This window comes from Streptomyces anandii JCM 4720 (assembly GCF_014650655.1).
GTDB classification, from domain to species: Bacteria; Actinomycetota; Actinomycetes; order Streptomycetales; family Streptomycetaceae; genus Streptomyces; species Streptomyces anandii.
Genome location: NZ_BMVJ01000022.1, coordinates 73,746 through 116,910 on the forward strand (window position 1 = coordinate 73,746; position 43,165 = coordinate 116,910).

The following is a 43,165-nucleotide window of genomic DNA, read 5'->3' on the forward strand; positions in this document are numbered from 1 at the left end:
ACGGGAAGTTGTGTAGTCCGATTGTCCGGACATACGGATTGACAGGGTCCGGGGTCGGCCCTCACCTTGTTCCCATGCGCATCGGGGTCATCGGTACGGGCCGCATCGGCACCATCCATGCGAACACGCTCAGCCGCCATCGTGAGGTCGGGTCGCTGATCCTCACGGACGTCGATCCGGCGCGGGCCCAGGATCTCGCGCACCGGCTGGGCGAGACGGCCGCCCCGGGAGTGGACGAGATCTTCAAGTGGGGCGTGGACGCGGTGGTGATCACCACGGCGACGTCGGCCCACGCCGAACTGATCGGTCGGGCAGCACGCTCGGGGCTCCCGGTCTTCTGCGAGAAGCCCATCGCGCTGGATCTGCCGGGCACCTTGCAGGCGCTGGCCGAGGTGGACGCGGCGGGAACGATCCTGCAGATGGGGTTCCAGCGGCGCTTCGACACGGGGTACGCCGGCGCGCGGGAGGCCGTACGCTCGGGGCGGCTCGGCCGGCTGCACACGGTGCGCGCGCTCACCTCCGACCAGGCCGCGCCGCCGCCCGCGTGGCTGCCGCTGTCCGGCGGGCTGTTCCGGGACACGCTGATCCACGACTTCGACGTACTGCGCTGGGTGACGGGCCGTGAGGTCGTCGACGTGTACGCGGCCGGGTCCGACGCGGGGCCCGCGATGTTCCGCGAGGCGGGTGACGTGGACACGGGCGCGGCGGTGCTCACCCTCGACGACGGCACGCTCGCCACGGCGACGGCGACCCGGCTGAACGGCGCGGGGTACGACGTGCGCATGGAGCTGGCCGGGGAGCGGGACCAGATCGTGGTCGGCCTCGACGACCGCACCCCGATCGCGTCCACCGAGCCGACCGGGCCGCCCGCCGCGGACAAGCCGTGGGCCGGGTTCCTGGAACGCTTCGGGCCTGCCTACGAGGCGGAGCTGTGCGCCTTCGTCGAGGTCGTCCTGGGCGAGCGCGCCAACCCGTGCGACGGGCGCGAGGCGTTGCAGGCCCTGCGCATCGCCGAGGCCTGCGAACGCTCCCGCCACGACCACCGCCCGGTCTCCCTGACCGAAATCCCGGACGCACCGGGGCTCGCGCCCCGGTGACTCGGGGGCCGGGGCGCGCCCGGGATCCCGCCCCGGCCGCCCGCTTCCGCGGTGGTGGGTGCCCCGGGCCCGGGTCCGGGTTCGTCACCAGCGGACCCGGAGGGTTCGGGTGCCGTGGATCAGCATGCCGGGGAGCCAGTCTCCGGGTGGGCCGTCGAGGGTCAGGGCGGGGGCCCGCTCCAGGAGGCCGCGCAGGGCGACGCGTGCCTCGAGGCGGGCGAGCGGGGCGCCGACGCAGTAGTGGATGCCGTGGCCGAAGGCGAGGTGGCCGCGGGTGTCGCGGCGTATGTCGAAGCTGTCCGGTGACGCGAAGCGACCGGGGTCGCGGCCGGCCGCGCTGAGGCCGATCAGCACCGGCTCCCCCGCGGCGATGACCGTGCCGGCGATCTCCAGGGACTCCGCCGCGTAGCGGAACGTGGCGGTCTCCACCGGCCCCTCGTACCGCAGCGTCTCCTCGACCAGGCCGTCGACGAGGCTCAAGTCGGCGCGGACCGCAGCGAGTTGGTCCGGGTGCGTGAGCAGGACCCGCACACCGTTCGCGATGAGGTTGACCGTGGTCTCGTGGCCCGCTATCAGCAACAGGAAGGCCATGCCCAGCAGTTCGGAGGCCGAGAGCCGGTCTCCGTCCTCGGCGGTGGTGCGTATCAGCGCGCTGAGCAGGTCGTCGGCCGGCCCGGCGCAGCGTTTGTCCTCGATCAGATCGGTGAGGTAGGCGCCCAGGCCGTGCATGGCGAGGGCGTACGCCTCCTCGCTCGTGGGCGCCACCACCTCGTTGGACATCTCACGGAACGCGGCCCGGTCCATCTCGGGCACGCCGAGCAGCTCGCAGATGACCGTGATGGGCAGGGGATACGCCAGCGCCTCCACCAGGTCCGCGCTCCCGTGCGGAAGCATCGCGTCCAGCAGCCCGTCGGTGATCTCCCGCACGCGTGGCCGCAGCGCCTCGACCCGGCGCGCGGTGAACGCGCGGGTGACCAGCGAGCGCAGCCGCGTGTGCTGCGGCGGGTCGGCGTTCAGCATGTTCTTGCCGAGGATCTGCTCCTCCAGGGGCGGCCCCTGGATCCGGCTCACGTCCTTGGCCAGCCGCGGGTCGGCGAGGGCGGCGCGCGCCTCCTCGTACCCGACGACGAGCCAGGTCTCCCACGGCTCCGTGCCCGGCAGGCGCACCCGGTGCACCGGGCCCAGTTCGCGCAGCTCCGCGTAGACGGGGTGCGGGTCGGCGCGGAAGCCTTCCCCGTACTCCGCCAGGTCGATCAAGTCCGCCATCGTGTTCCCCCTCCCGGAGCGCGGCGTGCGCCCCGTGACCGACAACGTCCGGCCCGCCCCGGAAGTGCCCCTACGGCACGTCGTCCTCGAGAAGTCCGGCGTCGTGCACGAGGAGTGCGATCTGCACCCGGTTGTTCAGGGCGAGTTTCGTCAGGACGCGCGAGACATGGGCCTTGACGGTGGCCACGCTCATGAAGAGTTCCGCGGCTATCTGCGCGTTGGCCAGGCCGCGGCCGATCCGCAGGGCGACCTCGCGCTCGCGCCCGTTGAGGGCGGCGACGCGTTCACGCGCGCGTGCGCGGCGGTCACCGGGTCCTGCTCCGGCCGCCGCGCCGGCCCCGGTCGCGTGCCTGATGAGCCGGCGGGTCACGGCGGGCGACAGCACGGGATCGCCCGCGGCGACCCGGCGTACCGCGTCGACGATCTCGGCCGGCGGGGTCTCCTTGAGGACGAACCCCGAGGCGCCCGCGCGCAGGGCCCGCAGCACCTGTTCGTCGGCGTGGAAGGTGGTGAGCAGCACGACCTGAGGCGCATGCGCGCGCCCGCGCAGCCGCTCGGTCGCCGTGAGACCGTCCATGCCCGGCATCCGTACGTCCATCAGGACGACGTCCGGCAGGGTGCGGTCGACCAGGTCCTCCACCTCCGTGCCGTCGGCCGCCTCACCGACGACCTCGATGTCGTCGGCGCCGCCCATCATCAGGGAAAGACCGGCTCTCACCAGCGGGTCGTCGTCGACGAGCAGCAGTCGGATCGGGGTCATGCGCCCCACCCAACCAAACCGCCCGCGCCCGGGACACACCGGCTCGCCGCCGGCCCTCCCGCGCGGGAGCCGTCGTGACCCCGCGCGGGAGGCATCAACTGCCCCGCGCGGGAGGCGTCATGTCCCCCGCGCGGGAGACACGATGCCCGGCCGGGAGGCACCGCCAGGCACCCGGTGGGAGAATCGGCATCCATGCGTGCCGCGTACATCGAACAGCTGGGCCCGCCCGACCTCGTGCGCTTCGGTGAGCTGCCGCCGCCCGAGCCGGGGCACGGCGAGGTGCTGGTGGACGTACTGGCGACCACCGTGAACCCGGTGGACGCGTTCGTCCGCTCCGGACTGTTCCGCACCGCGCTGCCGCCCTTCCCCTTCGTCCTGGGACGGGACCTGGTGGGCACGGTGGCCGCCACCGGGCCGGGCGCAGGGTCGGGCTTCTCGGCGGGCGAGACGGTGTGGTGCGACAGCCTCGGCCACGACGGCAGGCAGGGAGCCGCCGCCGAGCAGGCGGTGGTGCCGGCCGACCGCCTCTACCGGCTGCCGCCGGGCGTGCGCCCGGAGGAGGCGGTGGCGGTGTTCCACCCGGCCGCGACCGCCCACCTGGCTCTCTTCACGCACGGCGGCCTGGGCACCGGCGGGACGGTCCTGGTCGGCGGCGCGGGCGGGAACGTGGGCAGCGCGCTGGTGGAGTTCGCGGTGCGCGCGGGCGCGCGGGTGCTCGCCACGGCCGCGCCGCGCGACCATGCGCACGTACGCTCGCTGGGCGCGGCGGAGGTGGTGGACTACCGCGCCCCCGACCTCGCCGAGCGCCTCGCGGCACTCGCGCCCGAGGGGGTCGACGTCCACGTGGACACCTCCGGCCACAACGACCTGCGGGCGGCCGTCGCCCTCCTCGCTCACCGGGGCCGGATCGTCGTCATGTCGGGCGCCCGGGACGAGCCGACGCTGCCGGTCGGTCCGCTCTACATGAAGGACGGCTCCGTGCGCGGCTTCGCCATCTCCCACGCCACGGTCGCCGAACTGGCCCAGGCGGCGGCAGCCGTCAACGAGCTTCTGGCGGCAGGCGGTCTGCGCCCCCGCGCGGTGGAGCACCACCCGCTCAGCGCCATGGCGGACACCCACCGCCGTATGGAAGCGGGCGAACTGCACGGCACGCGCGTGGTTCTCCGCCCCTGAGCCGGTCCATGTCCCACCCGTCGCCGAGGCGCGGGTCGCGTCGGCACACCCACGGCATCGCGCCCAGCGTCACCCGCTGCCCGGAGGCGTGGCCGACAAGGAGCCGCCGTGACCCGCGGCGGCTGACCGCGCGGGGCTACCGCGCAGGGCACCCGCCGCCGCGCTCCCCTGGGCCACACCCCGCCGCTGCCCCGTCCCGCCGTTACCCGGGCCCGCCGCTGCCCCGCCCCCAGGGAAGCCGGGCCTCCACCGTGAAGCCGCCCTCCGGCGTGGGGCCGTGGCGCAGGGTGCCGCCGGCCAGGGTGGCGCGTTCGGTGAGGCCGATCAGACCCTGGCCGGAGCCGGGCACGTGCGGGACCTCGCCCTCGGGGGCCGGGTTGTGCACGCGGACGGCCAGCCCCTGACCGGGGCCTCCGGTGACGGACACGGTGACCTCCGTGCCGGGGGCGTGCTTGCGGGCGTTGGTCAGGCCCTCCTGGGCGATGCGGTACGCGGTGCGGCCGACGACGGCCGGAACGTCGGCGGGATCGCTGACCTGCCCGGTCAACAGGACCTTCATCCCGGCCTCGCGGGACTCGGCGACCAGGGCGTCCAGCGCACCCAGCGTCGGCTGGGGCCGGCCCGCGTCGTCGGCGTCGCCCGCGCGCAGTACGCCGATGATCTCGCGCAGATCTTGAAGGGCTTCGTGCGCGCTCTCCCGGATGACCCCGGCAGCCCGCGCGACCTCCTCGCGGGGGGCGTCCGGACGGAACTCCAGTGCGCCGGCGTGCACGCTCAGCAGCGTCAGCCGGTGCGCGAGGACGTCGTGCATCTCCCGCGCGATGGCCTCCCGGGCCAGCCGTTGCGCCTGCTCGGCGCGCAGCCGCGCCTCGGTCTCCGCGCGCCGCGCACGGTCCCGCAGGCTCAGCATCAGCTGCCGTTTGGACCGTACGAACATGCCCCAGCCGACGACCGACAGGAGGAACACGATGGAGAAGGCGACCACCCCGGCGTACGGCAGGTCGGGATCGGGGCGCAGCCAGGACGACACCGGGACCAGCGCGAGGGTGGCGCCGCCGACCCAGGCCACGTACCGGAAGGGGCGGTGCACGGCGAGCGTGAACAGGGCGACGACGCCGGCGCCGCCCGCGGTGTTGGAGACGAAGCCGACCGGGACCATGGCGACGGCCAGGGCGAGGGGATGGCGGCGGCGCAGCCAGACCGCGGCACAGGCGGGCAGGCCGAGCAACTGGTCGGCGACGACGAGGGAGTGGGGCGTGTGCGGCTCGTGGCGCACGGAGTCCGCGGCGGCCAGGCCGATTCCGACGGCCAGCAGGAAGCAGGAGACGTCGACCAGCCAGTCGCGCGCGGTGCGCCGCGGGCGGCCCGGCCGCCTTGCGCCGCCGGGGTCGAGTTCGTCGGCCACCGCGGACGGCAGCCACCAGCGCCGCCCGGTGAAAACGGGCGTGTCCAGCGTCGTTCCCTCACTGCTCACGACCGGCAATGTACGCAGCCGGCGCGCACTTGGCCGCCCCGCGGAACGGATCGGCTACCAAAGTAGCGGCGACGTCGACCTTCGGCGCCCCTACGCGTCCTCGGGCAGTTCGTAGGAGCCGTACTCCGGGCGGCCGGCGGTGTCGTAGGACTGGATGGAGACGCCTGCCGAGGTGATACGGCCGCCGGTGTGGCGGAAGGCGGTGGGGACGGCGCCCTCCACGAACAGGCGTCGTCCGGTGCCCAGTACGACCGGGAACGTCAGCAGGTGCAGGGTGTCGACCAGACCGAGGTCGACCAGGGAGCGCACCAGGGCGCCGCTGCCGTGGATCTGGAGCTCGCCGTCCGTGCGCTCCTTGAGCGCGGCGACCTCCTTGGCGAGGTCGCCGCCGACCACGGTCGTGCCGGACCACTCGGGGCTGTCGAGGGTGGAGGAGACGACGTACTTCGGCAGGCCGTTCAGCCGGGAGGCGATCGGGTCCTCGGGGTCGGTCATCCTCGGCCAGTAGGAGGAGAAGATCTCGTACGTGCGGCGGCCGAGCAGGAAGGCGCCCGCGCGGTCGAAGACCTCGGTGACGAAGCGGCCGAAGTCGTCGTCGCCGTAGTGGAAGCTCCAGCCGCCGTGGGCGAAGCCGCCGGTGGTGTCCTCCTGGGGGCCGCCGGGCGCCTGGTAGACGCCGTCGAGGGTGACGAAGATGGTGGAGACGAGCTTGCCCATGTCGGATGCCTTCTTTCGCGGGCCGGGTCCGCTGTCATCACCTCAGACCCCGCCGGCCCCCGCAACTCATCGCCCGGCCGGAGGGCTCATCCCGCGTGGGTGGAGAACAGGCCGCCGGTCGGCCCCTGCTTGTCGCCGCCCTGGGCCTTCTTCAGGGCGTTGGCGAGGCTCTCTATGGTGAGGGACTGCAGGATGACCCGGCCGTTGCCCTCCAGGGTGGCCAGGGACAGGCCCTCGCCTCCGAAGACCGCGTTCATCAGGCCCTGGCGGTTCAGGCCGCCGATGCGCTGGACGCCGTACTGGATGCCCTCCTCGAAGGCGACCACGCAGCCGGTGTCGACCTCGATGCGGCCGCCGAAGTCGGCAGGGTTGAGGTCGATGAAGTTGCCCGCGCCGGCGATGATCACCGTGCCGTGCCCGGTGAACTTCTCCAGGATGAAGCCCTCGCCGCCGCTCATACCGGTGCGCCCGCCGGCGAAGGCGATGCCGAAGTCGACGGTGGACTCGGCGGCCACGAAGGCGTCCTTCTCCGCGAACCACGCGCGCGTGCCGTCCAGTTCCAGCGCGCGCATCTCGCCGGGCAGCACGCCCGCGAAGCCGACCGTGCCCTCGCCCCCCTGGGACGTGAAGTACTGGAACGCCAGCGACTCGCCCGCCAGGACCCGCTGGCCGACCTGCATCGCGGTGCCCATGGCCTGGCGCAGCAGGCCGCCCATGCCGCCGCCCCCGCCGCCGCCCTGGCCCGAGCCGTTGCCGTTGCCGTTGCCGGACGGGCCGGACAGGCGGGTCTCCATGGTCACGTTGGTCGTCTTGAACAGGAACTTCCCGGCCTCGCAGTACACGGTCTGGCCGGGGCGCAGGTTGACGACCGCCATCTGCGTGGCGTTGCCGACGATTTCTTGCTGAAGGGTCACAGGGGAGAGAACGCGGGGGCGGACCGGAGAGTTCCCCCCTGATCAGCCGCCCAGTTCCCGGTGCCGGGCCGTGAGGCGGGCCGCGCCGTCCTCCGTCAGGGAGCCGAACAGGCGCAGCCGGGAGATGCCGCCGTCGGGGAAGATGTCCACGCGCGCGTGCGTGCCGGTGACCGGCGCGGGGAGCACGAAGCGGTGGTTGGTGTCGGGCTGGAGGCGGGTGCGCGGGATGAGCTCGGTCCACTCGCCGCCGTCGGCCCCGTCGCCCTCGCCGTCGCGTACCGAGACCGAGGCCCAGCCCGCGCTGTTGCCCTTGAGGTACGCGGTGTCGATCTCCAGGGCGCGGATCTCGGAGCGGGCCGCCAGCCGGTAGCGGATCCAGTCGTGGCCGTGGTCGCGGCGGCGCCGGGTCTCCCAGCCGTCGTCCATCTTGCGGGAGCGGCCCGGCTGGATGGTGTTGGTCGCGGGCGAGTAGAAGCGGTCGGAGGCGTCCTCGACCAGGCCGCCGTTCTCCAGGGCGACCACGTCGAAGGTGCCGAGCGCCGACAGCCATCCGGGGTCGGGCACGACTTCGCCGTGCACGCGCAGGCGCGCGATGCCGCCGTCGGGGTGCTGGCTGAGGCGCAGGTGGGTGAGGCGGCGCGGCACGTCCACCGCGAAGCCGTTGGCCGCGTGGCCGCCGACCGGGGTGCGCGGGACCAGCGTCGTCCACTTCACGTCGTCCGCAAGCAGTTCCTCGGGGGACGGGGAGCCCGGCACCGAGGTCCCCTCGACGGACACCGCCTGCGGGTAGTTGCCGCGGAAGTGCGCGGTGTCCACGATGATGCCGCGTACGACGCCCGGTGCGCCGAGCCGGATCAGCGCCCAGTCGTGGTCGTCCTCGGCGGGCCAGGGGTGCGCGGCCGAGGTGCCGCGCCGGCGCCGGGTCTCCCAGCCGTCCATGATCTTGCCCTTGTGCCCGAAGTGCTCGGGGTCGAACTCGGCGCGGCCCGGCAGCAGCAGGTTCTCGCGCATGGCGAAGAACTCGTCGTTGGCGGCGATGACACCGGCGCCGAGCCGGCGGTCGGCGAGGTCGGCGAGGTGGGTGAACGGGAAGTCGGCGGTGCGGTAGTCCGCGTACGGGTCGCCGCCGCTGTAGGGGCGCGCGTCGCCGGTGAAGCTCTCGATCGCCGTCACGGTGGTCTGGTCCTGCCTTTCGGGAGTCGGTGTCAGGGGGTGCGGGTGAGCAGGCGTCCCCTCGGTGCGGTGAACTCGCCGTCCGCGACGATGCGTTCGCCGCGCAGCCAGGTGGACCTCACCACGCCGTGCAGGGTCCGGCCGGCGTAGGCGGTGACGCGGTTGCGGTGGTGGAGGGCGGCTGGGTCGACGGTGAAGGTCTCCTCGGGCGCGAGGACGGCGAAGTCGGCGTCGCGGCCCGGCGCGATGGCGCCCTTGCGCGCGTCGAGGCCGGCCAGGCGTGCCGTGTGCGCGGACATCCAGCGGACCACGTCGTCGAGGCCGTGGCCGCGCCGCCGTGCCTCGGTCCACACGGCGGACAGGCTCAGCTGGAGGCCGGAGATGCCGCCCCAGGCGGTGGCGAAGTCGTCCGTCTTGAGGTCGGCGGTGGAGGGCGAGTGGTCGGTGACCACGCAGTCGATGGTGCCGTCGGCCAGCGCCTGCCAGAGCAGGTCCTGGTTGGCGGCCTCGCGGATCGGCGGGCAGCACTTGAACTCGCTGGCGCCGTCCGGGACTTCCTCGGCGGTCAGGGTCAGGTAGTGCGGGCAGGTCTCCACGGTGATCCGCACTCCGTCCGCCCTGGCGGCCGCGATGAGCGGCAGCGCGTCGCCGGAGGACAGGTGGAGGACGTGCACGCGCGCGTCGAGGCGCCTGGCCCGGTCGATCAGGGCGGCGATGGCGGTGTCCTCGGCGTGGTGCGGCCGGGAGGCGAGGAAGTCGGCGTACTTCGGGCCGCCCTGCTGCGGGGCGGCGGCCAGGTGGCGGGGGTCCTCGGCGTGCACGACGAGCAGACCGTCGAAGGAGGCGATCTCCGCGAGCGAGCGGGCCAGCTCCTCCTGGGTGAGATGCGGGAACTCCTCCACGCCCGAGGGCGACAGGAAGGCCTTGAAGCCGAGGACGCCGGCCTCGTGCAGCGGGCGCAGGTCCTTGACGTTGCCGGGCAGGGCGCCGCCCCAGAAGCCGACGTCGACGTGGGCCTTGTCGCGGGCCACGTCCTGCTTGGTGCGCAGGTTGTCGACGGTCGTGGTGGGGGGCAGGGAGTTGAGCGGCATGTCGACGAGGGTGGTGATGCCGCCGGCCGCCGCCGCGCGGGTGGCGGTCCAGAAGCCCTCCCACTCGGTGCGGCCCGGGTCGTTGACGTGCACGTGGGTGTCGACGAGGCCGGGCAGCAGCACGTCGTCGCCGAGGTCCTCCGGGCGGGCGCCGGGGGGCGCCTCGGCGTCGTGCGGGAGTACGGCCGTGATCGTGCCGCCCGCGACCACGACCGACGCGGGACGCGTCCCCTCGGGCGTGACCACGCGGGTCGAGCGCAGCACCAGCTCAGCGTCGGACACCCGGACCCCTCTCGGACCTCGGCTCAACTACTTCAACATTCTGTTGAACGAGTCTTCACTCCCGCCCGCACCCCGTCAAGAGGCACACTGCTGCCCGGTGGCCCCGCGCGCACGGTCTAGACGTTTCCGCAAAGCGGAATTAATATTCCAACTATCAGAACGTAGTTCCGCACAGGCGGGCGGTCAACCGGCTCCCCGATAGGCTTTGGCCCCGCCCGCCAGTCCCGAAAGGAACGCGCCGTGCCGACGTCCAGCGCCAGCACCACCGACTCCGCCAAGTCCTCCGGCGGCGGGGTCCAGTCCCTCGAGCGCGCCTTCGATCTGCTCGAGCGGATGGCGGACGCGGGCGGCGAGGTCGGCCTCAGCGAGTTGTCGGCGGCCGGCGGGCTGCCGCTGCCGACCATCCACCGCCTGATGCGCACCCTCGTGGCCTGCGGATACGTACGCCAGCAGCCCAACCGGCGGTACGCCCTCGGCCCCCGTCTGATCCGCCTCGGCGAATCCGCCTCCCGGCTGCTGGGCACCTGGGCCCGCCCCTACCTCGCCCGCCTGGTGGAGGAGACCGGCGAGACGGCGAACATGGCCCTGCTCGACGGCGACGAAGTCGTGTACGTGGCGCAGGTGCCGTCCAAGCACTCCATGCGGATGTTCACCGAGGTCGGCCGGCGCGTGCTGCCGCACTCCACGGGTGTGGGCAAGGCGCTGCTCGCGCACACCCCGGACCACGAGGTGCGCGCCCTGCTGGCCCGTACCGGCATGCCCGCCGCCACCGACAGGACCATCACCACTCCGGAGGGCTTCCTGGCCGCCCTGGAGGACGTGCGCCGGCTCGGCTACGCCATGGACGACAACGAGCAGGAGATAGGGGTGCGCTGCCTCGCGGTCACCGTCCCCGACTCCCCCACCGCCGCCGCCATCTCCATCTCCGGCCCGGCCGGGCGGGTCACGGAGGCGGCGACCGAGCGGATCGTCCCGGTGCTGCAGCAGGTGGCCGTGGACCTCTCCGAGGCCCTGTCCGGCACGAGCCCGGCGGCCTGAACCGGCCATCCGGTCCACCGGCCACCGCCCGCCGGCGCCTGACCAAGCCCACCGGTGCCTGATCACGCCCACCGGCCCCGGCATCACACGGTGAGCACCGTGAGCCGCCCGTCCCGCATCTCGTGCACGGCGTCCGCCGCCTCCAGATGAGCCCGGTCATGGGTGACCAGGACGGTCGCGGTGGCACGGTCGTGCGTGAGGTGGGTGAGCAGGTCCAGGACGGCCGCGCCGCGCTCGTGGTCGAGGGCGCTGGTGGGCTCGTCGACGAGGAGGACGGACGGCTCGTTCATCAGTGCCCGCGCGATGTTGACCCGCTGGCGCTGGCCGCCGGAGAGCTGGTGCGGGCGCCGGTGCGCCTGGTCGGCGAGGCCGACCGCGGCCAGCAGTTCCCGGGCCCGCCCGGCCGCCGCCCGGCGTCCGTCCAGGCGGGCCATCACCTCCAGCTGCTCGGCCGCCGTCAGCGACGGCAGCAGGTTCGGCTGCTGGAAGACGATGCCGATGTTCCGCCTGCGCAGCACGGCGCGCTCGGCCGCGCTCAGCTCCCCGGTCGGCGTCCCGGCCACGCACACCCGCCCGCTGTCCGGCCGGATCAGCGTGGCGGCCACCGCGAGCAGGCTGGACTTGCCCGAACCGGACGGCCCGACGACCGCCGTGAGGGTCCCGGAGGGCACCTCGAGGCGTACCCGGTCCAGGGCCGTGAGCCGGCCGTCCCCGTCGGGGTAGGTCAGCGTGACGTCGTCGAGGATCAGGCTCATCGCACGCCTCCCAGCGCGGTCAGCGGGTCGACGGCGGTGATCCGCCGCACGGACAGGCCGGCGCCCAGCGCACCGAGCGCGATGGTCACCCCGGCGGGCACCAGGACGGTCGCCGGGTCCAGCACGAAGGGCACCGAACCGCCCCGTACGAGCGCGCCCGCCAGACCGGCGAGTGCGGTGCCGAGGAGTGTGCCGGCGGCGAGCAGGACCACCGCCTGTCCCAGCGCGTCGCGCAGCAGGTAGCGGGTGGAGGCGCCCAGCGCCTTGAGGACGGCGATGTCGGGGGACCGCTGGATCGTCCACACGGTGAAGAACGCGCCGATGACCAGGGCGGAGATGGCGAAGAGGAAGCCGCGCATCAGCTGCAGGGAGCCGTTCTCGGCCTGGTAGGACCCTATGGCGCTGAGCGCGTCGTCCTTGGCGAGGGTCTTCGTGCCGGCGGCCCGGTCCCCGGCGGCGAGGTCGGCGCCTTGCGCACGCAGCGCGATCACGGTGACCCGGCCCCCGTCCCAGGCCGTCCACACCACCGGCGTATGGCTGTACGAGGCGCCGCCCGCGACGGCCGCCACGGTCCACGTGGCGGACCCGAGCCGTACCCGGTCCCCGGCCGCCACGCCCAGATCGGCGGCCGCCTTCACCGTGAGCACCGCCCGCCCGGGCGCGACGCCCTCGGGTGCGATGCCGCCGCCGGGCCGTACGGCGAACAGCGACACCGCCGCCGTACGGTCCCCGGCGGCCGCGTCGACCGTGCGGATCGCGACCGGCTCGGCGTACGGCACCCGCCGTGCCCACTCCTCCACGGCGGACGCCGGCAGCGAGGAGTCGGCGAAGGACACCGACCGGCCCGCGGGCGGCGCGGCGAAGGCCAGGTGGTCGGCGGGCAGCTGCCGTACCGCCGAGGTGTTCTGCTCCGCGAGCCCGGCGGTCAGCCCGGACAGCAGCCCCACGAGCAGGGTGATCAGTACGACCACGGTCCCCATCAGGGCGAACCGCCCCTTGGCGAACCGGAGGTCTCTCCATGCGACGAACATGCCCCAACCCTGCGCGGGAGGGCCCCCGCGAGGCATCGCCCCGGGGCACGGATCGCCCACACCGAAGGATGCGCACGAGCATCAAACTTTCGGTTGACCGACGGCGGAGCGGCGGCGCTTACGCTGGAGCGGCCATGGACGTCCGCCAGCACTCCCCCGTCGTCGTCACCCTCCGCCTGTGCCTGTACGCGCTGTTCGCGGGCCTGCTCGCGCTCGCCGCGATCCGGGCGGACGGCCCCGCCGCGGTGGCCGCTGCCGCCGTCACCGGCGCGGTGCTGGCCTGGGGCGTGCTGAGCCCGGCCGTGCACCGCTCCCGGCGCAGGGCGGCGGTGTGGCTGGGCGCGCTGAGCCTGTGCTGGCTGGTGCTGCTCGTCTTCTCCCCGGACGCCCTGTGGGCCGCCTTCCCGCTGTACTTCCTGCAACTGCACCTGCTGCCGGCGCGCTGGGGCCTGCCCGCGGTCGGCGCGACCGCCGCCGCGGCCATCGCCGGGTTCGTCGGCCACGGCGGACAGGTCACGCCGGGCGCGTTCATCGGCCCGCTGCTCGGCGCGGGGGTCGCGGTGGCCACGGTCCTCGGCTACGAGGCCCTGTACCGCGAGAGCGAGCGGCGCCGCGAGCTGATCGAGGAGCTGGTGGCCACCCGCGCCGAACTGGCCGGCGCCGAGCGCACCGCCGGCACCCTCGCCGAACGGGAGCGGCTGGCGCGGGAGATCCACGACACGCTGGCGCAGGGCCTGTCCAGCATCCAGTTGCTGCTGCGGGCCGCGCAGCGGGTGCTGCCCGAGGGCTCGCCTGCCGCCGGGCACATCGAGCAGGCCCGCGCCACCGCGCAGGACAACCTGGCCGAGGCGCGCCGCTTCGTGCACGCCCTGACCCCGCCCGACCTGGAGCACGGCTCGCTGGCCGGCGCGCTGGAGCGGCTCTGCTCGGGTGCCGCGGGACCGCCCGCCGTCCGCTTCTCGGTGAGCGGCACCCCGGCCGAGCTGCCCACGCCGTACGAGGTGGCGCTGCTCAGGATCGCCCAGTCGGCCCTCGGCAACACCCTGCGGCACGCCGGGGCCGGCCGCGCTGAGATCACCCTGAGTTTCATGGACACCTCGGTGGCGCTGGACGTGGTCGACGACGGGCTCGGCTTCGTGCCCGACGCCGTACCGGCCAGGGTGGGGGCGGGCGGCCCGGTGGACGGCGGTTTCGGGCTGCCCGCGATGCGGGCCCGCGCCGAGGCGCTGGGCGGGACGTTCGCCGTGGAGTCGGCGCCGGGCCAGGGCACGGCGGTCGCGGTGACCCTGCCCTACCCGGACCCGGAGGGCCGCGCATGACGATCCGGCTGCTGCTCGCGGACGACCATCCCGTGGTCCGCGCCGGCCTGCGGGCCGTGCTGTCCGCCGAGCCCGACTTCGAGATCGCCGGGGAGGCGCCGACCGCGGAGCGCGCGGTGGAGCTGGCCGCGGCGGGCGGGGTCGACGTGGTGCTGATGGACCTGCAGTTCGGTGCGGGCGGCGCGCACGGCGCGGAGGCGACGGCGGCGATCGCCGCCCGGCCCGGCGCCCCGCGCGTGCTGGTCCTCACCACGTACGACACGGACGCGGACATCCTCGCGGCGGTGGAGGCGGGTGCGGCGGGCTATCTGCTCAAGGACGCCCCGCCGCGGGAGCTGGCCGCCGCCGTGCGCACCGCCGCGTCGGGCCGCTCGGCCCTGGCCCCCACGGTGGCCCACCGTCTGATGGACCGCATGCGCGCTCCCGCGGCCGCGCTGAGCCGGCGCGAGCTGGAGGTGCTGGAACTGGTCCGCGGCGGCCTGTCGAACCTGGAGATCAGCAAGCGGCTGTTCCTCAGCCAGGCCACGGTGAAGTCCCATCTGGTGCACATCTACGCCAAGCTCGGCGTGGACTCCCGCACGGCGGCGGTGGCGGCGGCCACCGGGCAGGGGCTGCTGCGGCGCAGCGGGTCCTGACCCGCCGGGCCCAGCCTCTGCCCGTGGGCGGCTCCCGGGCCTCAGCGTGCCGGCGGCTCGCCGAACAGGTCGACCGCGGCGCGGACTTGGCACAGTCCGCGGGCCAGGGCGCTGACGGAGCCGATGGACCCGGCGATCAGCAGCAGCGAGCGGCGCATGCGCGGGATCTCGGGCGTGCCGTGGGCGGCCATCGCGGCGAGCGCGGCGAGTTCGTCCTCGGCTATCGCCCGGTCGGGGAACTCCACGGGGTGGGCGGCGAGTTCGCGGCGCAGCCGCGACACGGCGGTGCGCAGTTCCGCCACTCTCGGGTCCTCGCCGCTGCTGGTCACCGTCCGCTGCCCCAAGCTCCGCAACACAGCCCTCCCCCTCGCACTTCGTCGTGCGCCGTCCTCGGACCCGGGTCAGTAAACCGCCACCGGGGCGGGACGCGCCACCGTGGGAACCGAAATTCAGCCCCTTCTCACCCACGTGTTCGACGGACCGTCAGGTATGCAGGAGCCATGAAACACATGGACGACCTGGACGGCATGGATGACACGGACGGCGCGGGCGGCGCGCAGGGCGCGGGCGACGAGGTCGCCGGGCTGGTGCTGGCCGCCGGTGGCGGGCGGCGGCTCGGCGGGCGGCCCAAGGCGCTGCTCACCCACCGGGGCCGGCCGCTGGTGGAGCACGCGGTCGCGGCCCTGCGGGCGGCCGGGTGCGCCCGGGTGCACGTGGTGATCGGCGCGCGGGCGGCGGACGTACGCCGGCTGGCGCGGCTGGAGGGTTGCGTACTCGTGGACAACCCGCGGTGGGAGGAGGGCATGGGCTCCTCGCTGCGGGCGGGGCTGGACTCGCTGACCGGAACCGGCGCCCGTGCCGTCCTGGTCTCGCTGGTCGACCAGCCCGGCATCGGGGCGGAGGCGACCGCCCGGGTCCGCGCGGCCTTCCGGGACGAGACGTCGCTGGTCTCGGCGGCGTACGAGGGTGTGCGCGGCCATCCTGTGCTGTTCGGGGCGGCGCACTGGGCGGGCGTCGCGGCGAGCGCGACCGGCGACCGGGGAGCGCGCGCCTATCTGAGGCAGCACCAGGAGGCGGTCACCCTGGTCGAGTGCGGGGACGTGGCTCGGGCGTACGACATCGACACCGAGGCGGATCTGGGACACCTTGAGTGAGCGGGGTGGCACCGAGCGCCCCCTTGCCTCGATACGGAGACTCTCGACATCAACAAACCATTGAACTTCCACCATGAGGAAACTAGTATCCACTGATCAGAAGCGTCCGGCCGCTCCCTGGGCGCCATACGCCCCAATCGCACCCATTGGCATCCGGTGCCACGGCATGGTGGCGTGGAACGTGGTTCGCTGAAGAAGCCCCGAAGGAAGTGACAGCTCATGTCCGCACCAGCGCCGTCCCCGCTGGCCATCGTCGACGCCGAGCCCCTGCCCCGGCAGGCGGAGGTCCTGACCGACGCGGCGCTCGCCTTCGTGGCCGAGCTGCACCGGCACTTCACGCCGCGCCGCGACGAACTCCTCGCCCGCCGGGCGGAGCGCCGCGCCGAGATCGCCCGCACCTCCGCGCTCGACTTCCTGCCGGAGACGGCCGCCGTCCGCGCGGACGACTCCTGGAGGGTCGCCGAGGCCCCCGCCGCCCTGAACGACCGCCGGGTCGAGATCACCGGCCCCACCGACCGCAAGATGACGATCAACGCGCTCAACTCGGGCGCCAAGGTCTGGCTCGCCGACTTCGAGGACGCCTCCGCGCCGACCTGGGAGAACGTCGTCCTCGGCCAGCTCAACCTGATCGACGCCTACACCCGCAGCATCGACTTCACGGACGCGGCCTCGGGGAAGACGTACGCCCTGCGGCCGGCCGAGGAGCTCGCCACGGTGGTCACGCGGCCGCGCGGCTGGCACCTGAACGAACGTCACCTGCGCGACGCGGACGGCCGTCAGGTGCCCGGCGCCCTCGTCGATTTCGGCCTGTACTTCTTCCACAACGCCCGGCGCCTGCTCGACATGGGAAAGGGACCGTACTTCTACCTGCCCAAGACCGAGTCGCACCTGGAGGCCCGCCTCTGGAACGACGTCTTCGTCTTCGCCCAGGACTACGTCGGCATCCCGCAGGGCACGATCCGCGCCACCGTCCTGATCGAGACGATCACTGCCGCGTACGAGATGGAGGAGATCCTCTACGAACTGCGCGACCACGCCTCCGGGTTGAACGCGGGGCGCTGGGACTACCTGTTCTCCATCGTGAAGAACTTCCGTGACGGCGGACCCAGGTTCGTCCTGCCGGACCGCAACGCGGTCACGATGACGGCCCCGTTCATGCGGGCGTACACCGAACTCCTCGTGCGCACCTGCCACAAGCGCGGCGCGCACGCGATCGGCGGGATGGCCGCGTTCATCCCCTCGCGCCGGGACGCGGAGGTCAACCGGGTCGCCTTCGAGAAGGTCCGCGCCGACAAGGACCGCGAGGCGGCCGACGGTTTCGACGGCTCCTGGGTCGCCCACCCCGACCTGGTGCCGATCGCCATGGAGTCCTTCGACAAGGTGCTCGGCGACAGGCCGCACCAGAAGGACCGCCTGCGCGAGGACGTGCACGTCGAGGCGGCCGACCTGATCGCCGTCGACTCCCTCGACGCCCGACCGACGTACGCGGGCCTGGTCAACGCCGTTCAGGTGGGCCTGCGTTACATCGAGGCGTGGCTGCGCGGCATGGGCGCGGTCGCCATCTTCAACCTCATGGAGGACGCGGCCACCGCCGAGATCTCCCGCTCGCAGATCTGGCAGTGGATCAACGCGGGTGTGCGGTTCGAGAACGGCGAGAAGGCCACGCCCGAGCTGGCCCGGAAGGTCGCCGCCGAGGAACTGGCGAACATCCGTGAGGAGCTCGGCGCCGAGGCCTTCGCCGCCGGCCACTGGCAGCAGGCACACGACCTGCTCCTGACGGTCTCCCTCGACGAGGACTACGCCGACTTCCTGACCCTGCCGGCGTACGAGCGGCTCGAGGGCTGAGGCCACCGCCGAACGCCGATTCCGAGGGCCGATTCCGAGGGCGGATTCGGAGGGCTGATTCCCGAGGACCGATTGCCGAGGACCGATTCCCGAGGGTTGGACCCCGGGGGCCGGATTCACTCCAGGTGCGCCGACCAGTCCTGCTCGGCGGCGGGCCTGCCGTGCAGGTCGGGGACGCGTTTGAGCCAGTCGGGCCGCCCCCGCTCGGTGCGGGCCGCGCGGGCGGCCTCCTCCGCCGCCAGCTCCTCGCGGGTCGGGAAGTCGGTGGGCAGCCACTCCCCCGAGGCCGTCACCCGCGCCGCGAGGTAGTCGACGTAGGCGCCGCGTGCCTCGTCGGGGGTGGCGAAGCCCGGCTCCTCGGTGAGCCAGGCGTCGGGTACCTCGGCGAGCACGTCCCGCAGCAGCTCCCGGGTCACCCTGGGGGCCAGCTCGGCGTCGGCGGCGCGGACGTCGGGCGCGTAGTGGCCGAGGGCGTGGTGCCGGAAGTCGTAGGCCTTCGCGGGCGCCGAGGTGTCCCAGCGGTGGTGGAAGACGAGGGCCGCGCCGTGGTCGATGAGCCACAGGTGCGGGGGCGCGGTGCCGAAGGTCGGCCAGATCATCAGGTTGGAGCTGTGGACCGTGCGGTCCACGTTCGCGGTCAGCGCGTCCAGCCAGACGATCCGGCCGGCCTCCAGCGGGTCCACCGGGAAGCTCTTCGCCGCCTCGGGGGTGAAGTCGCGCGCGCCCGGCAGATAGTCCATGCCGAGGTTGACGCCCGGGCTGGCGTTCAGCAGGTCGCGCACCTCCTGGTGCGGCTCGTGCGCGGCGAGGTCCGGGTCGAAGTGCACCAGCACCAGCTCGGGAAACCGCAGACCGAGCGCCCGCGCCAGCTCGCCGACGACCACCTCGGCCACCAGCGCCTTGCGCCCCTGGGCGGACCCGGTGAACTTCACGACGTACGTCCCGAGGTCGTCGGCCTCGACCACTCCGGGGACGGAGCCGCCGGAGCGCAGGGGGGCGACGTAGCGCGTCGCGGTGACCTCTCTCAGCATCTTCCAAGACCCCCTGGATCACTTACTTTATATTCCACGGTCTGCTCCCAGCCTCCAGCATGAGCGAGGCACAGGTGTGTCGCAGCACTCGAGTGATCACCGGCGTCGGAACCGGCGGCCGGTGGGCCCCAGTTGGCCGCGCTGTCCCGTGGACGGTCCCACTGGCCGCGCTACCGGCGGGAGTGCTGTGAATGAGCGGTTCCCCCTTGGGGCCGCATGGCCACAGCGATGCGGGGTACTGGCGTTGATCATGCGCAGCGAGCTGGCCCGGCCGGGGCTGCAGATTCTCTCGAACGAGCAGTTCAACCAGGCGTTCACCATGCACGGGGCGATCATGCTGCTCATGTTCGCCACCCCGCTGTTCGCCGGCTTCACGAACTGGATCATGCCGTTGCAGATCGGCGCCCCCGATCGCCTTTCCCAGACCGAACATGCTCGCGTACTGGTTCTACCTGCTCGGCTCGCTCATCGCGGTGGGCGGATTCCTCACCCCGCAGGGCGCCGCGAGCTTCGGCTGGTTCGCCTATGCGCCGCTGAGTGACGCTCAGCACTCCCCTGGCGTGGGCGGCGACATGTGGATCACGGGGCTGGCGCTGTCCGGGTTCGGCACGATCCTGGGCTCGGTCGACTTCATCACCACGATCATCTGCATGCGCGCCCCCGGCCTCACGATGTTCCGCATGCCGATCTTCTGCTGGAACGTGCTGCTGACCAGCGTCCTGGTGATTCTGGTTCTTCGGCCATCCGGAGGTGTACATCATCGCGGTGCCGTTCTTCGGCATCATCAGTGAGGTCACTCCCGTCTTCTCCCGCGAGCCGATGTTCGGTCACGTGGGTCTGATCGGGGCGACCATCGCGATCTCCGGACCACTACGTCGTCTTCGGGACCGTGGTCTTCGCGATGTTCTCCGGCTTCTACTTCTGGTGGCCGAAGTTCACCGGGAGGATGCTCGACGAACGCCTCGGAAAGACTCACTTCTGGACGCTGTTCGTCGGCTTCCACACGACTTTCCTCGTCCAGCACTGGCTCGGCGCCGAAGGCATGCCACGCCGCTACGCCGACTACCTCGCCGCCGACGGCTTCACCACCCTCAACACCGTCTCCGCCATCGGCGCGTTCCTGCTGGGTCTGTCCACCCTGCCCTTCCTCTACAACGTCTGGCGGACCGGCAAGGACGTCGAGTCCGACGACCCCTGGGGTTACGGCCGTTCCCTGGAATGGGCCACCTCCTGCCCGCCACCACGGCACAACTTCCTGACCCTGCCCAGGATTCGCTCCGAGTCCCCCGCCTTCGACCTGCACCACCCGGACATCGCCGCACTCGACCGGGCCGAGAGCGTGGAGCGGAGGTAGGCTCCCCCGCGCACGCCCTCTGGACAGGGTGACGCTCGGGGGGGCACGGGTGACGGCGGACAGCAAGCGCCGACCCTGATGATCAGCGGTCTCGCGCCTGTGCTGATGCCGCGTCGACTCGGAGATGCGTAAGGTGATGAGCGAAAAGCCCACCTCGTGGTGGAGATCGTCCGAATTCAAGGTCGCCCTTGTGACCGGAATCATCGTCGCAATAGTCAGTGCGGTCATTTCGAAAGTCACGGCCCCTGACGACCCGCCGGAACTCGTCACGTACAAGGTGCGGTACCGGAACAACACCGGCCGGCAACAGGACAACGTCCTGATATCTGCCGAGATCCCACAGGGCTCTGAGTACGTGATGGGAAGCACGTACATCGCCAACTCAGCGACGGATTCGCAGTGGAAACTCACCAACGACGGCATTACGGCCCGTGGGCTGAACATCGGCTCCTACGCACCCGGAGGTGCGGCATATCTCAAATTCAGGGTCCGGCCCAAGGGCAAGACGACGTTCACGTGTTCGTCGAACGGCGAAGCCGGCAGCGTCAGCGTGTCCGCCGGCAGTGAGATCAGGATCTGGACCACGTGTTAGCCGGGTCTGAGGGTGTGGACCGCTACGGGCCGGCGGACCGCAGGCGCACCAGACCCCGGCCGGCCGTCCCCGACGTGGATCACCTCCTCACGCTGCGCCACGAGGCGAAGCGCTGACCAGCGGGTTGGGCACGGGGTGGTAGCGGGCGGCGGCGCCGTCCGCCGCCGTCCAGCGCAGCAGCAGGTTGGTCTTGCCGGGGAGGGCCGGGGAGGCGAGCAGGCCGGCGATCTCGGGGAGGTCGTGCCGGGTGAGCTCCTCGCGGAGGGCGGGCCAGGGGTCGTAGGACGGATGGCGTTCGGTCAGGGCCGCGGCGATCTCGGTGAGGTGGTTGACGACCAGGCAGTAGACCAGGCGTTCCCAGCCGGACGGCCGGGAGACCTCCGGGAGCAGCTTGACGCCCTCGGCGTCGCGGAAGACGGCCTGGACCGGCAGGCCGGCGGCGTCGACGGCGATCAGTGAGTTCTGCAGATGCGCCTCGAGGACGACGCCGTGCCGGGCGAAGGCGTTCAGGGGCGGGGGCACGACCTGGCGCAGATAGGCCCGCCACCAGTGATCGGGGTCCAGCGGGCCGTCGAGGGGGTTGCCGTCGAAGCCCTCGGCGAGGGCGGCGGCCAGCAGCGGGGTCGCGCCGGGCAGCAGGTGTCCGCGCAGGCCGTCGCGGACGACGACGGCCAGTTCCTCGAAGGCGAAGCGGGCCGTGCGGTACCCGCGGTCGCTCAGCCAGGCCGCGGGCTCGTCCTGGGCGGCGAAGGCCCGGGCGACGGCGGTGTCGGTGCGGCGCAGCCGGCGCAGGTCGTGCCGCCACAGCCGCCGTACGTCGTTGGTGATGCGCACGTCCAGGCTGAACTTCAGGAACAGGTCGGCCCCGGGCGCGTGGACGGTGCGGATGGCGGCCGTGGGGCGGACCTCGGACGCGGTCGTGCCGAGCCGCAGCAGCCGGCCGTCGGCGAAGGCGCCGGCGAGGTCGCGGCCCACCAGGTCGAGTTGCCAGGGGTGCGCGGGCAGCAGCCGGTAGCCGGGCGGGGCCTGGCCGAGAGCGTCCAGGGCCGAGGTGTCGCCCTCCTCCTCGGCCTGGTCCTCGCGCACCGCGAGCAGTGCCAGCGGGAAGCGGGCGTACGCCTCCGGCGCGTACGGCAGCCAGGAGGCGACCGGGCCGCCGCCGCGCGCCTTGGGCGCGGGGTGGTGGGGGTGGCCGGTGACCAGGGACTGCTCGGAGCGCGTGTACGGGTCCTGGGGCGCCGTCGCCCGTGCGCGGGCCTCCAGCAGCGCGGCCACGGTGTCCCGGCTGTCGATCATCTCCGCGGGCAGTTCGTGGTTGGACAGCCCGGTGTGCCGGCGCAGTTCCTCGGCGACCAGTTTGACCAGCTCGGTGTGGCCGAGGGGCTGCCAGCCGTCCGCCGTGCGCACCTCGGGCCCGGCGGGCCGCCGCCCGGGCCGCACCCGCAGCAGCCGGCCGCTGCCCGGCAGCCGGTACACCCGCCGGTCCCGCGGGTCCGCGCAGGGCTGCGCCACCTCGCGGAGCAGGCAGTTCAGCAGGGGCGCCGCCGCGTACGCGTCGGCGCGGGCCGCGACGTCGCCGCTGGGGGGCATGAGCTCCACGCGTTCGCGTTCCATTCGTTGCATACGTCCACACGGTGCGAAGGTGATCAGTATGTCTGCCCGGCGCCCACTACCGTGAAGCCCGACCGTTACCGGAGGAGCCCGACCGTGCACCGTCCCCCCACCGCCGAGGCCGAGGTCGCCGAGGAGCTGGCCGCCGTGCGCCCCGGCCTCGTGCCACGGTACGCGCAGGAGCTGCGCGGTGCGCGGGCCGCCGTGCTCTCCCGGTTGTGGCGGGCCCTCGCCCACGAGCCGCTGCCGTGGATCAGCGGCCGGGAGCGGTGCCGGGACACCCTGGTCCTGCGGCTCGGCGACGGCCGCCGGCTCAGCGGGCCGCCGGCGGATCCGTACGCCACGGCGGCGTACGTGACGGTCGTACACCTGGACGGAACGCCCTACGACGATCCGGCGGCCCTGACGACGGCCCTCGCCGTACCGCACGGCGACGCCTTCGCGGCTGAACTCGCCCACAGTGTCGCCTCCTTGGCGCTGTCGCGCGCCGATCGGCCGGCCCCCTCCGAGGCTCACCCGAACGAGTGGCCCGCCGAGGACTGGCAGTGGGAGCAGCGGGTGATCGACGGCCACCCCTTCCATCCGAACTGCCGTGCGCGGCCCGGTTTCTCGGTGGCCGAGCAGCTGGCGTACGGGCCGGAGCACCGGCCTGCGGTGGAGCTGGGTCTGCTGCCGGTCGCGCGGGAGGAGTGCCTGGTTTCCGGGGTCTGGCCCGACGAACTGTGCGACGGGCGGCGGCTGCTCGTGCCGGTGCATCCCTGGCAGGCGGCCCACGTGCTCAAGCGGTCCCGCGAGGAGCGCGCGCTCACCGCGCACCCGCTGATGTCGCTGCGCACCCTGGCGCTGCCCGGCGGGCCGCACGTCAAGACCGCGCTCACCGCCCGGCTGACTTCCTCGGTGCGGGACATCTCGGTCGGCTCGGTGGCGGCTTCGGCGACCCTGTCGGAGTTCGGGCAGGATCTGGCCGGACGTACGGACGGCCTGCTCCGTATCACCCGCACAACGGCCGCGATCGCGGCCGGCTCCCCGGACCTCGCGGCGCTGTGGCGCGAGTCGCCGCGCGCCTGCGCGGGCCCCGGCGAACACGTGCTGCCGGTGGCCGCCCTCGCCAGCACCGAGCTGCCCGGCTCCCCCGCCTGGCTGGCCGAGTTCACCCGGCTCGCGCTCACGGCCGGGCTGCGCCTGCTCGGACTGGGCGTGGCTTTGGAAGCGCACGGCCAGAACCTGCTGGTGGTCCTCTCCGCATCGGGTGAACCGCTGCGCCTGGTCTACCGCGACCTCGCCGACATCCGCGTCAGCCCCGCCCGGCTGGCCCGGCGCGGCATCCCCGTGCCCGACCTGCCCGCCAGGAACCTCACCGACGATCCGGTGGCCCTGCGCCGCAAGCTGTTCGGCTCCCTGGTGGCGGGCGCGCTGGCCGGCACGGCGGGATCGGGGGCGGCACTTGGCGCTGCCCTGGAGTCGGCCGTACGGGACCTGCCGCGCTCCCCCGACCTACTGGCGCTGCGTCAGGACGCCGTGCCGACGAAGGCGTTGACGCTGATGAGACTGTCGCCCGGGACTCCCGGCGACCTGTGGACCGAGCTCCCCAACCCGCTCGTTTTGGAGCCGCGCGCGTCCGGTCAATAAGATCCGCCGATGATCACAAGACAACGGCTGGCGGCGGGAGTCTGTGCTCTGCTCGCCGCCCTGACGGCCGGGTTCGCCCTGCCCGCCGGCGCCGCCGCCGCCGAGAGCGACGGCCAGGCCGCCCCCAAGGTCGAACTCGTCCTGGATGTCAGCGGTTCCATGCGGACTCGGGACATCGACGGCGGGACGCGGATGGCCGCGGCCAAGCAGGCGTTCAACGAGGTCCTCGACGCCACGCCCGAGGAGGTCCAGCTCGGTATCCGCACCCTCGGCGCCAACTACCACGGCAACGACCGCAAGACGGGCTGCAAGGACACCGCCCAGCTCTACCCGGTCGGGCCGCTGAACCGCACCGACGCCAAGACCGCCGTGGCGACGCTGAGTCCGACCGGCTGGACCCCCATCGGGCCCGCGCTGCTGAAGGCGGCGGACGACCTCCAGGGGGGCAACGGCACCCGCCGTATCGTCCTGATCAGCGACGGCGAGGACACCTGCCAGCCGCTGGACCCCTGCGAGGTGGCCCGCGAGATAGCCGCCAAGGGCGTCGGCCTGACCATCGACACCCTCGGCCTGGTGCCGGACGCCAAGACCCGCGACCAGCTCAGCTGCATCGCGGACGCGACCGGCGGCACCTACACCTCCGTACAGCACAAGGAGCAACTCAGCGACCGTGTCGGCCAGTTGGTCGACAGGGCCGCCGACCCGGTGGTGACGCCGGTGGCCACCGAGGGCGCCGCCGACTGCGCCAAGGCGCCCGCGCTCAAGTCCGGCCTCTACACCGACCGCGAGGAGTTCGGTCAGCAGCGCTGGTACCGCGTGGACGTCAATCCCGGGCAGGAACTGCGCGCTTCGGTGAGCGTGGCCGACGACCGCACCGTGAGCCCCGACTACGGGGTGCTGCTGCGCGCGGTGACCGTGCACGGCCGGGAGATCGTGCGCGGCGAGGCGGCGGGCAACGGCCGCACCGACGTGATGTCCACGGGCCTGCGCTACCCGAGGCCCGAGAGCGACGACAACAACGCCCCGGCCGAGACCGTGTGCCTGCAGGTCACCAACTCCTTCTCGGCCGCGCCGGGCGTGAAGACCACGCCGGGCCTGCCGCTGGAGCTGACCGTGGACGTGGTGGACGGACCGGACAAGGCCGCCGACGTGGCCGCCTTCGGCCTGGGCCGGGGCTGGTGGCTGCTCGGCGTGCTCGTGCTCGTCGGCTTCCTGGCCGGACTGGTGTGGGGCTGGGTGTCGCGCTGGCGGATCGCGGTCTGGAGGACCAACTGATGCGGATCACAAAGGCACTCGGCGCACTGACCGCCGCGCTCCTCACCCTCGGGGCGGTGGCCGCCGGTCCCGCGGCGGCGGACTCGACCCCCTCCCCGAGCCCCACGGGCGACACCAAGGCGCCGACGCAGGCCGGCACGTCGTTCCGTACGGCGACGGAGATCGAGCAGGGGCAGCGGGCCACCGCGAGCGCCGCCGCGGGCGACTACCTGTACTGGTCGTTCCCCGCGGACGCCGGTGCGCGCCCGACCGTCACGGCGACGGTGAAGCTGCCGGGCACGCACGCGTCGCAGACCTGGCAGATCGACGTCTACGACGGCCTGCGGCGCCGCCAGTCCTGCCAGTACGGCGCCCAGACGCGCACCGCCGCGCAGGGCACCGGCTCGGTGGAGCTCGCGTGCGTGCTGCGCACGGTCCGCGCCTGGTCGGAGGCGTGGTCCAACGACCCGCTGCCGGGCACGTACTACATCCGGCTGACAGCGGTCGGCCTCCAGTCCTCCGACCTCGGTCTGCCGGTGAGCGCCGAGGTGCGCGTCGACTCCAAGGACATCGGCGGCTCGGCTGCGGTGGACGGCTCGCTGGCGCAGCCGCTGGTGCCGGGCATCGCGGTCACTTCGCGGCAGAACGGGAGTGAGTCCGGCTCCGATTCCGGCTCCGGCTCCAAGAAGGCGGCTGTGCTCTCCAGCATCGAGCCGGACGGCGGCTGGTCGTCCGGCTGGTGGTCCGACCGGTGGGTGTGGACGGGGATCGGCGCCGTGCTGGCCGCCCTCGCGGGCGTCGGCGGCTACGCGCTGACCCGGGGCCCGGGCCGGCCGACGCGGGTGCCACCAGACGCCTGATGGCCCGTCATGCCGATGAGACGGCAGGCCCGTTCCTCTGGAACGGGCCTTTCGTCATTCCTCCCGCAGGGCGCGCAGTGCCTTGCCCGGAGTGCCCTCGCCGGACACCTCGATCCGCCCCGCGCGCACCGCGTCCGCCAGACTCAGCTCGCCCCGGGCGAGAGCCGTGCAGGTCGGCGAGTCCAGCGCCAGGCGGGCGTCCGGCTCACCCGGCGCCGGCCCGTCCCCGTAGACGGGGCCGCCCTGCGCACCCAAGTGCAGGTGGAAGTCCCCCTCTTCCAGGCGGACTTCGACGACACCCTCGCCCTCCAGCGCGCGTAGCAGCGGCAGTGCGAACCAGTGCGCGCGCACCGCGTCGGTGGGGCGCGGCTCGCCGAGTTCGGCCTGCCCCCACTCCCCCAGCGCCTGCAGCACGGGCAGCAACGCGGCGCCGCGGGCGGTGAGTTCGTAGACGAAGGCGGCGCCGGGCGGCGGCAACCTGCGCCGGGTGGTGAGTCCGTCGCGCTCCATGTCCTTCAGCCGCGAGGCGAGCACGTCGGTGCTCACTCCGGGCAGGTCCGCGTGCAGGTCCGTGTAGCGACGCGGGCCGGCCAGCAACTCCCGGACGATCAGCAGGGTCCAGCGGTCGCCGACGGCGTCGAGCGCGCGGGCGGCGGAGCAGTACTGGTCGTAGCTTCGGCGAGGTGACATGCGACGCAGTCTAGACATGTTGTTGGACTTTCCAAGCTCGAACTTGGTAAAACCAAGCAACACCTGATGGCGGAGGGGAAGCGACGCATGGAGTTCCGGCAGTCGAGCAAGCTCAGCGAGGTCTGCTACGAGATCCGCGGTCCGGTGATCGAGCACGCCAACGCGCTGGAGGAGGCGGGCCACAGCGTGCTCCGCCTGAACACCGGCAACCCCGCGCTCTTCGGCTTCGAGGCGCCCGAGGAGATCCTTCAGGACATGATCCGGATGCTGCCGCGGGCGCACGGCTACACCGACTCGCGCGGCATCCTCTCCGCCCGCCGGGCGGTGGCCCAGCGCTACCAGGAGCGCGGGCTGGAAGTCGGCGTCGACGACGTGTTCCTCGGCAACGGCGTCTCGGAACTGGTGTCGATGGCCGTGCAGGCGCTGGTGGAGGACGGCGACGAGATCCTCATCCCCGCGCCGGACTTCCCGCTCTGGACGGCCGTCACCACCCTGGCCGGCGGCAAGGCGGTGCACTACCTGTGCGACGAACAGGCCGACTGGTACCCGGACCTGGACGACATGGCGTCGAAGATCACGGACCGCACCAAGGCGGTGGTGATCATCAACCCGAACAACCCCACCGGCGCGGTGTATCCGAAGGAGATCATCGAGGGCATCCTCGATCTCGCCCGCCGGCACGGCCTGATGGTCTTCGCCGACGAGATCTACGACCAGATCCTCTACGACGGCGCCGTGCACCACAGCGCCGCGGCTCTCGCCCCGGACCTGGTGGTCCTCACCTTCTGCGGGCTGTCCAAGACCTACCGCGTCGCGGGCTTCCGCTCCGGCTGGCTGGTGGTGAGCGGACCCCGGCAGCACGCGAAGGACTACCTGGAGGGCCTGACGATGCTGGCGTCCATGCGCCTGTGCGCCAACGCGCCCGCGCAGTACGCCATCCAGGCCGCGCTCGGCGGCCGCCAGTCGATCAGGGAACTCACCGCGCCCGGCGGGCGGCTGCACGAACAGCGCGATGTGGCCTGGGAGAAGCTCAACGAGATCCCGGGCGTGTCCTGCGTGAAGCCCAAGGGCGCGCTGTACGCCTTCGCGCGTCTGGACCCCAAGGTGCACCGCATCCACGACGACGAGCGGTTCGTGCTCGACCTGCTGCTGCGGGAGAAGATCCAGGTCGTTCAGGGCACGGGCTTCAACTGGCCCGCCCCGGACCACTTCCGCATCCTCACGCTGCCGCACGCCGACGTCCTGGAGACGGCGATCGGGCGGATCGGCCGCTTCCTCGGCGGCTACCGGCAGTAGCGCGCCTGCCGGGCCACGGGGGCGGCCCGTGCCCCGCCCCCGTCCGGCGCAGTCCGCCCTGCGGGCCCGGGGACGGGTGTGACAGGCTGCTGACGTACGTGTCAGGAAGGGACGACGGGACGGAACGACGGCGTGGGTGATCTCTTTCTCGTCCGCCACGGTGAGACCGAGTGGTCGAGGTCCGGGCGGCACACCGGGTGGACGGACGTGCCGCTGACCGAGCGGGGCCGCGAGGAGGCGCGGCGGCTGGTGCCGCTCATCCGCTCGCACCGCATCGGCGCGGTGTTCGTGAGCCCGCTGCAGCGGGCCCGCGAGACGGCCGAGCTGATCGGCGTCCACGACGCCCGCATCGACTCGGACCTGCGCGAGTGGGACTACGGCGGCTACGAGGGCGTCACCACCGTCGAGATCCAGCGCACCCGGCCCGGCTGGTTCCTGTTCACCGACGGGGTGGTGCCGGGGCCGCCGGCGCACCCCGGTGAGACCGCGGAACAGGTCGGTGAGCGCGCCGACCGCGTGCTGAGCAAGGTCGACGCCGCGCTCGCCAACACCGAGGGAGTCGTGCTGCTCGTGGCCCACGGCCACTTCCTGCGCGTCCTCACCGCCCGCAGACTCGGCCTGGCGCCCGAGGCCGGCGCCCTCTTCCAACTGGCCACGGGCACGGTATGCCGCCTCGGCACGGAACACGGCCGCCCGGTGATAGCGGGCTGGAACATCAGACCCACACCTCAGGCGTAAGAGCGGGCCCGGCCGCGGGCCCGGGGCCGTGGGCGGTCCGCAGGCCATGAGCCATGTACGGGCCCAGACCGGGAGCAGACCGCGGGCCGTGGGCCATGTGCGGGCCATGGACAGGCCGCGGGCCATGGACATGCCGCGGGCCGCGGGCAGGCCGCAGCGCCTGGGGCGTGGGCTCGCTGCGGGCCAGGGGCCGGGGGTGAGCCGCGGGTCGGGGCGGGTCCGTGTCAGTGCCGGGGGCGTTGTCAGTGGTGGGTCGTAGTCTTCGAGTGGGTCGGGGTGGTGCTCGCCGGCCTTCGGACCAGAGGCTGCCGCGGCCATGGACAAAGGGGAGGAGTTCGTCGTGACACGACCGCCGACCGCTGCCCAGCGGCGCGTCATCGACGGCGCCGATCCCGGGACCGGGCGGGTCCGGGGGACCGAGGCCCAGCTCGCAGCGCTGGTGAAGCGCGGGCTCGCCTTCCGGCACCCGCGCCCGCCGCACGACCACTTCCTCACCCCGGCCGGTCACCGGATACGTGAGTCGCCGCCCGGCGCCGAGGACCCCGCCCGGCCGGCCGAACCACCCTCTTCCACTGGCGTGTTCGCCGCGCGCGTCGGCGGGGAGGAGGACACGGCGGCCGCCGGCCCGGCGCGGGCGCGCGAGGTGCACAGCGCGTGGCAAGGGCTGCTGGAGCTGCGCCGGATGACCAACCCGGACGCGGACACCGGCCGGCCCTGCGACTGGGAGCGCGCGCATCTGGTGCGGGCCGCCGCGCTCGCCCTGGAGGCGGCCGGTCACCGTGCGGCGGGGCCGGAGGGCGACGGCTACCGGGTGCGGGCGACACCGCAGCCCGAGGCGGTCGCCGTGTACGGGCCGGACACCGGCGTGCTGAGGGCCTGCGCGGCCACGCTGGAGGCGGCGGGCTGGCAGGCCGGCGAGTACACGGAGCCGCGTACGAGGGCGCGGTATCTGCTGGCTTCGCCCCGCAGGGTGTGAGGCGCGTGCCAGGATCGGCAGACCAGAGCATTCGTACGAGGTGAGGGAGTGCAGTGAGCGAGCCGTTCTCCGTCCGGGTGACCGTGCGCGGGTACGAGACCGATGTGCAGGGCCACCTCAACCAGGCCGTCTACCTCAACTACGCGGAGCACGCCCGCTGGTCGCTGCTCCAGGCCGCGGGGATAGGTCAGGCGGACCTCGTGGCGAGAGGCGTGGGGCCGGTCGCCCTGGAGACGACCATCCGCTTCCGGAGGGAGCTGCTCGCCGGTGACGAGGTGGATGTGACCTGCGCCTTCGAATGGGGCACGGGCAAGACGTTCACCATCGCCCAGACCGTCCGCAAGACGGACGGCACCGTCGCCGCGGAGATCTCGGCGGTCGGCGGACTGATGGACCTCAAGGCGCGCAGACTCGTCGCGGACCCGCGGGAGTACTTCAAGGAGCTCACGACGGATCCGGTCCTGTTCGGCCTGTGAACCCCCGCCGCCCCGCGGCCGCGCGCGGGGCACGGCGCAACGGCCGTACCCCGCGGGCGAGGTGACTGAGCGGGTTCAGTGGACGGCCGCGATCTCCTCGGCCGTCTCCATGGGATGGGTGACCTCGCGGGCCTCGCCGCCCCTGCCGACGTGGTTGAACAGGAGGTTGAGCACGACCGCCACCACGCAGCCGGTGGAGATGCCGGAGTCGAGGACGATCCGCGCGGTCTGGGGGAAGGAGTGGTAGAAGTGCGGCGCGGTGATCGGGATGATTCCCGCGGCGAGCGAGACGGCCACGATCAGGACGTTGTTGTCCTTGTCCAGTCCGGCCCGCACCAGCGTCTGGATGCCGCTCGCGGCCACCGAGCCGAACAGCACCACGCCCGCCCCGCCGAGCACCGGACGCGGCACCACGGCGATCAGGGAGGCGGCCGCGGGACACAGTCCCATGAGGACCAGGAAGCCACCGCCGAAGGCGACCACGAACCGGCTGCGGATGCGGGTCATCGCCACCAGCCCGATGTTCTGCGCGAAGGCGCTGCACATGAAGCCGTTGAACAGGGGGCTGAGCGCGGAGCCGAGGGTGTCGGCGCGCAGGCCGGCGGCGATGGTCCGCTCGTCGGCGGGCCGCTCGACGACCTCGCCCAGGGCCAGCATGTCGGCGGTGGACTCGGTCATCGACACCACCATCACCACGCACATCGACAGGATCGCGGCGAGCTGGAACTGCGGGGCGCCGAAGTGGAAGGGGGTGGGGAAGCCGATCAGCCGGGCGTCCGTGACCGGGCCGAAGTCGGCCATCCGGAACGGTATGGCGACGAGTGTGCCGCCGACCATGCCGAGGAGGACGGCGATCTGCTTGACGAAGCCCCGGGTGAAGCGGCGCAGCAGCAGGACGAGGAGGAGGGTGGCCCCGGCGAGGGCGAGATGGGACGCCGAGCCGTAGTCGCCGGCCGCCGGGTCGGGGCCCTGGGCCCAGCCGAAGGCGACGGGCAGCAGGGACACGCCGATCAGGGTGATCACGCTGCCGGTGACGACGGGCGGGAAGAAGCGGATCGCCTTGCAGAAGACGGGGGCGGCCAGGAAGCCGAGGAGTCCGGCCACGATCACCGCGCCGAAGATGACCGGCAGGGCGTCGGACTTGTCCTTGGTGGAGGCGACGATCGCGGTCATGGGGGCGACCCCGGCGAAGGTGACGCCGTTGACGAAGGGCAGCCGGGCGCCGATCTTCCAGATGCCGAGGGTCTGCAGGAAGGTGGCGAGTCCGGCGGTGAACAGGCAGGCGCCGGTCAGGAAGGTCAGTTCGGCGCCGGACAGGCCCACGGCCGCTCCGACGATCAGGGGTGGGGCGACCACGCCCGCGTACATGGCGGCCACGTGCTGGAGGCCGCTGGTGGCCATCTTCAGGGCGGGTAGTTTCTCGTCGACGGGATGGGTGGACCCGGCCGGGGTCCGTGCCTCGTCGATCTCGTCGCTGGACGTGCGGTGAGCGGCCACGGCGGCTCCTCCGGTCGGTGGACACGTCGTCGTTGACGTGGGTTCAGGGAGGTGGTGCGTGTGTGGTCGTGCGGGACCGGGGGCGGGGGCCCTGGGCAGGGCCCCCGGGTGGACGACGGAGGACCGTTCCGGGGCGCGCTGCCACGCGCGCCCCGGAGACGGCCCGCCGCGGACCGCTCGGGTCCACGGCCGCCGGCCGGGAGCCGTCCCTCCCGGCCGGGGTTCTTGGGCGGTGGCTCTTTGGCCGGAGGGCTTCCGGCCAAAGAGCCACCACGGCCGCTCAGTCCCGCGCGGCGATGCGCGCGAGCCGCTGGGCCTGCTCGCGGGTGGAGCGTGCGACGGCGTCCTCGTCGACGTGCAGCAGACGGCCGTCCGCCACGATCTGCCGGCCGCCCACGAACGAGGCGGTGACCGGGGCGGCGGCGCCGAGGACCAGCGCGGCCACCGGGTCGGCGATCGAGGCGTGGGCGAGGGTGTCCAGCTTCCACAGCACCAGGTCGGCCAGCTTCCCGGGTTCCAGGGAGCCGGTCTGCTGGGCGCGGCCGAGCACCTGCGCGCCGCCGTAGGTGCCCAGGCGAAGTGCCTGACGGACCGTCAGCGCCGCCTCCCTGTGCGGGCCCAGGCGGTTGACGAGCAGGGCGTTGCGCAGCTCGGTGTGGAGTTCGCCGGACTCGTTGGAGGCGGTGCCGTCCACGCCGAGGCCGACCGGGACGCCGGCCGCCAGCATGTCGGGGACCCGTGCGATGCCGGCCGCGAGGCGGGCGTTGGACGAGGGGCAGTGGGCCACCCCGGTGCCGGTGCGGGCGAAGGCGGCGATGTCGGAGTCGTTCATGTGGACGCAGTGGGCCATCCACACGTCCTGGCCGAGCCAGCCGGTCGACTCGAAGTAGTCGGTGGGGCCCATGCCGAACAGCTCGTGGCAGAACTTCTCCTCCTCGACCGTCTCCGAGCCGTGGGTGTGCAGCCGCACGCCCTTGCGGCGGGCCAGCTCGGCCCCCTGCCCGAGCAGTTCGGTGGTCACGGAGAACGGCGAGCAGGGCGCGACGGCCACCTGCGTCATCGCGCCGAAGGAGGCGTCGTGGTGCTCGTCGATCGCCGCCTCGGTCGCGGCGAGCGCGTCGTCGATGCTCTCGACGGCGAAGTCCGGCGGCAGGCCGCCGTCCGACTCGCCCCGGTCCATGGAGCCGCGGGCCAGGGTGAAGCGCACGCCCGTCTCGCGTGCCGCGCGGATGATCGCGCCGGTCAGGTCGCCGGAGCCGCGCGGATACACGTAGTGGTGATCCATGGCCAGGGTGACGCCGCCGCGGGCCATCATGGCCAGCGACCCCTGGGCGGCCGCGTGAACCATGTCCTCGTCGATGCGCGCCCAGGTCGGGTAGAGCGCGACCAGCCAGTCGAAGAGGTTGTGGTCCGTCGCCAGGCCGCGGGTGATCCACTGGTAGAAGTGGTGGTGGGTGTTGACCAGGCCAGGGGTGACCAGGTGGCCGGTGGCGTCGATCCGGCGTACGACGCCGTCCAGGCCGCCGGGGGCCCGGCCCTCGCCGACGGACTCGATGCGGTCGCCGGCGAGGATCACGTGTCCGGAGGCGTACTCGGTGTCATGCGCGTCGACGGTCGCGACGGCGCAGTTCTCGATGACGATGCGCTGGGGCGCCATGGTTCGTCCTTCTCGCTTCCGTCACAGGTTGGTGAGGTCCGCCGGGATGCGCGCCTCGCGGCCCTCGCGCAGGACGGTGGCCTCGATCAGGCCGTAGGGGCGGTCGGCGGCGAGGTACACCTCGTTGTCGTTCTTCAGCCCGAACGGCCCGAGGTCCACCAGGAAGTGGTGCTTGTTCGGGAGGGAGAAGCGGACCTCGTCGATCTCGGCCCGGTGCTCGATGATCCGCGTGCCCATCTGGTAGAGCGTCTGCTGCAGCGACAGGGAGTAGGTCTCGGCGAAGGCCTGGAGCATGTGCCTCTTCACCTGCTCGTAGGACTCGTCCCAGTCGGGCGTCTTCTCGGCGTCGTCGGTCCAGTCGAACCGCCAGCGGGCGGAGACATCGGTGGCCAGGATGCGGTCGTGGGCCTCGGGGAGTGTCGTGTACTTGTCCTTGACGTAGCCCCAGAACTCGGAGTCGGTCGAGTTCAGGACCGTCAGATCCTTCAGGCCGGAGACGACCTCCCAGGACGAGCCGTCGTACGTGATCTGGGCCAGCCGGGTCTCCTGGCCGGTGCGGACGAAGGAGTGCGCGCCCCGTCCCGCGTGCTCGATGCGCTCCCAGGCGTACTCCTCGACGCGGATGCGGGCCCGGTGGATCGCCGGCTGGGAGGTGACGAAGTGGCGTGCGAGGTGGATGCCGAACTGCTCGGCGGAGTCGATGCCGTGCTCCTTGGCGAAGGCGAACACGGTGTTCTTGGTGGTGTCGGTCGGCAGGACGCTGGCGTTGGAGCCGGAGGTGTGGACCTCGTCCATGTCGCCGGAGAGGGCGACGGAGACGTTCAGGTCCTTGATGTGGTGGGTGTCGCCGTCCCGCGTGATCCTGACGACGCGGTTCTCGGCCTTGCCGTACTGGTTCTGTCCCAGGACCACGGGGCGGGCGGGGCGGGAATTGTCTGCCATGTGTCTGCTAGCTCCCTCGGTATACGGAGTAGCCGAACGGGTTGAGCAGCAGCGGCACGTGGTAGTGCTCGCCCGGTACGACGGCGAACGTGATCGCCACCTCCGGGAAGAACACGCCGGTACCGCTGTCCCGATTCGCGGGGGCGTCCTGCTGCGCCTCGGCTTGCTTGTCGACGAAGTACGGCTCCACGGCGAAGTCGAGCCGTACGTGGGTGGTTCCCTCCGGCAGGGCCGGGAGGTCCTTGCACCGCCCGTCGGCGTCGGTGAACGAGCCACCGAGCTCCCGCCAGTCCGCGTCCCGGCCCGGACGGGCGGAGACGTGGACGGCGACGCCGGCGGCGGGCCGGCCGGCGGAGGTGTCCAGGATGTGCGTGGACACGGAGGCCACGGAGGTGTCGGTCCCGGTGCTCATGGGTCAGGCTTCCTCTTCGGCGAGTCGGGTCAGTCGGATGCGGTTGATCTTCCCCAGCTCGGTGCGGACGATCTCCCGCTCCCGCTCCGGCGAGTTGCCGATCCGCTCCTCGATCGCTTCCCGCATCTGCTCACCGGTCCTGCCGGTGGCGCAGATGAGGAAGACATGGCCGAACTTCTCCTGGTAGGCCAGGTTGAGTTCGAGCATCCGGTCCCTGAGTTCGTCGGAGGCCCCCGCCATGCCGCGCTGCTCCCGGGCGGAGGCCGGGTCGCCGGGCCTGGGGCGGCCGATCGGCGGGTGTCCGGCCATCGCCTCCTCGAGCCCGGCGGTGTCCAGCTGAGCCGTGGCGGCGTCACCGGCGGCGCACAGGTCGTCGACGGTGGCGTACGGACGGGCGGCGAGCAGGCGGTGGGCCCACTCCGTGGCGGCGCAGACCTCCAGGAGCGCGGCGCGGGCCGCGGGTTCCGGGAGGTCGTTGAGGCGGGCGAGGCCCGGCGGCATGGAATGCGAAGTCACGGCAGCCTCCGTGGCCGCGAGCGGCCTTCGTGCTGAACGGGCTGCGGATAGCTAACGCCCTCGGGAACAGGGCGTCAACACTTTGTTGAAAATTCCGGCACACGGGCCGGGGCCGGGTGGGCGGGGCCGCGGTGCGCGGGCCCGCGAGCCTACGGGCGTGCGGCGCGGGGGTGTGCGGCCCGTGGGCGTGCGGCCCGTGGGCGTGCGGCCCGCGGATGTGCGGGCTCAGCCCTCCTTCTCACGGTTGAGGTAGTTGTAGACCGTGAAGCGGCTGACGCCGAGCGCGCTCGCCACGGTCTCCACGCCGTGCCGCACCGAGAAGGCGCCGCGCGCCTCCAGCATCCGTACGACCTCCTGCTTGGCCTTGCGGTCGAGGTCCGCGAGCGGCACGCCCCTGCGGCGCTCCATCGCGGCCAGGATGTGGTCGAGGGAGTCGGCGAGCTGCGGCAGGCGCACGGCGACGGCGTCGGCGCCCTCCCAGGCCAGCACCACGTCGTCGGGGCCGGCCTCGTCCGGGGGCAGCAGCTCGCCGCCGATCGCGTCGACCAGCGGCTTGACGGCCGCGATGAAGGGCTCGTCGCCGGTCACCCCTGCCCCTCCCCGCCCGGGACCGTCGAGTCCGGAGCACCGGCGATCACGTTGACCTGGAGGGAGATCCGGGTGGCGCCGGCGTCCAGGGTCCTGCGCAACAGGGCGTCCACGGCGGTGAGCACCACATCCGCGCGGCCCTCGACGGTGTTGCCGAACGGGCCGACGTCCACGGCGTCCAGCTCCGCCGACTCGACGACCCTGCGGGCCTCCAGCGCGTGGGCGGGGGCCTCGTCCAGATCGAAGGGTTCGGTCGTGAACTCCACTCTCAATCGCACGGGCTCAACCTAACGCGCGCGAGGGGCCTCGGGGCAGCCCCGGTCCGGACGGACCCACCCCTTGACAAGCCACGACGGGCGACGGCAGTCTTCCAACAGACAGAAAGAAACTTCCGCTATACGAAATAGCCGGAAGGGCGACCACGGAAGGGAGCGCGGCCCCGATGGGATTCGCAGACCAGCGCTTCAACGTCAACCTGTCGATCCTCTTCACCGAACTCCCGCTCCTGGAACGCCCCGCGGCCGCCGCCGCGGCCGGCTTCAGCGCGGTCGAGCTGTGGTGGCCCTGGGTCGACACCCCCACGCCCGCGCAGCCGGAGCTGGACGCGCTGAGGAAGGCGATCGAGGACGCGGGCGTACGGCTCACCGGCCTGAACTTCTACGCCGGCCGGCTTCCCGGCCCCGACCGGGGCGCGCTGTCGGTCCCGGGCGAGGAGTCGGAGCGGTTCCGCGCCAACGTCGACGTGGCCGCCGGCTTCGCGCAGTCGCTCGGCTGCCGCGCGCTCAACGCCCTGTACGGCAACCGCGCCGAGGGCGTGGACCCGGCCGAGCAGGACGCGCTCGCCCTGGAGAACCTGGTGCTCGCGGCGCGGGCCGCCGACCGGATCGGCGCGGCACTGCTGATCGAGGCGCTGAACCTGCCGGAGTCGCCGCACTACCCCCTGGTGTCGGCGCCGGCCGCGGCAGGGGTCGTCGAGAAGGTCAACGAGGCGACGGGCCTCGGGAACGCGAAGTTCCTGATGGACCTGTACCACCTGGCCATGAACGGCGAGGACCTGCCCGCGGTCGTCGACCGGTACGCACCGGTCACCGGCCATGTGCAGATCGCCGACAGCCCCGGCCGCGGCGCGCCCGGAACCGGCTCGCTCCCGCTGGAGGACCTGCTCGACCGGTTGGGGAAGGCCGGTTACGACGGCTGGGTCGGCCTGGAGTACAAGCCGGGCGACCGCCCCAGCGCCGAGGCCTTCGAGTGGCTGCCGCGCGAAGCGCGCTGAACTCCCCGACCCCGCCCAGAAGTCAGGAAGGCACCCCGTCATCATGAGCAGCAACCTCCCGAAGATCGCCTGGATCGGCCTCGGCATCATGGGCTCCCCCATGTCCGAGAACCTGATCAAGGCGGGTTACGACGTCACCGGCCACACGCTGGAGCAGGAGAAGCTGGACCGGCTGGCCGCCGCCGGAGGCAGGACCGCCTCCTCGATCGCCGAGGCCGTGCGCGACGCCGACGTCGTCATCACGATGGTGCCCGCCTCCCCGCAGGTCGAGGCCATCGCCTACGGTCCCGACGGCATCCTGGAGAACGCCCGCGCCGGCGCCCTGCTGATCGACATGTCCTCGATCACCCCGCAGACCTCGGTCGACCTGGCCGGGGCGGCCCGGGCCAAGGGCATCCGCGTACTGGACGCCCCGGTCTCCGGCGGCGAGGCCGGCGCAATCGAGGCGGTCCTCTCCATCATGGTCGGCGGCGAGCAGGCCGACTTCGACGAGGCGAGGCCCCTCTTCGAGGCGCTCGGCAAGACCATCGTGCTGTGCGGCCCGCACGGATCGGGGCAGACCGTGAAGGCCGCCAACCAGCTGATCGTGGCCGTCAACATCCAGGCGTGCGCCGAGGCCGTGGTCTTCCTCGAGAAGTCGGGCGTGGATCTGAAGGCCGCGCTGGACGTGCTGGGCGGAGGGCTGGCCGGCTCGACCGTGCTGACGCGCAAGAAGGACAACTTCCTCGACCGCGACTTCAAGCCCGGCTTCCGTATCGACCTGCACCACAAGGACATGGGCATCGTCACCGACGCCGCCCGCAGGGTGGGCGCCGCGCTGCCGGTGGGCGCGGTGGTCGCCCAGCTGGTCGCGTCGCTGCGCGCCCAGGGCGACGGGGGCCTGGACCACTCGGCCCTGCTGCGGGCCGTCGAGCGTCTGTCCGGCGCCCGCGTCTGAGGACTTCCGGGCCGCGGTGCCGCCGACACCTGTCCTGTCGCGCCCAGGCGGCACCGCGGCCCGGAATCGCAGCAAGCCGCGTCCAGGGGCCCGCATGGGCCGGCCCGGACGCGTACGCCCCGCACGGCGGCCCGGACGACCCCGACAAGGACTGGTCGTCCACCCGCCGGCCGTGCGGTAGGGGCGAGGACCGCGGCGGTGTGCGAGCCAGTGCGGTGGTGAAGGAGCCGAACCGTCCTCCCGGCCAGAGGGAGACGCCCGGCCTCCGTCGCAACCGCCGCGGTCCCGGTCCGCCCGGAGGCGGCCACAGCCTGTCCCACTCCTTACGGCGCCGGCCACACGAACCTCGTGTCCGGCGCCACAGCCATGCGCACACGGGGCGGTGCGCCACCTCTGCCCGACCGAGACGGGGGGTGGGCGAGGGTGCGGAGAGGCGTCCCCGGCGGGAGGGTGAACGTATGGACAACCTCACGCAGCATCCGCACATCGTCGTGCACGCACCGGCCCTGGACGGCTCCCGGCGGGTGACCGAGGGAGACGTGACCCTCGGCCTGGCGTCCCACCTGGACGACGTCGTCGAGATCCTCCGGCTCGCCGACCTCGACCGCATCGAGGTGGAGGAGAGCGACCTCATCGAATGGCAGGGCGGCGGCCCCGAGGACTGGCCGGGCCTGACGGAACACGAGGACGCCTGAGCCCCCACCCCCACGGGACGTGGAAGGCGCCCCCACCGCACAACGAAGGGGCGACCCTCCCCCGCGGGCGGGCCGCCCCTGTCCGCCGGCCGCCCGGCGCGGCGTCAGACCTTCAGCGGCCTGACGGACGTCGGCGCGTGCCCGGCCTCCGTCGCCACCTCCTCGAACTCCACGACAGCGCCGATGTCGTTGGTCACCGACATGGAGATGTTGGTGACGCGCTCGAGGATCGCCTCGACCACCACCGGCACCCGGAACTGTGCGGCAAGCTTCCGCGCCCGCTCGAACGCGGCGCCCAGCTCCCCCGGCTCGGTCACCCGGATCGCCTTGCACCCCAGCCCCTCGGCGACCTTGACGTGGTCGACGCCGTACACACCCAGCTCGGGCGAGTTGACGTTCTCGAACTCCAGCTTGACCTGGAAGTCGATGTCGAACGCCCGCTGCGCCTGGCGGATCAGTCCCAGGTAGGAGTTGTTGACCAGCACGTGCACATACGGGATGTTGTGCTGCGCGCCCACGGCCAGTTCCTCCAGCATGAACTGGAAGTCGTAGTCACCGGAGAGCGCCACCACCTCGGCCCCGGGGTCGGCCTTGGCCACGCCCAGTGCGGCCGGGATCGTCCAGCCGAGCGGCCCCGCCTGTCCGCAGTTGATCCAGTGCCGCGGCCGGTACACGTGCAGCATCTGCGCGCCGGCGATCTGCGAGAGGCCGATGGTGGAGACGTAGCGCGTCTCGGGCCCGAAGGCCTTGTTCATCTCCTCGTAGACCCGCTGCGGCTTGATCGGCACGTCGTCGAAGTGCGTACGGCGCTGCAGCCGCGCCCTCTTCTCCTGTGCCGCCGCGGCCCACGCGCCGCGGTCGGGCAGCCGGCCGGCGGCCTTCAGCTCGCGGGCCACCTCGACGAACAGTTCGAGCGCCGCCTTCGCGTCGGAGGCGATGCCGTAGTCCGGGGCGAAGATCCTGCCGATCTGGGTCGGCTCGATGTCGACGTGCACGAAGGTGCGGCCTGCGGTGTAGACGTCGATGCGGCCGGTGTGGCGGTTGGCCCAGCGGTTGCCGATGCCGAGGACGAAGTCGGACTCCAGGAGCGTGGCGTTGCCGTAGCGGTGGGAGGTCTGCAGGCCGACCATGCCCGCGTTCAGGCCGTGGTCGTCGGGCAGGACGCCCCAGCCCATCAGGGTCGGCACGACCGGGGTTCCGGTCAACTCGGCGAACTCCACCAGGAGTTCGGCGGCGTCCGCGTTGATCACACCGCCACCGGCGACGATCAGCGGGCGCTCGGACGCGTTCAGCATGCCGAGCGCCTTCTCGATCTGGGCGCGGGTGGCGGCCGGCTTGTAGACCGGCAGCGGCTCGTACGTCTCGGAGTCGAACTCGATCTCGGTCTGCTGCACGTCGATCGGCAGGTCGATCAGCACCGGCCCGGGACGGCCGGAACGCATCAGGTGGAACGCCTGCTGGAAGACGCCGGGGACCTGCGCGGCCTCCAGGACGGTGACGGCCATCTTGGTCACCGGCGCGGCGATGGAGGCGATGTCGACGGCCTGGAAGTCCTCCTTGTGGATCACGGCGGTCGGGGCCTGACCCGTGACGCACAGGATCGGGACGGAGTCGCCGATGGCCGAGTACAGGCCGGTGATCATGTCGGTGCCGGCAGGCCCGGAGGTGCCGACGCAGACACCGATGTTCCCGGGCCGTGCGCGCGTGTAGCCCTCGGCCATGTGCGAGGCGCCCTCTACGTGGCGGGCGAGGGTGTGGGTGATGCCGCCGGAGGCCTTGAGCGCCGCGTAGAAGGGGTTGATCGCCGCGCCCGGCACACCGAACGCGTCGGTGACGCCCTCGCGCTTGAGGATCTCAACTGCCGCGCGGGCAGCGGTCATACGAGCCATCGAGTACTCCTGCTTCGGCTGACTTCAGCTGTCATCGGCTGCCGGATTCGCACGCCCGTCGCGCCCCGCGGGAGCTCTTCCGTAGCTCTCCAGTTTCTATTCCGTATTGCGGAATCAAACTTCTACTATCTGGAAGCAATGTAGAGGGGGGCCTCAGGGGCGTCAAGAGAGGGCAAGGAGGAGTCCGGCGGTGTCCGAAGTCCCGGACAGCGGAGGGTGACCGGGAGCACCATGGGAGGCTGCCTCGACCGCCACCTCGATGCGACTCCTGGAGTGGCCATGCCCGAGACCGTGCCGGTGCGCTGCCCGGCCTGCCGACGTGAGCACGTCTATGCCGCGCCGTCGTATCCGTGCGCGTGCGGAGCGCCTCTCGCGCCGCCGCTGGACCGCAGGGCCGCGCCCGTTCCGGTCGCGCACCGCGTCTGGGACGAGGACTGGATCACCGTCCGCTGCGCGTCCTGCGGCCGCCGCGACCAGTGGCCGCGCCCGGAACTCGGCTGCCCCTGCGGCACGGTACTGCGCATCGCCGTCACGAACACGCCCCCGCACGGCGCCAGGAGGGACACGCCTCCCGCACTCGCCCGGCCGCCCTTCGAACCCGTCGCCATCCGCACCGCGCGTGACGCGGTCACCGACGCCGCGCTGTATCTGCGCTGGCTCGGCTACGAGGACATCCGCCGGGCCGACCAGCGTCCGCCCTCCGGCATCGGCCTGGCCGCCCGGGGCTTACTGGCGCAGGTGGACCCGGCCGCGCGGCCCGCCTCCCTGCGGGACGTGGAGTGCCTGTGGCTGACCGCCATGACGGACTCCGCGGCCTGCGTGTACTTCTCCCTCACCGGATACGCGGACGATGCCCGGGCACGCGCGGACTCCCTCGGCATCCCGCTGTTCGTCCTCGATCTCACAGGTGCGGCCCGACCGGTGAACGGCCCTGCCGAGGGACTGCACGCCACTCAGGCCTGACTGCCGCGGGCCGCTCCGATGACCTGCCCGCGAACAGAGGGACTTCGCAGCGGACACGCCGGCGCCCGGCCGGAAGACCGGCCGGGCGCCGACGCGTTCGCCGTGCAGCGGATCTGCTGCTGTTGAAGGGGGCTAGGCCCTCACTGGACCACCTGCGTGACCGTCGCGGTGTCCCCGGCGAAACTCGCGTCACCGCCGTAGGTCGCGGTGATGGTGTACGGGCTGCCCGTCGTGTCCGCGTACGCGTGCGTGGCCGTCACCGCTCCGGCGGCGAGGGTCTGGGTGACGGGCGGCGTACCGTCACCGTAGTCGAGTGTCACGGTTCCTGCCGGCGTCCCCGCACCTGGTGCGTCCGCGGTCACCGTGGTGGTCACCGTCACATCCTCGCCCACGGCCGACGGATTGGGAGCGGACGTCACTGTCGCCGTGGTCGTGGCCTGGTCCACCGTGTGGGTGCCCGTCGCGGTGCTCCCGGTGAAGTCCGTGTTACCGCCGTAGGCCGCGGTGACGGCGTAGGGACTGCCCGCGACGTCGGTGTACACGTGCGTGGCCGTGGCCACGCCACCCGTCACCGTGGCGGTGGTCGTGCCCGATCCGTCACCGAAGTCGAAGACCACCGACCCCGTGGCGGTCCCCGCGCCCGGAGCCACCGGCGCCACCGTGGCGGTGAAGGTCACCGGCTGACCCACCACCGACGGATCCGGCACATCGCTCAGAGCCGTGGTCGTCGCCGCCGCGTCGACAGTGTGACCGCCGGAGCCCGAGGATGCGGTGAAGTCACCGTCACCGCTGTACGCGACCGCGACGGTGAACGGAGATCCCGTACTCGTGTCGTAGGCGTGTGTGGTCGTGGCCATGCCACCGACCACGGCCACCGGACCCGAGACGTTCCCGTCCCCGAAGTCGAACACCACCGTCCCGGTGGGAGTTCCCGCTCCGGGGGCCACGGGCGCGACCCGGGCGGTGAAGGTCACCGGCTGACCCACCACGGAGGGGTCGGGCAGGTCGTCGAAGACGCTGGTGGTGGTCGCCGCCGGGTTGACGGTGTGGCTGCCCGTTGCCGAGGATCCGGTGAGATCACCGTTCCCGTTGTACACGGCAGCCACGAGGAACGGGGAGCCCGAGGTCGTGGCGTAGGCGTGCGTGGTCGTGGCCACACCACCGACCACGGCCACCGGAGCCGAGACGTTCCCGTCCCCGAAGTCGAACACCACCGTCCCGGTGGCCGTCGGCGCGCCCGGCGCCGCGGGTGCCACCGTGGCGGTGAACGTCACCGGCTGACCCACCACCGACGGATCCGGCACATCGCTCAGAGCCGTGGTCGTCGCCGCGGGACTGACGGTGTGCGCGCCGGTGCCGGCCGAACCGCTGAAGTCGCCGTCGCCCCCGTACGTGGCAGTGACGGTGAACGGACTGCCGGACGCACTGGCGTAGGTGTGGGTGACCGTGACCGTGCCACCGGCGAGGCTGCCGCTCCCGGCCGGCGATCCGTCGCCGAAGTCGAAGGTGACGTTCCCCGTGGGGGTGCCGGCGCCGGGCGCCACCGGCGCCACCGTGGCGGTGAA

At 72.8% G+C, this 43,165-nt stretch carries 41 protein-coding genes and 1 pseudogene; 20 read left to right on the forward strand and 22 right to left on the reverse strand.

The genetic code is table 11. The annotated features are described in order from the left end of the window. Positions 1 to 74 precede the first annotated feature (74 nt). Positions 75 to 1,097: a Gfo/Idh/MocA family protein gene (locus IE249_RS29590; protein WP_189709651.1), complete on the forward strand. Its 1,023-nt coding sequence runs from the start codon at positions 75 to 77 to the stop codon at positions 1,095 to 1,097. Between the two features lie 84 nt (positions 1,098 to 1,181). Here the strand turns inward: IE249_RS29590 and IE249_RS29595 are convergent, their stop codons facing one another. Next, complete coding sequence (locus IE249_RS29595) at positions 1,182 to 2,363, reverse strand: cytochrome P450 family protein (RefSeq protein ID WP_189709653.1); 1,182 nt, start codon at positions 2,361 to 2,363, stop codon at positions 1,182 to 1,184. Between the two features lie 70 nt (positions 2,364 to 2,433). After that, positions 2,434 to 3,123, reverse strand: a complete 690-nt coding sequence (locus IE249_RS29600; RefSeq protein ID WP_189709655.1) for a response regulator transcription factor — start codon at positions 3,121 to 3,123, stop codon at positions 2,434 to 2,436. A gap of 192 nt (positions 3,124 to 3,315) precedes the next feature. Here IE249_RS29600 and IE249_RS29605 point away from each other — a divergent pair, with 192 nt between their 5' ends. Beyond that, a complete protein-coding gene (locus IE249_RS29605) occupies positions 3,316 to 4,296 on the forward strand; it encodes an NADPH:quinone reductase (protein ID WP_189709657.1) in 981 nt (326 codons plus the stop codon). A 202-nt stretch (positions 4,297 to 4,498) separates the two neighbouring features. On the opposite strand, the gene IE249_RS29610 is transcribed toward IE249_RS29605, so the two are convergent. The 5 genes from IE249_RS29610 to allB form a co-directional block, all read right to left on the reverse strand. Beyond that, entirely contained in the window at positions 4,499 to 5,779 is a 1,281-nt protein-coding gene (locus IE249_RS29610) for a histidine kinase (protein ID WP_189709659.1), read from the reverse strand. An 81-nt stretch (positions 5,780 to 5,860) separates the two neighbouring features. After that, positions 5,861 to 6,487 carry a dihydrofolate reductase family protein gene (locus IE249_RS29615; protein WP_189709661.1) on the reverse strand — a complete coding sequence of 209 codons (627 nt, stop codon included), beginning with the start codon at positions 6,485 to 6,487 and terminating at the stop codon, positions 5,861 to 5,863. Positions 6,488 to 6,573: 86 nt separating this feature from the next. Then, positions 6,574 to 7,401, reverse strand: coding sequence for an AIM24 family protein (locus IE249_RS29620; RefSeq protein WP_189709663.1), 828 nt, complete (start codon positions 7,399 to 7,401; stop codon positions 6,574 to 6,576). Between the two features lie 42 nt (positions 7,402 to 7,443). Continuing rightward, on the reverse strand, positions 7,444 to 8,574 hold the full coding sequence (gene alc, locus IE249_RS29625; protein ID WP_189709665.1) for an allantoicase: 1,131 nt from the start codon (positions 8,572 to 8,574) through the stop codon (positions 7,444 to 7,446). A 32-nt stretch (positions 8,575 to 8,606) separates the two neighbouring features. Continuing rightward, on the reverse strand, positions 8,607 to 9,947 hold the full coding sequence (gene allB, locus IE249_RS29630) for an allantoinase AllB (protein ID WP_189709667.1): 1,341 nt from the start codon (positions 9,945 to 9,947) through the stop codon (positions 8,607 to 8,609). Positions 9,948 to 10,187: 240 nt separating this feature from the next. Between allB and IE249_RS29635 the strand changes: the two genes are divergently transcribed. Beyond that, a complete protein-coding gene (locus IE249_RS29635) occupies positions 10,188 to 10,985 on the forward strand; it encodes an IclR family transcriptional regulator (RefSeq protein WP_189709669.1) in 798 nt (265 codons plus the stop codon). Between the two features lie 83 nt (positions 10,986 to 11,068). Here IE249_RS29635 and IE249_RS29640 read toward each other — a convergent pair whose 3' ends face one another. Both IE249_RS29640 and IE249_RS29645 read right to left on the reverse strand, forming a co-directional pair. Then, on the reverse strand, positions 11,069 to 11,740 hold the full coding sequence (locus IE249_RS29640) for an ABC transporter ATP-binding protein (protein ID WP_189709671.1): 672 nt from the start codon (positions 11,738 to 11,740) through the stop codon (positions 11,069 to 11,071). Continuing rightward, positions 11,737 to 12,771, reverse strand: a complete 1,035-nt coding sequence (locus IE249_RS29645) for an ABC transporter permease (RefSeq protein ID WP_189709673.1) — start codon at positions 12,769 to 12,771, stop codon at positions 11,737 to 11,739. Before IE249_RS29645 ends, IE249_RS29640 begins: the two co-directional genes overlap by 4 nt. Positions 12,772 to 12,905: 134 nt before the next feature. Here IE249_RS29645 and IE249_RS29650 point away from each other — a divergent pair, with 134 nt between their 5' ends. Next, entirely contained in the window at positions 12,906 to 14,090 is a 1,185-nt protein-coding gene (locus IE249_RS29650) for a sensor histidine kinase (protein ID WP_189709675.1), read from the forward strand. Then, positions 14,087 to 14,725 (forward strand): response regulator, encoded by a 639-nt coding sequence (locus IE249_RS29655; RefSeq protein ID WP_189709677.1) that lies wholly within the window; start codon positions 14,087 to 14,089, stop codon positions 14,723 to 14,725. The genes IE249_RS29650 and IE249_RS29655 overlap by 4 nt, the downstream gene beginning before the upstream one ends. 41 nt (positions 14,726 to 14,766) lie before the next feature. Here the strand turns inward: IE249_RS29655 and IE249_RS29660 are convergent, their stop codons facing one another. Then, positions 14,767 to 15,081, reverse strand: coding sequence for a DUF5955 family protein (locus IE249_RS29660; RefSeq protein WP_189709679.1), 315 nt, complete (start codon positions 15,079 to 15,081; stop codon positions 14,767 to 14,769). A gap of 171 nt (positions 15,082 to 15,252) precedes the next feature. Between IE249_RS29660 and IE249_RS29665 the strand changes: the two genes are divergently transcribed. Together IE249_RS29665 and aceB are read left to right on the forward strand one after the other, a co-directional pair. Next, positions 15,253 to 15,879, forward strand: coding sequence for a nucleotidyltransferase family protein (locus tag IE249_RS29665; RefSeq protein WP_189709748.1), 627 nt, complete (start codon positions 15,253 to 15,255; stop codon positions 15,877 to 15,879). Positions 15,880 to 16,098: 219 nt separating this feature from the next. Next, entirely contained in the window at positions 16,099 to 17,724 is a 1,626-nt protein-coding gene (gene aceB, locus IE249_RS29670; RefSeq protein WP_189709681.1) for a malate synthase A, read from the forward strand. Between the two features lie 116 nt (positions 17,725 to 17,840). On the opposite strand, the gene IE249_RS29675 is transcribed toward aceB, so the two are convergent. Then, positions 17,841 to 18,755: a HipA family kinase gene (locus IE249_RS29675; RefSeq protein ID WP_189709683.1), complete on the reverse strand. Its 915-nt coding sequence runs from the start codon at positions 18,753 to 18,755 to the stop codon at positions 17,841 to 17,843. A gap of 232 nt (positions 18,756 to 18,987) precedes the next feature. On the opposite strand from IE249_RS29675, the pseudogene IE249_RS29680 reads away from it, so the two are divergent. Both IE249_RS29680 and IE249_RS29685 read left to right on the forward strand, forming a co-directional pair. Then, a pseudogene (locus tag IE249_RS29680) lies at positions 18,988 to 20,109 on the forward strand (cytochrome c oxidase subunit I); the annotation flags it as partial. Positions 20,110 to 20,245: 136 nt separating this feature from the next. Continuing rightward, positions 20,246 to 20,701 carry a hypothetical protein gene (locus IE249_RS29685; protein ID WP_189709685.1) on the forward strand — a complete coding sequence of 152 codons (456 nt, stop codon included), beginning with the start codon at positions 20,246 to 20,248 and terminating at the stop codon, positions 20,699 to 20,701. A gap of 87 nt (positions 20,702 to 20,788) precedes the next feature. On the opposite strand, the gene IE249_RS29690 is transcribed toward IE249_RS29685, so the two are convergent. After that, the gene (locus tag IE249_RS29690) at positions 20,789 to 22,291 is read right to left on the reverse strand and encodes an IucA/IucC family protein (RefSeq protein WP_373304486.1); all 1,503 of its coding nucleotides are present in this window, start codon (positions 22,289 to 22,291) and stop codon (positions 20,789 to 20,791) included. A 117-nt stretch (positions 22,292 to 22,408) separates the two neighbouring features. On the opposite strand from IE249_RS29690, the gene IE249_RS29695 reads away from it, so the two are divergent. From IE249_RS29695 to IE249_RS29705, 3 genes are read left to right on the forward strand one after another with little or no spacing between them, the layout of a single operon-like run. Beyond that, positions 22,409 to 23,941: an IucA/IucC family protein gene (locus IE249_RS29695; RefSeq protein WP_189709689.1), complete on the forward strand. Its 1,533-nt coding sequence runs from the start codon at positions 22,409 to 22,411 to the stop codon at positions 23,939 to 23,941. Positions 23,942 to 23,950: 9 nt separating this feature from the next. After that, the gene (locus tag IE249_RS29700) at positions 23,951 to 25,216 is read left to right on the forward strand and encodes a VWA domain-containing protein (protein WP_189709691.1); all 1,266 of its coding nucleotides are present in this window, start codon (positions 23,951 to 23,953) and stop codon (positions 25,214 to 25,216) included. After that, a complete protein-coding gene (locus IE249_RS29705; RefSeq protein WP_189709693.1) occupies positions 25,216 to 26,055 on the forward strand; it encodes a hypothetical protein in 840 nt (279 codons plus the stop codon). The genes IE249_RS29700 and IE249_RS29705 overlap by 1 nt, the downstream gene beginning before the upstream one ends. A gap of 54 nt (positions 26,056 to 26,109) precedes the next feature. Here IE249_RS29705 and IE249_RS29710 read toward each other — a convergent pair whose 3' ends face one another. Continuing rightward, entirely contained in the window at positions 26,110 to 26,745 is a 636-nt protein-coding gene (locus IE249_RS29710; protein WP_189709695.1) for a winged helix-turn-helix transcriptional regulator, read from the reverse strand. An 87-nt stretch (positions 26,746 to 26,832) separates the two neighbouring features. Between IE249_RS29710 and IE249_RS29715 the strand changes: the two genes are divergently transcribed. From IE249_RS29715 to IE249_RS29730, 4 genes are all read left to right on the forward strand, one after another. Next, the gene (locus IE249_RS29715; RefSeq protein ID WP_189709697.1) at positions 26,833 to 28,041 is read left to right on the forward strand and encodes a pyridoxal phosphate-dependent aminotransferase; all 1,209 of its coding nucleotides are present in this window, start codon (positions 26,833 to 26,835) and stop codon (positions 28,039 to 28,041) included. A 132-nt stretch (positions 28,042 to 28,173) separates the two neighbouring features. Continuing rightward, complete coding sequence (locus IE249_RS29720) at positions 28,174 to 28,779, forward strand: histidine phosphatase family protein (RefSeq protein WP_189709699.1); 606 nt, start codon at positions 28,174 to 28,176, stop codon at positions 28,777 to 28,779. Between the two features lie 340 nt (positions 28,780 to 29,119). Next, positions 29,120 to 29,755, forward strand: coding sequence for a hypothetical protein (locus IE249_RS29725; RefSeq protein WP_189709701.1), 636 nt, complete (start codon positions 29,120 to 29,122; stop codon positions 29,753 to 29,755). A 53-nt stretch (positions 29,756 to 29,808) separates the two neighbouring features. Then, positions 29,809 to 30,231 carry an acyl-CoA thioesterase gene (locus tag IE249_RS29730; RefSeq protein ID WP_189709703.1) on the forward strand — a complete coding sequence of 141 codons (423 nt, stop codon included), beginning with the start codon at positions 29,809 to 29,811 and terminating at the stop codon, positions 30,229 to 30,231. 75 nt (positions 30,232 to 30,306) lie between these two features. Here IE249_RS29730 and IE249_RS29735 read toward each other — a convergent pair whose 3' ends face one another. From IE249_RS29735 to IE249_RS29765, 7 genes are all read right to left on the reverse strand, one after another. Next, positions 30,307 to 31,698, reverse strand: coding sequence for a nucleobase:cation symporter-2 family protein (locus tag IE249_RS29735; RefSeq protein ID WP_268249729.1), 1,392 nt, complete (start codon positions 31,696 to 31,698; stop codon positions 30,307 to 30,309). Positions 31,699 to 32,008: 310 nt separating this feature from the next. Beyond that, positions 32,009 to 33,385 carry an 8-oxoguanine deaminase gene (locus tag IE249_RS29740; RefSeq protein ID WP_189709705.1) on the reverse strand — a complete coding sequence of 459 codons (1,377 nt, stop codon included), beginning with the start codon at positions 33,383 to 33,385 and terminating at the stop codon, positions 32,009 to 32,011. A 21-nt stretch (positions 33,386 to 33,406) separates the two neighbouring features. After that, positions 33,407 to 34,327, reverse strand: coding sequence for a factor-independent urate hydroxylase (pucL, locus tag IE249_RS29745; protein WP_189709707.1), 921 nt, complete (start codon positions 34,325 to 34,327; stop codon positions 33,407 to 33,409). 7 nt (positions 34,328 to 34,334) lie between these two features. Continuing rightward, complete coding sequence (gene uraH, locus IE249_RS29750; RefSeq protein ID WP_189709709.1) at positions 34,335 to 34,739, reverse strand: hydroxyisourate hydrolase; 405 nt, start codon at positions 34,737 to 34,739, stop codon at positions 34,335 to 34,337. A gap of 3 nt (positions 34,740 to 34,742) precedes the next feature. After that, positions 34,743 to 35,255 (reverse strand): 2-oxo-4-hydroxy-4-carboxy-5-ureidoimidazoline decarboxylase, encoded by a 513-nt coding sequence (uraD, locus tag IE249_RS29755; protein WP_189709711.1) that lies wholly within the window; start codon positions 35,253 to 35,255, stop codon positions 34,743 to 34,745. A gap of 225 nt (positions 35,256 to 35,480) precedes the next feature. Further along, positions 35,481 to 35,843 (reverse strand): helix-turn-helix domain-containing protein, encoded by a 363-nt coding sequence (locus IE249_RS29760; protein WP_189709713.1) that lies wholly within the window; start codon positions 35,841 to 35,843, stop codon positions 35,481 to 35,483. After that, complete coding sequence (locus IE249_RS29765; protein ID WP_189709715.1) at positions 35,840 to 36,121, reverse strand: YkoF family thiamine-binding protein; 282 nt, start codon at positions 36,119 to 36,121, stop codon at positions 35,840 to 35,842. Before IE249_RS29765 ends, IE249_RS29760 begins: the two co-directional genes overlap by 4 nt. 164 nt (positions 36,122 to 36,285) lie before the next feature. Between IE249_RS29765 and IE249_RS29770 the strand changes: the two genes are divergently transcribed. The 3 genes from IE249_RS29770 to IE249_RS29780 all read left to right on the forward strand — a co-directional run bounded on the left by IE249_RS29770 (position 36,286) and on the right by IE249_RS29780 (position 38,748). After that, positions 36,286 to 37,116, forward strand: coding sequence for a TIM barrel protein (locus IE249_RS29770; RefSeq protein ID WP_189709717.1), 831 nt, complete (start codon positions 36,286 to 36,288; stop codon positions 37,114 to 37,116). Between the two features lie 43 nt (positions 37,117 to 37,159). Continuing rightward, positions 37,160 to 38,053 carry a 2-hydroxy-3-oxopropionate reductase gene (locus IE249_RS29775; RefSeq protein WP_189709718.1) on the forward strand — a complete coding sequence of 298 codons (894 nt, stop codon included), beginning with the start codon at positions 37,160 to 37,162 and terminating at the stop codon, positions 38,051 to 38,053. Between the two features lie 458 nt (positions 38,054 to 38,511). Then, complete coding sequence (locus IE249_RS29780; protein ID WP_189709720.1) at positions 38,512 to 38,748, forward strand: hypothetical protein; 237 nt, start codon at positions 38,512 to 38,514, stop codon at positions 38,746 to 38,748. Between the two features lie 104 nt (positions 38,749 to 38,852). On the opposite strand, the gene gcl is transcribed toward IE249_RS29780, so the two are convergent. Further along, positions 38,853 to 40,637 carry a glyoxylate carboligase gene (gcl, locus tag IE249_RS29785; RefSeq protein ID WP_189709722.1) on the reverse strand — a complete coding sequence of 595 codons (1,785 nt, stop codon included), beginning with the start codon at positions 40,635 to 40,637 and terminating at the stop codon, positions 38,853 to 38,855. A 279-nt stretch (positions 40,638 to 40,916) separates the two neighbouring features. On the opposite strand from gcl, the gene IE249_RS29790 reads away from it, so the two are divergent. Further along, positions 40,917 to 41,600 (forward strand): hypothetical protein, encoded by a 684-nt coding sequence (locus tag IE249_RS29790; protein WP_189709724.1) that lies wholly within the window; start codon positions 40,917 to 40,919, stop codon positions 41,598 to 41,600. 140 nt (positions 41,601 to 41,740) lie between these two features. Here the strand turns inward: IE249_RS29790 and IE249_RS29795 are convergent. Further along, on the reverse strand, positions 41,741 to 43,165 hold a 1,425-nt coding region (locus IE249_RS29795), incomplete at its 5' end, for an Ig-like domain repeat protein (protein ID WP_229859534.1).

Bases quoted from the DNA above. Each gene is read 5' to 3' on its own strand.
- IE249_RS29685 (WP_189709685.1), top strand. From the start codon at position 20,246: ATGAGCGAAAAGCCCACCTCGTGGTGGAGATCGTCCGAATTCAAGGTC.
- IE249_RS29590 (WP_189709651.1), top strand. From the start codon at position 75: ATGCGCATCGGGGTCATCGGTACGGGCCGCATCGGCACCATCCATGCG.
- IE249_RS29705 (WP_189709693.1), top strand. From the start codon at position 25,216: ATGCGGATCACAAAGGCACTCGGCGCACTGACCGCCGCGCTCCTCACC.
- IE249_RS29645 (WP_189709673.1), bottom strand. From the start codon at position 12,771: ATGTTCGTCGCATGGAGAGACCTCCGGTTCGCCAAGGGGCGGTTCGCC.
- IE249_RS29615 (WP_189709661.1), bottom strand. From the start codon at position 6,487: ATGGGCAAGCTCGTCTCCACCATCTTCGTCACCCTCGACGGCGTCTAC.
- IE249_RS29675 (WP_189709683.1), bottom strand. From the start codon at position 18,755: ATGCTGAGAGAGGTCACCGCGACGCGCTACGTCGCCCCCCTGCGCTCC.
- IE249_RS29780 (WP_189709720.1), top strand. From the start codon at position 38,512: ATGGACAACCTCACGCAGCATCCGCACATCGTCGTGCACGCACCGGCC.
- IE249_RS29790 (WP_189709724.1), top strand. From the start codon at position 40,917: ATGCCCGAGACCGTGCCGGTGCGCTGCCCGGCCTGCCGACGTGAGCAC.
- IE249_RS29600 (WP_189709655.1), bottom strand. From the start codon at position 3,123: ATGACCCCGATCCGACTGCTGCTCGTCGACGACGACCCGCTGGTGAGA.
- aceB (WP_189709681.1), top strand. From the start codon at position 16,099: ATGTCCGCACCAGCGCCGTCCCCGCTGGCCATCGTCGACGCCGAGCCC.
- gcl (WP_189709722.1), bottom strand. From the start codon at position 40,637: ATGGCTCGTATGACCGCTGCCCGCGCGGCAGTTGAGATCCTCAAGCGC.
- IE249_RS29655 (WP_189709677.1), top strand. From the start codon at position 14,087: ATGACGATCCGGCTGCTGCTCGCGGACGACCATCCCGTGGTCCGCGCC.
- IE249_RS29770 (WP_189709717.1), top strand. From the start codon at position 36,286: ATGGGATTCGCAGACCAGCGCTTCAACGTCAACCTGTCGATCCTCTTC.
- IE249_RS29715 (WP_189709697.1), top strand. From the start codon at position 26,833: ATGGAGTTCCGGCAGTCGAGCAAGCTCAGCGAGGTCTGCTACGAGATC.
- IE249_RS29650 (WP_189709675.1), top strand. From the start codon at position 12,906: ATGGACGTCCGCCAGCACTCCCCCGTCGTCGTCACCCTCCGCCTGTGC.
- IE249_RS29605 (WP_189709657.1), top strand. From the start codon at position 3,316: ATGCGTGCCGCGTACATCGAACAGCTGGGCCCGCCCGACCTCGTGCGC.
- uraH (WP_189709709.1), bottom strand. From the start codon at position 34,739: ATGAGCACCGGGACCGACACCTCCGTGGCCTCCGTGTCCACGCACATC.
- IE249_RS29775 (WP_189709718.1), top strand. From the start codon at position 37,160: ATGAGCAGCAACCTCCCGAAGATCGCCTGGATCGGCCTCGGCATCATG.
- IE249_RS29700 (WP_189709691.1), top strand. From the start codon at position 23,951: ATGATCACAAGACAACGGCTGGCGGCGGGAGTCTGTGCTCTGCTCGCC.
- IE249_RS29710 (WP_189709695.1), bottom strand. From the start codon at position 26,745: ATGTCACCTCGCCGAAGCTACGACCAGTACTGCTCCGCCGCCCGCGCG.
- IE249_RS29640 (WP_189709671.1), bottom strand. From the start codon at position 11,740: ATGAGCCTGATCCTCGACGACGTCACGCTGACCTACCCCGACGGGGAC.
- IE249_RS29740 (WP_189709705.1), bottom strand. From the start codon at position 33,385: ATGGCGCCCCAGCGCATCGTCATCGAGAACTGCGCCGTCGCGACCGTC.
- IE249_RS29595 (WP_189709653.1), bottom strand. From the start codon at position 2,363: ATGGCGGACTTGATCGACCTGGCGGAGTACGGGGAAGGCTTCCGCGCC.
- IE249_RS29690 (WP_373304486.1), bottom strand. From the start codon at position 22,291: ATGCCCCCCAGCGGCGACGTCGCGGCCCGCGCCGACGCGTACGCGGCG.
- IE249_RS29665 (WP_189709748.1), top strand. From the start codon at position 15,253: ATGGATGACACGGACGGCGCGGGCGGCGCGCAGGGCGCGGGCGACGAG.
- pucL (WP_189709707.1), bottom strand. From the start codon at position 34,327: ATGGCAGACAATTCCCGCCCCGCCCGCCCCGTGGTCCTGGGACAGAAC.